The following is a 56,240-nucleotide window of genomic DNA, read 5'->3' on the forward strand; positions in this document are numbered from 1 at the left end:
GCTTCCGGGTCCATCGACGACGGGGGTTCCATGGCGACGAGGCAGAGAAGCTGGAGAATGTGGTTCTGCACCATGTCGCGCAGCGCACCGGCCTTGTCGTAATAGCCCGCGCGGCTTTCAAGGCCGACGGATTCGGCAACCGTGATCTGCACATGGTCGATATGCTCGGCATTCCACAGCGGCTCATAGAGCGCGTTGGCAAAGCGCAGCGCCATCAGGTTCTGCACCGTTTCCTTGCCGAGATAGTGGTCGATGCGGAAGATCTGCTCTTCCTTGAACACCTTGCCGATCGTGTCGTTGAGCTGCAGGGCCGAATCGAGGTCGCGGCCGATCGGCTTTTCGACGACGATGCGCGTCTGCTTGGTGATCAGCTTGTGGTCGCGGATCTTTTCCGAGAAGTCGCCGAAGAGCGCGGGGCCGACGGCCAGATAGAAGGCGCGCACGCGCTCCTTTCCCTCGTCCAGCAGCGACTTCAGCTTGTCCCAGCCCTTGTCGGCCTTGGCATCGACGGACACGTAGAAGAGGCGGGCGCAGAACTTGTCGAGCTCGTCCTTGTCCAGTTCGTCCGCCTTCAGATGCTCCTTCAGAGCTTCGGTCGCGAAATTCCGATATTCGTCATGGGTCATCTCGGTGCGGGATGCGCCAATGATCCGTGTCGGTTCCGAGAACTGGCCGGCCATTTGCCGATGATAAAGGGCGGGAAGAAGCTTGCGCTCTGCAAGGTCGCCGGTGCCGCCGAAGACGACGTAATCGAACGGCTCAACGGGAATGATCTGGCTGCTCATGAAGCTTTGTCCTTGGGAGAATGATGGAGGCACATATAATCTAATCGATTTAATTGCGCTAGTGTGCGACGCGAAAAAATGCGCAATGCGGGGCGACCTTAGAGCAATTCCAGCGAAAGTGGAAACCGGTTTCGCGTGCGAAATTGCATCTTTGCCACAAGCTGGAACCGGTCAGGGGAGGGTGCCAATCGCCTGCGCTGACCGTGCCAAACCCGGAAGTTCTGGGTATTCGCAGCGGCGTCACGACGCCATTTTCATGGTCACCAGGCCGACCAGAATGCATGTTGCAGCAATGGCCCGCATCGGCGTGAGGGCATCGCCGAGAAAGATCACGCCGACCAGAAACGCCCCGAGCGCGCCGATGCCCGTCCAGATCATATAGGAGGTTCCGAGCGGAAGTTCGCGCATGGCAAGTGCCAGCAGCCCGACCGAGCCGAGCATGGCGACGATTGTAACGATGGAGGGAACCGGTCGCGTGAACCCGTGCGAGAGTTTCATCGAATAGGCCCAGACGACTTCAAGGCCACCAGCGACAAGCAGAAATATCCATGACATGACGATCACCGTAAATGCGGGTCGTCCCGGCTTTGCTTGACCCGACAGGGGCGAGGTCGTCCTCGCGATCTGAGATAGGACATGCGGGCCCCGCTTCAAGGGCCCGCAATGACGTTAGACGTTGAGCAGAAGGAACTCCCGCTCCCACGGGCTGATCACCTGCATGAAGGTCTCGAACTCGCCGCGCTTCACGCCGGCAAAGATATGGATGAACTCGGAGGTGAAGACATCGTGCAGCGACTGTTCGCTTTCGAGCAGCGACACGGCCTCCAGCAGGCCGCGCGGCAGTTCGATCGCGCCTTCGTTTGCCGTCTCCGCCGTCGGCTCCGTCGGCTTCAGCGCCTGCATCATGCCGAGATAGCCGCAGGCAAGCGACGCTGCGAGCGCGAGATAGGGGTTGGCATCCGAACCCGGCAGGCGGTTTTCGACGCGCCGTGCGGCCGCATCCGAAACGGGAACACGGAAGGCCGTGGTGCGGTTGTCATAGCCCCAGGCCGTGTTGAGCGGCGCGGCCATATCGGGCGTCAGGCGACGATAAGAGTTCACGTAAGGCGCCATCATGACCATGGCGCGCGGGATATAGCGCTGCATGCCGCCAATGAAGTGGAAGAAGGCATCCGACGGATCGCCGTCCGGCTTCGAGAAGATGTTCTTGCCCGTCTTCAGGTCCACCACCGACTGGTGGATGTGCATGGCCGAACCCGCCTGGCCCTGCATGGGCTTGGCCATGAAGGTGGCGTAGATGCCATGGTTCAGCGCGGCTTCGCGGATCGTGCGCTTGAACAGGAAGACCTGGTCGGCCAGTTCCACCGGATCGCCGTGACGCAGGTTGATTTCGAGCTGCGCCGGCCCCTCTTCGTGGATCAGGGTGTCGATCTCGAGACCCTGCTTTTCCGAATAATGGTAGATATCGTCCACCAGTTCGTCGAACTCGTTGACGCCCGCGATCGAATAGGCCTGTCCGCCGACGATCGAGCGACCCGAGCGGCCTGACGGCGGATGCAGCGGATAGTCGGGGTCGTCATTCTTGGCGACGAGGTAGAACTCGATTTCAGGCGCCACGACCGGCTTCCAGCCCTGTGCAGCATAAAGCTCGACAACGTGCTTCAGCAGGTTGCGCGGCGTGTAGGTGACCTTCTCGCCGGTCGAGCCGGCGATATCGCAGATCACCTGCGCCGTCGGATCGGTTTCCCACGGAACGACGGTGAGCGTCGAAAGGTCAGGAACGAGCTTGATGTCGCTGTCGCGGGAATCGTAGCGGAAGTTCTCCGTCTCGTCGGGATATTCGCCCGAGATCGTGTGACGGTAGAGCGCCGAGGGAAGCGCCAGCGATGTGTTGGAGGTGAATTTCGAGGTCGGCATCATCTTGCCGCGCGGAACGCCGGCGAGATCGGGCGTGATGCATTCCACGTCTTCGATGCCGCGAGCGCGGAGCCATGCGGCGGCTTCTGCCCAGGTCTTGACCCCTCGGGGTGACTCGATGGCGGCCTTGACGGCCTGCGATGATGCGTTGGAAGAGGATGCGCGGGCGGACTTCTTCTTTTCGGCCATTTTACACCGGTTTGATTTTGCAATACCGCCATATTAAACACTCCGCGCGGTTTGGCGAGAGGGCAGAAGTGGTTTGATCAAAGTTTCGGATGTCATCGTCATCGGTGCAGGCGCGGCCGGCATGATGGCGGCAATTGCCGCCGGAAAGCGGGGCAGGCGTGTAACCGTGCTCGACCACGCGAAGATGCCTGGCGAGAAGATCCGCATCTCCGGCGGTGGCCGCTGCAACTTCACCAATCTCGATGCCGGGCCGAAGAACTACTATTCGGCCAATCCGCATTTCTGCAAGTCGGCACTCGCCCGCTACACGCCGCAGGACTTCCTGAAGCTCGTCGAGGCGCATGGCATCGCCTGGCACGAGAAGACCCTCGGGCAGCTTTTCTGCGATGGCTCCGCGAAGGAAATCGTCGCCATGCTGCTCGCCGAAATGGCCGCCGCAGGCGTCGAGCTGAAAACCGGCGTCGAGATTTTGAGCGTCGAGAAATCCGATGATCGCCACCGTGTCGCCACCGGCGACGGAACGATCGAGGCGCCAGCGCTGATCATTGCGACCGGCGGCAAGTCGATCCCGAAGATGGGCGCGACGGGCCTTGCCTACAAGATTGCCGAGCAGTTCGGGCTGCGCCTCACCGAAACGCGCCCGGCGCTCGTGCCCTTCACGCTGGAACCCGGGCTGCTCTCAGAGTTGTCGGAACTGGCAGGGCTTTCCTGTGAGGTCGAGGTCAGCTGCGGCAAGACGGTGTTCCGTGAGGCCATGCTCTTCACCCATCGGGGTCTCTCCGGACCGGCGATGCTGCAGATCTCCGCCGTCTGGCGGGAGGGTGACGCCATCCGCATGCGCCTTGAGCCGGGTGTCGACGTGCTTGCGGCCCTGAAGACGGCCCGAAGCGCCCATGGCCGGCAATCGCTTTCGACGGCGCTTGCCGCGATCCTGCCGGCGCGGCTGGCCAAATACATTGCCGACAAGCACGGTGCCCCCGGCCATCTCGCCGACCTGTCCGACAAGGTTCTGGCTCGCGTTGCCGGGGCGGTGAGTGACTGGACGCTGAAGCCCGCCGGCACGGAGGGCTACCGGACGGCCGAAGTGACGCTGGGCGGCATCGACACGCGCGATCTCGACTCGAAGACCATGGAGGCGAAGGCCGCGCCCGGGCTCTATTTCATCGGCGAATGCGTCGATGTGACGGGCTGGCTGGGCGGCTACAATTTCCAGTGGGCCTGGGCCTCCGGGCATGCAGCCGGCAGTGCCGTGTGAATTCTGCGCCATTGTCGCAAAATAGTTAAGATTGGCGAAACCAAGGCCCGAATTTCCCTTGACTGCTAGAGCCAAGTAACGCCTTCTTAACACTGCAGGACGATGCTTCGTTCATGGGGTCGCTCCGATGCGAAACATGCATGGGACCAGGACCCCGGAAGGGGAAAACGAAATGGCTGCTCAAAAAGCAAAGGCTGTTGCCAAGGCGCAAGCGATTAACCGCGAACAGGAACTCCAGCGTATCTGGAAGTTCACGGTCGCATCTGCCCTGACGCTCGTCGCCGTCACGGTCGTCTTGCTCGCCATCTGAGGCTCTCGGGCTGAATTGCACGCAGGAGGCGCTCTGAGGGAGCGCCTGAAGCCGTTAATCGTCAGGTTTTCAAACGATTTAACGTCCATTAGAAGTTTATTAGGTGATCTCCCTTAGCTTTCCATAAGTAGCGGTGGGCTTACGAAGGTCGGGCCTCCGTTTGGGAGGTTATCATGAGCTTCGACAGCATTCTCTCGCGTTTCCGGATTCAGACCAAGGTTCTGGTCTTCATTTTCCCCTTTGTGGTCAGCATCTCGGCGGTCGGCATCGTCGGCCTCTATGCCGTGGAGCTTTTGCAGGGCCGCCTGATCATCTCCAACAGCGTGATGACCTCGCTCAGCGGCTTCCGCGACGTGTCTGCCGCCATGACCCGTTTTCTCGGCGACTCGACCGAGGCGAGCTACAAGGATGTGACCACGCGCATCGCCGATCAGAAATCGGTTCTCCAGCGTACGCTTTCCGGGCTGAAGCCGGATGCTGACGGGGTCTCCGACCTGACGAACGCGATCAGCGCCACTGCAAGCGTGGAGAAGGAAGTCGCCAATCTCTGGGCGCTTGACCAGCAGGAAGTGGCGCTCCGCCAGTCCATGGATGAGAAGCTCAAGGGTATTATCGGCGCGCAGGTCATGCTGGCCGATGCCGGCGCCAAGTCCGAACGTGACATCCAGCAGCAGGAAGGCGGCGCCAAGTCGACGCTTTACGAGTCAGGCCGCGTTCTCGACATCATGCACGCGCTCAACGGCGTAGTCGCCGGCTATGCCAGCGCCGGCGGCGCGGATGCCAAGCTCGCCTTCGTGAAGGCCCAGATGAACGACCTGAACAAGCAGGTTCGCAAGCTTGGGACGGCCCTGCCGCAGGACAAAAAGGCCGTAGGCAACGATCTCAAGGCTGCCGTCGATGACATGAACGGGACGCTGAGCGCCAGTGCGGTCGACGACACAACCCTGCCGAAGATCGGCCAGGCAATGACGCGCATTGGCGCCATCGCCGGCACTCTCGACAGCTTCAACACCGACAATACGGTCAAGGCGATCCGCGGCCTTTCCGGGCTCGAGACCGAAAAGGTCCGGGTGTCCGCCATGCTGCAGGATTCCCATCGCCTTTCCGGCTCCATGTATGCCATCCAGATCGAGCTTGCCCGCTTCCTCGGGCAGCCGACAAAACAGAACCGCGACCGGCTGGTGCAGGAATTCCAGATCGTCCGCAAGGACCTCGACGCGCTTCAGGGCTCCGCCAAGGCCGAGAAGTTCTATGCCGATCTGATGGCAGCCCTGCCGCCGGCCGTGAAGCAGATGGAGGCTGACAGCGCCGCCCTTGTCGATCTCGACGGCAAGCGCGATGCCGTCTATGCCTCGGCCGAAAAGCAGGTGAATATCATCTGGGGTTATCTCACCTCATTCGCCGAGACCCAGAAGAACTCCGCCAGCGCCGAACGCGAACACGCCAACACGCTCTCCGTCTCCGCGACGCTGGCCGGCATCCTGATCGCCGTTGTCGCGGGTATCGGTCTGGTTCTCACCTTCAAGAAGCCGATCGGGCAGATCACCAATGCGATGCGCCGGCTCGCCGAGGGCAGGCTGGAAACCACCATTCAGGGCGATGCCCGAGTCGACGAAATCGGCGACATGGCCCGCGCGCTCGGCATCTTCAAGGAAAACGCACTCGCCAAGGTGCGGATGGAAAGCGAAAGCGCCGAGGCGCGCGCCGCCATCGACGCCGAACGCGCCCGCAACGACGAGGAGAAGCGGGTCAGCGAAGAGCAGATCGGCTTCGCCGTCAACGCGCTGGCCGCCGGCCTTGACCGGCTGGCCCATGGCGATCTGACGCGGGCCATCGACACGCCGTTCTCCGGCTCACTCGATCGCCTGCGCGCCGACTTCAATGCGTCGCTGACGACGCTGCGCGACACGCTCTCGCAAATTCAGGACAATGCACTGACCATTCAGGCCAACGGGTCGGCGATGCAGGGTGCCGCCGGCGATCTCTCCCGCCGGACCGAATCCCAGGCCGCGTCGCTTGAAGAAACCGCCGCCGCAGTCGAGGAAATCACGTCCACCGTCCGCAATTCCGCTGACCGTGCCCGCGAGGCAAACGCCATCGTCGTCAGCGCTCGCCAGAACGCCGATGCCTCGGTGATCGTCGTCAACGATGCCGTCTCGGCCATGTCGCGGATCGAAGGCGCGTCCAAGCAGATCGAGCAGATCATCGATGTTATCGACGAGATCGCCTTCCAGACCAATCTTCTCGCGCTGAATGCCGGGATCGAAGCCGCCCGCGCGGGCGAGGCCGGCAAGGGTTTCGCGGTCGTTGCCATGGAAGTACGCGAACTGGCGCAGCGCTCCGCAGGCGCTGCCAAGGAGATCAAGGGCCTCATCGAAACGGCCTCGCGCGAAGTCTCCTCCGGCGTTGGTCACGTCCAGAAGACGGGCGGGGTGCTGAACGACATCAGCCGGCAGATTTCCGATATCTCCTCGCACATGAACATGATTGCGACCGCCGCGCAGGACCAGTCCTCTGCGCTGACCGAAGTCAACACGACCGTCAACCGCATGGATCAGATGACCCAGGCGAATGCCGCGATGGTGGAGGAAACCAACGCCCTGTCGCGACAGCTGGCGATCGAGGCAGACGAGCTGATGAAGCTCGTCGGGCGGTTCAGGCTCGGGACAGAGGCGGTCCAGCGCGACGCGGTCGGCCGCGCCGCCTGACAATTGTGTTCTTGAGAGAGGCTGCGCGAGCTACCCGCGCCGCCCGCTGATCAGATCGGCATTGGCGCGAAACAGCTTGATGATCCGGTTGATGACGGTGCGGATCTCCGGCCTGTGCCGGTCTTCGCTGTTCATCACCAGCCATTGGTCATGCTGCAATGCGGGCAGGGGCTGAACGCGCTCGAGCCCCGGTTCCCTGTCGCCGCAGATGCAGGGAAGCACGCCGAGCCCGGCGCCTGCGACGATCAGATCCCGCATTTCCGCCGCGCGGTTGACGGTGAAGACGATATCGTCGGCACGGTTCTGGTGCGGCCATTTGAGATAGGTCGAGAGCGCATTCGTCCCGTGCACGGCCACCCAGCGATGATCGGGCACGCGCGCGCCGCGCGCCTTGTAGATGGCATAGGCCGTCGGCGGCAGCTTCTGGATGGCAAGGTTCGCCTCTTCCGGCTCGAAGGCGCGGAAGCCGATATCCGTTTCGCGATGCGCCAGCCGCGTTCTTTCCTCGCCGGCGTGAAAGTCGAGATAGAAGGGATCGACATCCGTGCAGAGCGTCTGGATGTGGGCGATCATGAACGCCGTGTTCCAGGTGCCGGCACCGATGCGAAGCCGCACGGGCGCATGGCCCTCGGCATAATGGTAGCGCAGCTTGCGTGCCGCCGCTTCCATCTCCTGCAGTTCGCTGTAGAGCGCCTGACCGCGCGGCGTCAGTGTATAGCCGGTCTGGGCGCGGTGGAAATAGCTTTCGCCCGCCATCTCTTCCAGCGCCAGGATCTTCCGCCCCAGCGTGGGCGGGCTCAAGCCCGTTTCTGCGGCAGCACCGGCCAGTCCCTTGCGCCGGGCGACGATCAGAAACAGCTGGTAGAGATCCCAGGGAATGTCTTTCATGGATGAAAGATATCTGCCGATTTCCGCTCTATGTAAATCGGAATCTGATGCATAAGAAAGGTGATGCCACCAGACAGGGAGCATCACCATGTATGATCAAGTGTTGGGCCTGCTTCTCATGAAGAGGCCAGGAACCAGGCGCAATGACCCGAAGGCCGAGCAGGCGTTCTACGACCGCTCCGGCTGGGATGCGCCAGCCGGTCTCCTCAGGTTCTGGCGAAAAATTGCCCGTTCGCGCTGAGGCCCCGGAGGTTAGACGCTGGGCGTCCCAAAGGACGCCCAGGGCCTTATTCCTTCTCGCCGATCACCTTCCAGATCAGGGCGCCGATGATGGCGCCGACGATCGGGGCCACCCAGAACAGCCAGAGCTGGCCGATCGCCCAGCCGCCGGCAAAGAGGGCCTGGCTGGTCGAGCGCGCCGGGTTGACCGAGGTGTTGGTGACCGGGATGGAGATCAGGTGAATGAGCGTCAGCGCCAGGCCGATGGCGATCGGCGCAAAGCCCGCCGGCGCGCGTCCATGCGTCGAGCCGAGAATGATGATCAGGAAAAAGGCCGTCAGGATGATCTCGATCACCAGACCGGCGAGCAGCGAATAACCGCCCGGCGAATGTTCGCCATAGCCGTTGGCGGCAAAGCCACCGATGTCGGCGCCGGCCTTGCCGGTTGCGACGACATAGAGCGCCGCTGCCGCGATGATCGCGCCGACGACCTGCGCGATGATGTAGGGAATGAGATCGGAGACCGGTAACCGGCCCGCCACGGTGAGGCCAACCGAAACCGCCGGATTGAAATGCCCGCCGGAAATGCCGCCGACCGTATAGGCCATGGTCAGCACGGTCAGGCCGAAGGCCAGCGAAACGCCGAGAAAGCCGATGCCGAGCTGCGGAAAGCCGGCCGCCAGAACGGCGCTGCCGCATCCCCCGAACACGAGCCAGAATGTGCCGAATGCTTCCGCAAGAAGCTTGTTTTTCATGATTGCCCCTCCCCAGGTGCTCAATATAGCAACGCCAGATCACACATGGATCTGACAATAGTCAAGCGAGTATTTCCCGGTTGCGTAGCTTCTGGTTGACTGGCGCACAAACGCCCGGAAGCAGGGAGCTTCCGGGCGTCTGGAGGTCATGAGCGGTTCGGGCTGTTAGCGGCCCTGGGTCACGATGACCGGGATGAGGAGATCGCCCCAGTTTCCTTCGCCGCCATGGTGGCGGGCAGAGCGGACGAGTTCGACCGAAACGCCGGCATCGACGGCTTTCATGACGGACTGGTTCAGGCGGTGCAGGTCGTTGGCGACCATGCGGATCATGGCCTGCTGATCGGCCGTCATGGCCGAGGACTGTTCTTCTGCACGTTCCTTAACGCGGGTAGCTGGGGCATTCATGGCATTTCTCCTCTTGTATTCAGGGGTTTGTGAATGGGTTTGGTTGGGGACCCTCCCCGGTGAAGGGGAGGGCAGTGACTTACTCGGCTGCCGGGCGGAACTGCTCCGTCTCGGTCGATTCCTTCATCGCAGTCGTCGAGGACTGGCCGCCGGTGATGGCGATGGAGACGGCATCGAAATAGCCGGTGCCGACTTCGCGCTGGTGCTTGGTCGCGGTGTAACCGTTGACCTCTGCCGCGAATTCCGCTTCCTGCAGCTCCGAATAGGCAGCCATCTGGCGGTCCTTGTAGCCACGGGCCAGTTCGTACATGCCGAAGTTCAGCTGGTGGAAACCGGCCAGCGTGATGAACTGGAACTTGTAGCCCATCGCGCCAAGCTCCTTCTGGAACTTCGCAATCGTTGCATCGTCGAGGTTCTTCTTCCAGTTGAACGACGGCGAGCAATTGTAGGCGAGCATCTTGCCCGGATGGGCCTTCTGCACGGCTTCGGCAAACTTGCGGGCCTGGGCGAGATCCGGCTTGCCGGTTTCCATCCAGATCAGGTCGCAGTTCGGAGCGTAAGCGATCGCGCGGGCAATGCAGGGCTCGATGCCGTTCTTGACCTGATAGAAGCCTTCCGCCGTGCGGCCGGCGTCGTAGTCAACGAACGGACGGTCGCGCTCGTCGATATCCGAGGTCAGCAGCTTGGCAGCTTCTGCGTCCGTGCGGGCAACGATGAGGGTCGGAACACCCATAACGTCGGCTGCAAGGCGGGCCGCATTCAGGTTGCGGATATGGGCCGCGGTCGGGATCAGAACCTTGCCGCCGAGATGGCCGCACTTCTTTTCCGAAGCGAGCTGGTCTTCGAAGTGAACGCCGGCAGCGCCTGCCTCGATGAAGGCCTTCATGATTTCAAAGGCGTTGAGCGGGCCACCGAAGCCGGCTTCAGCATCGGCAACGATCGGGGCGAACCAGGTGTCGACCGAAAGGCCCTTGCCTTCCGAAACTTCGATCTGGTCGGCGCGCTGCAGCGTGCGGTTGATGCGCTTGGCAAGCTCGGGCGCAGCGTTTGCCGGATAGAGCGACTGGTCCGGATACATGGCCGATGCCGTGTTGGCGTCAGCAGCAACCTGCCAGCCGGAGAGATAGATCGCCTTCAGGCCGGCGCGGACCATCTGCATGGCCTGGTTGCCCGAAAGCGCGCCGAGCGCGTTGATGAAATCTTCCTTGTGCAGGAGGTCCCAGAGGCGGTTTGCGCCCATTTCGGCAAGCGTGTGCTTGATCTGAACAGAGCCGCGCAGGCGCTTGACGTCTTCCGCGCTGTAGGGGCGTTCGATATTGTCGAAACGGCCCTGGGGTGCCGAGGGAACAAGATTGTAAAAATCGGTCATAACGTGTCTCCGTTCTTTGACTAACCTATCGGCTCGCTCGTCTTGGGTGTCTCGCTTGCCGAAATCTGATGTGACTGTTTTTACACCGCAGCGCAAAAAAATCCAGAAAAATGAACGAAAACGGATGGATAAAGAGGTTACGATGTCTTGTCTTTGACAAGGGCATGCTGTAAATTTGTAAAAATTGTAAATCCGACCGTTTGTCAAAATCGTCACGGGTTTTGTAAAATCGGTCACAGGGGAGGCGGATATGGCCGAACACAAGATCTTTGCAGGGCCGCGCGTGCGCCGTATCCGCAATGCACTGTCGCTCACCCAGACGGCCATGGCCGAGGCGCTGGAAATCTCGCCGTCCTATCTGAACCTCATCGAGCGCAACCAACGCCCGCTGACCGTGCAGCTGCTCCTGAAACTCTCATCGGTCTACAAGGTCGATCTGGATGAGCTGCAGGGCGAGGCGGCGGGTAGCGTCAGCCAGCTGCGCGAAATCTTCACCGATCCGTTGTTGGCCGGCGAGCTTCCCGGCGATCAGGAACTGGTCGAGATGGCCGAGGCCGCGCCCAATGCGACGGCCGCCGTCAACAAGCTTTACCGCGCCTATCGCGAACAGGCCGCGCGCCTGACCGATCTTGCCGAACTTCTCGCCCGCGAGGGTCACGAGACGGCGCTTTCCGCCGCGCGCCTGCCGGCCGACGAGGTGCGCGAACTCTTCGAGCGCCGTCCCAACTATTTCGCCCGGCTGGACGAGGCGGCCGAACAGTTTCACGAAGCGATCAAGCCGGCTGATGATGTCGGCGGGGCGCTGCGGACATGGCTCAAGAACAATCATGGCATTGTCGTGCGCACGCTCCCCGTCCACACCATGCCGGGTCTTCGCCGCCGCTATGACCGGCACTCCATGCGTCTCTTTCTCTCCGAACGCCTGTCTCCCTTCGACCAGTTGCGGGAAGTCGCGATGGAAGTGGCACAGATCGCGTTGAAGGACGACCTGCTGGCCGAACTCGACACGCTCGGCCTGTCCTCGCATGAGGCACGGCGCATCGGCCGTTTCGAGCTGGCGCGCTATGCGGCGCATGCGCTTCTCATGCCCTATGGCGCGTTCCATGCTGCCGCCCAGCGTGCGCGCTACGACATTGACGTCCTGCGTTCCCGCTTCGGCGTCTCTTATGAAATGGCGGCAAACCGGCTCACCATGTTGCAGAAGCCGGGCGCGTCGGGCGTGCCCTTCTTCATGCTGGAAATCGACAATGCCGGAAACCGCTTCCGCCGTGCCGGCGCGCAAGGCTTTCCGCAGGTCCGCTTTGGCGGGCGCTGTCCCAAGCTCAACATCCATTCCGCCTTCGCCCAGCCGGCGCAGATCCTTGTCGATGCGGTGGAGATGCCGGATGGGGCGGAATTCGTCGTCATCTCGCGCACGCTGGAGGGGCCACAAGGCGCGTTCTCCGAGCGCGTCAGGCGCACCGCGCTTCTGCTCGGCTGCGACATTTCCTTCCGCGATGAAATCGTTTACGGTCAGGCCGTCGCCAACATGCCGGGTGGCCCGGTCGCCATTGGCCCGGCCTGCCGGACCTGTGAGCGTCAAGGTTGTCTCGCCCGCGCCGAGCCGCCGGTCACCCGTCCGCTCGGCCTCGACGAAATGGTGACGGGACTCAGCATTTTTGATTTCCAGTAGATTGCTGCCTGCGTTTGATCAAATTTGACAGCAAAGGCAAAAATGCCCCTTGTCGGGTGCAGAAAACATTTCTAGTCTCCAAAGAAAACAAGGCCGTTTAGCCCGCCACGCCCTCCGGCGGGCACTAAGGTTCAACTCCAGAGGAGAATGAGATGAAATCCGTTTTGAAACATATTGCGCTTGCAGCCGCCATGACCACGGCGCTGGCAACAGGCGTCATGGCCGAAGACAAGGTCGTGAACATTTACAACTGGTCCGACTATATTGATCCGGCAATCCTTGAGGATTTCACCAAGGAAACCGGCATCAAGGTTGTCTACGACACGTTCGACACGAATGAACTTCTGGAAACCAAGCTTCTTGCCGGCGGTACCGGCTATGACGTCGTGGTGCCGACCGCCCACTTCCTGTCCCGCCAGATTCAGGCCGGCGTCTTTCAGAAGCTCGACAAGTCGAAACTGCCGAACATTTCCAACATGTGGGACATGATCAACGAGCGTACCGCCAAGTACGACCCGGGCAACCAGTATGCCATCGACTACATGTGGGGCACGAACGGCATCGGCTACAACAAGGACAAGGTGAAGGCGATCCTCGGGTCCGACGAGAAGCCCGGCCTTGAAGTGATCTTCGATCCGAAGGTGGCGGCCAAGTTCAAGGATTGCGGCATCAACGTTCTCGATGCGCCGCAGGACGTCCTTCCGGCAGCCCTCAACTATCTGGGCCTGAAGCCGGATAGCCACGACCCGAAGGATCTCGAAAAGGCTGCCGCCCTTCTGGAAGCGGCCCGCCCGAACATTCGCAAGTTCCACTCGTCCGAATATATCAACGGTCTGGCCAACGGCGATATCTGCATCGCATTCGGCTATTCCGGCGACGTCTTCCAGGCAGCCAGCCGCGCCGAACAGGCCAAGAATGGCGTTCACATCGGCTATTCGATCCCCAAGCAGGGCGCGCAGATGTGGTTCGACATGATGGCGATCCCGGCTGACGCTCCCCACAAGGACAACGCCTACGCCTTCCTCAACTACATGATGAAGCCGGAAGTCATCGCCAAGGCGTCGAACTTCGTCTTCTACGCTAACGGCAACAAGGCCTCGCAGCAGTTCGTTGACAAGGCGATCCTCGAAGACACGTCGATCTATCCGGATGACGCGCTGCTGAAGAAGCTCTTCACCATCACCCCGCTCGATCCGAAGACGCAGCGGGTCGAGACACGGCTTTGGACGAAAGTCGTCACCGGCCAATAAGCGAGATGACAAGGCCCGGGTTCGCTCGGGCCTTTTCTTTGTCGGCATCCGGTGTGGTCCTCGGGGAGAGAAGGGCCGTCACCGGCAAGAAAGAACCTTTTTTGTAAAACCATAATCCGGGGAAAATCATGAAGTCTTTGGGCAGCATCCGCAGATCATTTGCGCCGTGGACGGATCCGAGCGCCAAGCCGTATATCTCGTTCCGCAATGTGACGAAGAAGTTCGGCACCTTTGTCGCGGTCGATGACCTCTCGCTCGACATCTATCACCGCGAGTTCTTCGCACTGCTCGGCGCGTCCGGTTGCGGCAAGTCGACGCTTCTGCGCATGCTCGCCGGTTTCGAGCAGCCGACCTCGGGTGAAATCATCCTCGACGGCGTCAACATGGCCGGAACCCCGCCGTATCGCCGGCCGGTCAACATGATGTTCCAGTCCTATGCGCTCTTCCCGCATATGACGGTCGAGAACAACATTGCCTTCGGCCTGAAGCAGGACCGGATGCCGAAGAACGAGATCGCCGATCGCGTCGCGCAGATGCTCAAGCTCGTCAAGCTCGAGAAATTCGCCACCCGCAAGCCGCATCAGCTGTCCGGCGGCCAGCGCCAGCGCGTGGCGCTGGCCCGCTCGCTTGCCAAGCGGCCGAAGGTTCTGCTCCTCGACGAACCGCTCGGCGCGCTCGACAAGAAGCTGCGCGAAGAAACCCAGTTCGAACTGATGGACCTGCAGCAGGATCTCGGCCTGACCTTTGTCGTCGTCACGCACGACCAGGAAGAGGCCATGACCATGGCCGACCGCATCGCCGTCATGGCCGCCGGCAAGGTCAACCAGGTGGCGACGCCTGCCGAAATCTACGAAGCCCCGAACTCGCGCTTCGTCGCCGACTTCATTGGTGACGTGAACATCTTCGATGGTCTGGCGAACCCCTCGCAGGGTGGCGATCTCGACATCGCGGTGGCCGAAGGCTTCACCATCCGCACGCCCGTTGGCGGCGCCGATGTGCGCGGCGCGACCCGCGGCTTTGCCATCCGCCCGGAGAAGATCCGGGTGACGCGCGAGGCGCCGGCCGACGCCGGCATCAATTCCGTCAGGGGAGAGATGTGGGACATTGCCTATCTCGGCGACATGACGGTCTATATCATCAAGCTGCCGAACGGGCAGACGGTGAAAGCCTCGTCGCTCAACGCGCAGCGCTCGGTCGAAAACCCGCTGGGCTATGACGAGGATGTCTGGATTTCCTTCGACGGCGATGCCGGCGTTCTGTTGAAGGATTGAGATCATGGCCAGGCTCGTCAACGGCATCTTCAACCGCCTGGTCATTGCCGTCCCGTTCGGATGGCTGCTGATCCTCTTCCTTGTCCCGTTCTTCATCGTCTTCCGCATCTCGCTGTCGCAGACCGCGATCGCGATGCCGCCCTATACGCCGGTCTTCGACCTGGCTGCGGGCTGGGATGGCCTGAAGGATTTCTTGAGCCAGCTCTCGCTGGACAACTTCATCTACCTCACGCAGGACTCGCTCTACGTGAAGGCCTATATCTCCAGCGTGACGATCGCCTTCTTCGCGACGCTGCTCACGCTGCTCGTCGGCTATCCGATCGCCTATGCGATGGCGCAGGCTCCGCGCACGGTCCGTCCGACACTGCTGATGCTGGTCATCCTGCCGTTCTGGACAAGCTTCCTGATCCGCGTCTATGCGTGGATCGCGATCCTGAAGCCGGAAGGCTTCCTCAACCAGATCCTGCTCTATCTGGGGCTTATCCATGAGCCGCTGATCATCCTCAACACCAATGTCGCGGTCTATATCGGCATCGTCTATTCCTATCTGCCCTTCATGGTCCTGCCGCTCTATTCGGCGCTTGAAAAGCTCGACGGGACACTGATCGAAGCGGCCGAAGATCTTGGCTGCACGCAATTCCAAGCATTCTGGAAGGTGACATTCCCGCTTTCGCTCCCGGGCGTGATCGCGGGCTTCCTGCTCGTCTTCATTCCGGCAACCGGTGAATTCGTCATCCCCGACCTGCTCGGCGGTTCTGAAACGCTGATGATCGGCAAGACGCTCTGGGCCGAGTTCTTCTCCAACCGCGACTGGCCGATCTCCTCTGCCGTTGCCATCGTCCTGCTTCTGGTCCTGGTGATCCCGATCGCCCTGTTCCAGAACGCCCAGACAAAAGCACAGGGAGAATGACGATGAACCGCTGGACCTCCTTCAACAAGTTCTCTCTGACGCTCGGCTTCGGCTTCCTCTACCTGCCGATCCTGCTGCTGATCGTCTATTCCTTCAACGAGTCGAAGCTCGTCACCGTCTGGGGTGGCTTTTCGACACGGTGGTACACCTCGCTTCTGGAAAACGAGGCGCTCAAGGATGCCGCATGGGTGACGGCGCGCGTCGCCTTCACCTCCGCATCGATCGCTACCGTGCTCGGCACGCTCGCGGCGCTGGCGCTGACCCGCTACACGAAGTTTCATGGCCGGGTGCTGTTCTCGGGAATGATCTATGCGCCGCTCGTCATGCCGGATGTCATCACCGGCCTGTCGCTGCTGCTCTTCTTCGTGGCGGTCAATCTCGACCGCGGCATTGTCACGGTGATCCTCGCGCATATCACATTCTCCATGTGCTATGTCGCCGTCGTCGTGCAGTCGCGTCTGTTGAGTTTTGATCGGTCGATCGAGGAAGCGGCGATGGATCTGGGGGCAACGCCCACGCGCACCTTCCTGCAGGTCACGCTGCCGGTCATCGCGCCGGCTGTCGTCTCGGGCTGGATGCTTGCCTTCACGCTGTCGCTGGACGATCTGGTGATCTCGAGCTTCGCTTCAGGCCCGGGTGCCACGACCCTGCCAATGAAGATCTACAGCCAGGTGCGTCTCGGCGTGACGCCGGAAATCAACGCGGTCTCGACCATTCTGGTAACGATCGTGACGATTGGCGTCATCACCGCCTCGATCATCAACAAACGCCGCGAAGTGCAGCGTCAGCGTGATGAGCAGGCGGCGTTTGCGCAGGGTTGACGGAATGGGATGAGGCGGCTGGCCTCATCCGGGGTCAGCCGCGCTTGGCCTTCCCGCGCGGGCCGGGCTGTGCCGGGGCCGGGGCGAGCGCTTCCTGCGCCTCGCGGAGCTTGCGCAGCCGCTCGGTCTTCAGAACGCGCTGTGCCGCTTCCTTGCTGATGATCTGTCGCGCCATGTGGTCGATGGCGGAGGCTTTGTCCTGAGCCGACATCTTGGCCGGCTTGAAGAATGCGTCTTTGGTTGCGGTCATGGTGGACCTCCCTTGTGTTGAAATTCAAGTCTTGAAATTCAGCGCGGGTGCACGACCTTCTTGGGTGCGGGCAGGAGCCCTTCGCGCTGCAATCTCTTCTTCTTGAGCTTGTTGTGCCGGCGGATTGCTTCGGCCGCCTCGCGAACACGACGTTCGGAGGGCTTTTCATAGGAGCGCCGCGCCCGCATTTCGCGGAATACGCCTTCGCGCTGCATCTTCTTCTTCAGGACGCGAAGCGCCTGTTCGACATTGTTGTCCCTGACGATGACTTGCAAGATGCCGCCTTTTCTGAATTGTTGTTATTTTCGGGTGCGAATGGTCGACGCGTTGATCCAGCTCGAACCGGTTTTGGGCCGCGAGATCGGATCTGGCGCGCGAACGCCCGTTGCGGGCGAGGCCAGCACGTCGATATCGTCGCTGCTGATCGTCCGGTCGAAGTTTTCACGGGGAAGACGGACCCGGTAACGGATCGCGCCGGTCGTGGTTTCCGGCTGGCAGGACACGATGCGCACTGTGATCTGCTGCGGTACGCCCTGTAGCGATCTGGGGCGAAGGACGACCATGTCGTCCGGATTGTAACGGACTTCCGTCATGGGAGCCTCCACAAAAAACAAAAGGCCGGGCGTAAACCCGACCTCTCACAGTCACTCAGCGAAGCTGCCAGTACATCCGTGGTCAGCCTCAGCGAATGACGAATTCACGCTGCGCGAAGATTGTCAGCCGAATTCTTGCCGGACTTGCGGTCCTGCACGATGTCGTAGCTGATCTTCTGGCCGTCGGAGAGCGAGCCCATGCCGGCGCGTTCAACGGCCGAGATGTGAACGAAAACGTCGGTCGAGCCGTTGTCAGGCTGAATGAAGCCGAAGCCCTTGGTGGAGTTAAACCACTTTACTGTGCCAGTGTTCATAACGATTTCCTTTCGTAGCAATCGTTGTTGTTCCCGCGAAACCTCGCAGGATTGGATCGATTATTTGAGAGGAAATTCGACGGGAGCAAAGCTCTTAACGACGTCACAAGCAACTTTCGATGAGCTCAAGATATGCTTTATTTGAAATTTTACAATGGCCTGCGGGCATTAATCGTAGGAGCCCACAGTTTTTGTCCATTAAGGAGCTGAATTCGCACGGAAGTTTATTTCCGGGATTTCGAAAATATTTTCCGGCCTAACGCGCCAGACGTGCAATCAACAGCCGTGCGATGATGACGCCCGCAATCGTCGCGGCCAGGAATTTCAGCCGTGTCGCCCAGGAGAGCGCATCGGCGAGCAACGCCGCGCTGGCGGCCGTCGGTGAGGAGGGGGGAAACAGCAGGAGGCCGATGACGTTTTCCGAATAGTCGGCAAGGCCGTAGAGGATCGGAAACACCATCATGACGGCCAGCAGGCTCTCCGCCGGGCGCCCGTAGACGATCGCGCCGGGAACGAGGCGGCGAATGAGCAGCAGAAGAAAGATGGTGAGTGCTGCCGGCAGGACAAGGTCGGCCTGCAGGTGCATCGTCCGCAGCACTTCGGCCGCTTCCGGCTTTGTCGCCAGATAGTCCTTCAGCGCCAGCAGGCTTTCGCCTGTCGAGGAGATGTCGGAGTCGGGAATGGTGCGCCCGTGGGTGAGCGCGGCGAATTGCGCCGCGTCTCGAAGGTTCATGACCAGAAGGAGCGCTGCCGAAACAAGACCCGCAAGCCAGAGCCACGGGTCCGATTTCAGGCTGTCGCCCAGCCGGAAGCTCACATGCCACCCGGATAGTTCGGGCTTTCGCGCGTGATCGTGACGTCATGCGCATGGCTTTCGCGCAGGCCAGCACCGGAAATGCGCACGAAGGTCGCCTTCTTCTGGAAGTCCGGCAGATCGACGCCGCCGACATAGCCCATGGCGGCGCGAAGGCCACCAGCCAGCTGGTGCAGCACGCCCGACACCGGACCCTTGTAGGGAACCTGGCCTTCGATGCCTTCCGGCACCAGCTTCAGCGTGTCGCGCACTTCGGCCTGGAAGTAGCGGTCGGCCGAGCCGCGCGCCATTGCGCCGACCGAACCCATGCCGCGATAGGCCTTGAAGGAGCGGCCCTGGTAGAGATAGACCTCGCCCGGGCTTTCATCCGTGCCGGCGAGCAGCGAGCCGACCATGCAGGCCGATGCGCCGGAGGCTATGGCCTTGGCCAGGTCGCCCGAGAACTTGATGCCACCATCGGCGATCACCGGAATGCCCGACTTGTTGGCTTCATCGACCGCCGCCATGATGGCGGCCAGCTGCGGAACGCCGACGCCTGCGACGATACGTGTGGTGCAGATCGAGCCCGGGCCGATGCCGACCTTGACGGCGTCTGCGCCTGCGTCGATGAGGGCGCGCGTGCCGCCGGCGGTGGCGACATTGCCGGCAATGATGCGAACCGAGTTCGTCATCTTCTTCACGATGCCGACGGCATCCAGAACCTTCTGCGAATGGCCATGGGCCGTGTCGATGACGATGACGTCAACGCCGGCATCCAGCAGCCGCTCGGTGCGCTCGCGCGCATCGTCGCCGACCGAGATGGCAGCAGCAGCACGGAGACGGCCCTGCACATCCTTGGAGGCATTCGGGTTCAGCTGGGACTTCTCGATATCCTTGACCGTGATCAGGCCGACGCAGCGGCCGTCATTGTCCACCACCACGAGCTTCTCGATGCGGTGGCTGTGCAGCAGGCGCTTGGCTTCCTGCTGCTCGACGCTTTCCGTCACGGTGATGAGCCGTTCCTTGGTCATCAGTTCGTGGACCGGCTGGTCCGGATTGGTGGCGAAGCGAACGTCGCGGTTGGTCAGAATGCCGACCAGCTTGCCCGCCACGCCGTTGCCGCCGTTTTCGACGACGGGAATGCCGGAAATGCCATGCGCCTTCATCAGCGCCAGCGCTTCGGCGAGCTTGGCCTTGGGGCCGATGGTGACGGGGTTCACCACCATGCCGCTTTCGAACTTCTTCACCTGGCGGACCTCTTCGGCCTGGGCAGCCGGCGAAAGGTTGCGGTGGATGACGCCGAGGCCGCCGGCCTGCGCCATGGCAATGGCAAGGCGCGATTCCGTCACCGTATCCATGGCCGACGACAGGATCGGCAGGTTCAATTCGATGTCTGAAGCAATGCGGGTCGCGATGTTCGTCTGGCCCGGCATGATCTCGGAATGCCCGGGCTGCAGGAGAACGTCGTCGAAGGTGAGGGCTTCGTGCCCGGTAGCGGATTCGATAATGCGCGCCATCTGCCAAGTTCCTTTCGAATTGTCGAAATGCAAAAGCAGCGGCAGCTTGGGAGCGGCTCCGCTGGCTTTCCATTTGTTCTGGAAGTTGGCGAGGGCTGGTAACATGATCATGACCGGAAGGGAATAGCAAAACGCTATCCACAGGCAGTTGTGCGCCGGCAGGGCCGTTCATGCCTCAGAATGAAGCGCGTCGGTTGCGGAAATTCCCCAAGTTGCACAGCTTTGTCGCGAAATCGTCGTGTCCGATAAAATGCAATCTTTTCGGATCAGGAAGTTTCAACGACCCTCGTGCAAACGTACCCTCCGTGGCCAAGAAGCCATTGTTTATTTTGTATGTTTAGGGGGACGTCCTTATGAATGCTCTGAAGATGCGGGCCGATGCTTCCGAATTTCAGTTCGCGCGTGAACGCGAACTGCAGTTTCGCATTGATGCGCGTAGCAAGATGGCCTTGGCGCTCTGGGCTGCTGAAAAGCTCGGACATGTCGATCCGGCCGCCTATGCCAACGAATTGCTGACCGAGGACATCATCAAGCGCGGCGGTGCAGTGGAGCGTCTGGTCAACGACTTCGCAGAAGCCGGCATTCCGGTCGCCACCCAGGAAATCCAGTCTCGCCTCGCAGCCACCTTGCGCCAGGTCGCAGCCGACATGGCTGCCTGAACCGCCGCGACGCACTAGTATGCTCTGGCCCGGCGCTGAATGCCCGGGCTTTTGCATTTTATGCTTTCACTCCAGTTCAAAGGCTCTGGACATCCCGATCTCCGCCCGTTTCGATAGCATCATCTGAGGCGCGGAGAAGAGGCGGCATGATCAAGCTTTATGGATTTGGACCCGGCGTCGGACAGCCGGACCTGAGCCCATTCGTCATGAAGGTCATGATCCTGCTGCGTATGGCCGGGCTTCCCTTCGAAAAGATCAACGGGATTGCCGGCGCCCGCAAGGCCCCGCGCGGCAAGCTGCCATACATCGAGGACAAGGGGCGCACTGTCTCCGACAGCCGTTTCATCAAGCGCTACCTCGCCGAGGCCTACGGTGTGGATTTCACTGGTGGATATGACGAGAAAACCCTGATGCTGGGCCTGCTGGCCGAGCGCACGCTGGAGGAGTCGAGCTATTTCTTCGCCGTCGAACGGCGGTGGATCCGCCCCGATGGCTGGCCGGTGATGCAAAAGGCAGCCTTCGGCGCCATGCCCGCGCCTGTCCGCCTGCTGATTGCCCCGCTCGTCCGCCGCAGCGTTCTGAAGTCTCTGCAGGGGCAGGGTACGGCAAGAATGAGCAATGCGGAAAACGATCTGTTGGCCGCAGAGAACTCCCATGCGATTGCCTGTCTTCTCGGAGACAAGCCATATCTTCTGGGCGACCGCGCCAGCGCATCCGATGCGACGGTGCTCGCTTTCGCCATCGCGGCCACGGCGCACGCCTTTCCAGGGCCGATCCGCGATGCGATCCTAGCGGAACCCAATCTCGTTGCCTATCGCAACCGGCTGGCGGCGCAGTTTCTGCCGGAATGTGATGTTGCGACGCTCTGAAACATTGCGAAGAATTCACTATTCAAGGCCAAGCACCGGGACTATGGAAAGTATGTATTCCTTACAATAACAGAATGGGCTGCAATTCTGCGGCCCGCATTGCTCTTCGGTTCCGACATGCCTCGTATCGTCCCCATCATCCTCGCCTTCGCCTTCTTCATGGAGATGATGGATTCGACGGTCATCGCCACATCGCTTCCGGCGATTGCCGGCGACATCGGCGTCAACCCCATCACCCTGAAGCTGGCGCTGACCTCCTACCTCGTGGCGCTTGGCGTTTTCATTCCGATCAGCGGCTGGATGGCAGACAAGTTCGGCGCGAAGAACATTTTCCGCATTGCGCTTCTGGTCTTCGTCCTGGGATCGATCGCCTGCTCCATGTCTTCAACCCTGCCGGAATTCGTCATTGCACGCTTCCTGCAGGGCATTGGCGGGTCGATGATGACGCCGGTGGGCCGCCTCGTGCTGGTGCGCGCCGTGCCGAAGAGCGAGTTCGTCTCGGCCATGACCTGGCTCACCATCCCGGGCCTCATCGGTCCCATGGCCGGCCCGCCGCTGGGTGGCTTCATCACGACCTATTTCTCCTGGCACTGGATCTTCCTGATCAACGTGCCGATCGGCCTGCTCGGCATCTGGCTGTCGACGATCTACCTGCCGGAAATGCCGCCGCGTGAGACGCCCAAGCTCGACTGGCCTGGCTTTTTCCTCAGCGGCATCGCCGCCGCCGGCATCGTCTTTGGCCTCTCGGTCATCAGCCTGCCGGCGCTGCCGCCGGTCGTCGGCATCGCCGCAACCGTGGTCGGCGTGCTCACGCTCGTGCTTTACATCCGCCACGCCCGGCGTGTCCCCAACCCGATCCTGACGCTGAAGCTATTCCGCGATCCCGTCTTCCGACTTTCGATCGTCGGGTCCACGATCTTCCGCGTTGCCAATGGCGCGCAGCCTTTCCTGATGCCGCTGATGCTGCAGATGGCTTTCGGGCTGAACCCGTTCCATTCTGGCCTCATAACCTTCGCCGGCGCCTTCGGCGCGATGTCGACGAAGTTCCTGGCGACCCGCGCACTGGCCGCTTGGGGCTTCCGCGATACGATGGTCGTCGCCTCCGCTGCCGGCGCCGCGATGATCGGTGTCGCCGTGTTCTTCACGCCGGAAACGCCGATCTGGCTGATGACACTCTCGCTCTATCTCGCGGGCTTTTGCCGGTCCTTTCTGTTCACCTCGTCGAACAGCCTGAACTTCACCTCGGTGAGTGAACAGGACGCCAGCCAGGCCACGTCGATCAGCTCGGTGTTCCAGCAGATCGCGACCGCGCTCGGCGTCGCCGTCGCCGGTCTTATTCTGGAAACGGGTGGCTGGTGGAGTGGCGAGACCCTGTCGCTCTTCTCCTTCCATCTGGCCTTCGGCCTGACGGCGCTGCTCTCGGCTGCCTCGCTCTTCTTCATCATTCCGCTGCCGCGGGATGCGGGAGCCGATGTCTCAGGCCACAGGGCCCATCAGGCCGGGTGAGGGGCGATCAGGCGTCCGCCTCTGCCTCAACCTGTACGCGACCCTTGAAGCCCTTGGCGAGCAGGAACATCTCGACCGACTCGGCGCGCGATGCGCCGGGCTTCACATGGACGACCTGACGGAAATTCTGCTTCAGCAGCGTCAAGAGTTCGTTTTCCGTGCCGCCTTGGAAGGTCTTGGCGAGGAAATGCCCGCCTTCGGCCAGCACTTCGATGGCGAAATGCGCAGCAACCTCGCAAAGCTGCATGGTGCGCAGGTGGTCGGTGCGCTTATGGCCGGTTGTCGGCGCGGCCATGTCGGACATGACGAGATCCGGCGCGCCGCCGAGTGCTTCCATCAGCAGGCGAGGGGCCTCGTCCTGCAGGAAGTCCATCTGCACGAAATGCACGCCCGGCAGCGCATCCATCTCCAGAAAGTCGATGGCCGCGACGCGGATGTCGCTGTCGGTCGAATTCGTCACCTTGGCGGCGATCTGCGACCAGCTGCCCGGTGCCGAGCCCAGGTCGATGATGCGCTTGGCGCCCTTGAGGATCTGATGCTTGTCATCGATCTCCAGCAGCTTGAAGGCTGCGCGCGCGCGATAGCCCTCGAGCTTCGCCCGCTGCACATAAGGGTCGTTGATGTGACGCTCGATCCAGCGGCGGGAGGAGGCCTTCAGCTTCCCCTTCTTCACCTTCTGGCCGATCTTGCGCCCGGTTCTGTTGGGTGTCGACGGCGGTTTGGTCATGTCTTGTCTCCCGGCCGGCTGCGCCAGCTTGTCGTGCCGCCCCGATGGCGCAGCCGTCGCCAGACGCCGTCATCGGCCATCATGTCTGTCAGAAGCCCCTCGCGCAGGCCGCGATCCGCCACCCGCATGCGCGGCGACGGCCAGCGCCGGCGAATGGCCTCAAGAATGGCGCAGCCCGCCAGCACGAGATCGGCCCGGTCGGGCCCGATGCAGGGATTGGCCGCGCGCCCGGCAAAATCCCAGGAGAGAAGCTTCGCCTGCATGGCGCTCACCTCTGCATCCGAGAGCCAGACCCCGTCCACCTTGCGGCGATCATATTTCGGAAGGCCGAGATGCACCCCGGCAAGCGTCGTCACCGTGCCGGAGGTACCGATCAGGTGGAAGCCCGAATCGGGATCGTCGGCCAGCTCGCTGACGTCCGGGCTTTCGAACGCCGCCAGCATGCCTTCCACTTCGCGCACCATCGCGTCGAACACCGCCGGCGTTACGTCGCGCCCGCCATGCCGTTCCGACAGCGTGACGACGCCCACGGGGAGCGATGTCCAGTGGGTGATGTGATTGGCAAGCCGCGCCGAACGGCTCTCGCCTGTCTTGATGACCGCGATTTCCGACGAGCCGCCGCCAATGTCGAAGAGCACGACCGAGCGCGTTTCGCGCCCGACCAGCGACGAGCAGCCGGACACGGCAAGCCGCGCTTCCGTCTCGCGATTGATGATCTCGAGTTCAAGCCCGGTCTCGGCTGTCACCCGTGCCAGGAATTCCTCGCCATTCTCGGCGGCGCGGCAGGCCTCGGTGGCAATCAGCCGGCGCTTGCGGATATTGCGGGTGGAGAGCTTGGCCGCACAGATCTTGAGCGCCTCGATGGATCGCTCCATGGCATCCTCGGAGAGCCGGCCGCTGGAGCCCAGACCCTCGCCAAGACGCACGATTCGCGAAAACGCATCGACCACGCGGAATTGTCCCGGCCGCGTCGGCTGCGCGATCAGGAGACGGCAATTGTTGGTGCCGAGATCGAGTGCGGCGTAAAGATCGCTGGGCGGCGCGGTCGCCCGCTCCGCCTGCGGTCGCGCGTCATGCGCCGGCTGCGGTCTCGCAACGGACGAAGCCGGGCGATCCGAAGGGGCCGCGAGCGGCCGCCCCTGGAGCGAGCGGCGATTGCGAAGCTGCTTTTTCTTCGAGCCCGGGGCGCGGTTGTCCGGAGACTGCGGCTGTGCCTTGGTCGCCTGCTGCTGTTGCTGCGGCTGGCCACCCTTCTTGCGCCGACGCTTGCGCTTTCGCGAAGCATCATTGCCCGGCCGTCCATCGGGGCCCGGTTGCTGATCAGGACGCTCGTTTTCGCCGGCTTTCACCGGCGGCTGGCCTTTTGCCGATGGGGCCGCCGACGCACGGCTCTTGCCGCTACGCCTGCGCCTGCCCCGACGGGAAGTGGATTTTCCCGGGCTGCCAGTACGGTCGAACGCCCCGTCGAGTGACGGCTGCGAGCCGTTCGAAGGGTCTTCCACGTTCAATATCCATGTTGCCGCGCAAAATCTCGTCTTGAGTTGCTGCAGGCTTGTTCAAGTTACGTTGACACGATTGTAACAGCGGCCACCCCTTTCGCCAACCGTTTTTCACGCGCCGGCCGGGAAACGCAGGTCGACAAAAAAATTTCACATCAGGTATTTGCAGCGGCCAATCTTTTGGTTATAAGCCGCCTCACCGTCGCAGTCGAAAGACAGCGCGACCGCCGAAAGGCTGTTGGGGAATAGTTCAACGGTAGAACGACGGACTCTGACTCCGTTAATCTTGGTTCGAATCCAGGTTCCCCAGCCAATCTCGTTAAATTCCTGAATAGTTTGCTTTTTCTGCCCGTTGTGGATCACGTTTTGGCATCATTGGCGACCTGATGCCCAGAACTGATGTCCAAAGGTGATGCCCACGCTGTTTTCTCTACGGCGGCGTCGCCCTTGGCGAAACAGGGTGTCCTTGCCATGGCCGTTCGCCACGAGGTCGAAAATCTGATCCGCCGCGGAAACATCTTCTATTGGAGACCACGCATTCCGAGCTGCTTCCTATCCTGCCAATCGGGCAGCCGGCTTTCACGCAGTCTTCAACTTTCCGATCATAAAAAGGCGCAAGTGATTGCGCGGCGGCTTAACCTCCGGCTCGGAGAGCTGAAGCAGAGACCGAAGGAAGTCTCGAGGACGTCAGAATCAGGGCCTAACGTCACGGTCGTGCGGGCGATGTCAGCGAGATGGAACACGATCTTGAAGCGGGCTGGGCCTACGAACTGCTCGCATAATCTGGAACGCGCGATCTGACGCTGGAGGGCGGTTGTCCAGGCCTCGCGTTTCTGCTCACGCATAACGTGCCCCTGTCTCATATCGAAGCCATCAAGTCGAATTTTCTCGGCGAGTTGAAGATTGCCCGCAGTGCCGGATTTGAGGAGCGTACTCATTCACAACGCCGTCGAGGCATGGCGAAGTTGCAGGTGACACTCACCTGAACCTAGAAGCTCGTGATCGCCTGTCAGCAGGGCTTTCGGATTAACGATTTCTTCATCCAAATGCATTTTTTGCGGGAATATTCCTTCCGCTTAATGCCAAATTTACCGCCAACGTATGTCCTGTCGCTACTTTTACGAGAGCTTGGATAAGATGGTGCAAGGACTTCAACGTCTAGAAAATCAGGATGGCTCGGCGGAATGGCCGAGCCATATCTGCGATGCAGCGTTAGCCGTTCTCGATCGCGCCGCCGACCGAAAGCCTATCGATGATGACCTTCTGCAAGTCGCAGGCCGCCAGGCGTTGAAGCAGGAGATCATAAACACAGTCCAGTGCATAACATCGCTTGAACTGAACGACCTGCTGTCAAGGCAGTCGTGGTGGTCTCGCTTTACCGGAGCTACTCTTGAGGAGCGCCTGAAGTTTGAAGCGGCCTCGAAAAAGGTCTCCCGCGCCTTTGCCGTTCTCGAGCAGGTTTCAAAAGATACCGATCGCCGTATCGCACTCATGCGGGCGGAACGGGCCGATCTCTCTGCATCTCTCGCATCACTTGATGGGGCGATCGATTACGGTCAGACCCTTGTATCGCAGCCGGCTGAATCTGACGATTTCTTGTTTGCTCGGTTTCAAAACAGGCTCGCCAACCTGATCACGATGAAGGCCGCGAACACCATGGCAATCCAGCAGTTCAAGCTGGCAGAAGAAGGCCTTGCGGCGCTCAATGATCGGTTTCGACAGATTGCAACGGTGCTCTTCCCTCTGTGGCAGCAGCACTTGTTTGCGATCCTCAACGCGCCCGGACGTTTGGCGCGAAACCATAAACCCGTGGAGGAGTTCCTCACCTGCCACGATGCCCTCAAAACCTATTTCATCGCGGAAGCTCGTTCATGACCACCACGCAGATTCAGCAAATCCCCGCAACACAGGCGCATGACGGATCTCCCGATGCCCACGCTCTTGCAGCGACGATCAATGTCAGCTCGATCGCATCGATACTCGAATTCGGTGCTGATGTCGTGAACAAGACCAACGAACTGACCGAGCAGGTTCTGAGCAAGGCTCAGGCCAGTGACCTTGGCGAAACCGGAGAGCAGCTCACCAAGATTGTCGTTACGGCGCAGGAATTCGATTTCGACGCCCTGGGCAATTCGTGGGCACGTCTGCCCTTTCTGGGAGGGCTGCTCCGCCAGCTCAACTCCTCGCGCGCGAAAGCCTTCGCACGCTTCGAGAATGTAAAATCACAGGTCGATGGTCTTGTTTCGAGCGTTGAGAAGACCGCGACAGTCTTGTCTGCACGCGATCGGGAATACAGCAGTATCTACGAAAATGTCCGCAACGAGTATGAATTGCTCGGTCTCTATATCGAGGCAATAAGGCTCAAGCTGTCACAATTGGAAGCGGAGTTGGCAACTCGCGATCCCGCCGCCGATATGGCCTCGATAGAGCATCGGGCGGTGCTGGAGGCATCGCAGAATGCGCTCAGGAAGCGTGCCGATGATCTGGAAGTCATCCGGCATTCGACCCTCCAGTCCCTGCCGATGATCCGTATCATCCAATCCAACAACTATGCGTTGGTCGACAAGTTCACGACGATCCGGACGCTGACATTGCCTGCCTGGAAGCGCACGTTCATGATGGCGCTGTCCATCGCGGAGCAGAAACAAGCCAAGGACTTGGCGAACAACATAGACAATACGACCAACGAGCTGCTGCGTCGCAATTCCGAGCTCCTCAAGCAGAATTCGATCGAGGTGGCGAAGTCGAGCCAGCGGCTGGTCATAGACATCGAGACGCTCAAGGAGGTCCATGGAAACATCGTGACCACGCTTCAGGAGGTCAGAACTGTCCATGCTGAGGGTGCAGAGGCCCGTTCATCGGCGGTGAAGGAGCTGGCTACACTGCGTGCTGAACTCGTTCAGGCCGTCAGCAATGCTGAAAGAACTGCTGCCTGATGGCGCACCTGATCTCGAATTTCGGCAAGCGCGGAGATCCTGAACGGGTAGACTTGGATCAAGAAATCGGCGCTCTGGCCGGGCGAGAGACGGCGGTTCGCAAATATGGCGAGTTGCTAACCGGCTTGGGGCTTTTTCTGCTGATTGTGGCGTTGCTCGTCTGGGCAGTGGCCGCCGAGGGGCCGTTCTCGGGACAAATGGTCATTCACGTGCCCAACATTCTGTTGCAGTACGTGACGATCGGCGAGAAGCCCTTCCATATCTCCGCCGACGAGGCGTTGAGACCATCTGCTGGCGGCCTTGTTTCCGTATTTGTCGGACTACTCGCTTTCGGGGCTGTGGTGCGCAAGCGCAATTGGCTGCTTTGGAGCTTGCTGGCAATCTGCCTCCTGCCGTGGCAGATCCTGTCTGTCGATATTCCGGGAACGGGTCTCGCGGGCACGGGTATCCTCGTATACCTGCTGGTCCGCTCACTAAACAGCAAGCAGCGCGGTCTGGTCGTATTCTACGTCGTGTTGCTCGTTGTCCATCTCGGTCTCTTCAACGCGTTTCGTCCGTTTGATACGCGCGGATATTCAGAAATATCGGTCATCAGGTTGGCCAGCCTCACTCAGGCGAAGGACGGGCCCAAGAGCTTTGTGACATTGGCCGTGCCGCCAGATCTGGCAGACGAGAAAGCCTACCTTGTTGCGCAGGAGCTTTATCTTCGCCACGACGACAACGGGCTGGAACAGGCCGTGAAGCAGATTTCCCCCAACGTGTTTGCGGAGGGATCCACGGAAGCACGGCGGTTAGCTTTCATGCGGCTTCACCTTGCCGACGTTGGAAAGTTAGGCAACCAATCAGATTGGCTTGGAAGCAAACTCGAATTGAAGCGCGGACTGGCGATCCTTCTCGGGGTCGTTGCCGCGCTAGGCATACTGGCAGGCGAGGGCCTGGAATATCTGTCCGGCATGTTCTTCGCCCGTGCCAATCGGATCAAAACGCTGAAGGAAACACTGGCTGGAGCTTCGGAGGCCGGCTTCACGAGCAGGACTGCCGAAAGCCATGCCCGAGAAGCCGTTCAGCAAATCCGGTTCAGGGCGTATGCCGCCGGGATTTTCGCAGGCCTTGTTTCGAGCTTGGCAATTCTGGCATTCGGCCTTTCAATATGGGGCGCTCCGGAAACCGACGGCAAAGCATTTGCCGCCGTACATCTGCTTCGAAACGTTGCGCTGGACATGCGCGCCGCAGGCTTCCCGGTTGCCATTAACGATGATCTTCCCGGCTTTCTTTCGGCAAATTTCCTGAAATGGATCGTCCTAGCAACGCTGGCCCTGTCTGCCGTGCTGGCCTTGACCCGCAAGGCACGGGCGGCGCGGTGCGCCTTGGCGGGAGGTGCCCTGCTGGCCGTGTCTTCTCTGTTCAGTTTCCTGATCGCGACGATTGCATCGCTCGCAGTCATGCGCTCGCGAGACAATGTCTTGCGTCGGAGCGGCTTTCTTGTTTTCGGAATAAGCGCGCTGCTCGCAGCGGTGAGCTATTTCGGTACGCTGCATGCCGGAAAGATCGAGATTACCGCGACAGATCTGGTGCAGAAGGCATATGAAAGCCGGAAATCCGTCTTTGCACAATCGCCGACTAAAAGCCCTTCTCTTGAGGTGGGGTACCGATACGCGCTGGCGCAAATCGCATACCTGAACGACGACACCGCGGCCGCCTCCCGCGAAGTCCGCTGGGTCTACGCTAAAGGAGCGCCCGAAAGCGATCTGGCTCGGCAACGACTTGCAAAGATCCGGCAGTGGCTTGTGCAACGGGGAGACGATCCTATCGGACCTGGTCAGCGAGATGCCTATGTCATGCTCTCCCAGTTCATGATGATCACGTCTCACTGGGCTTTCTTTATCAGCATCGTGCTAGCAGCCTTGGCCGTTGCATCCGGCTTCCTGACAGCGTTCCTGTTCGCGCGGAAGAAGCGGCTGTCAAATATTGCGGCTGAAATTCTGGAACCCGTGCGGCAGACGCGAACGCGCTAGCAGCATATGGTCGCATAAGCGGAAGTTGTTTCCGCTCGTCCTCCATATTGACTGATGCCCGAACCCAAGGCGCAACAATGGTATCCACGGCCGCTCGTGGCGGGAAAATATAAAGAGTTCAGGGTGATTTAGCTAAGCCATTGAAAATGTTAGGGGGTGGCGCCCCAGCCGCTCCTCACAAATCATCATAATTCAATGAGTTAGGTGAATTCCAAAGTTCGCCACCGGAACAGTTTTCCGCCGCATCCATACGGCTCAATTTGCTGTGCCGGCCTGTTTGTCTTCCGATGTTGTTCGCTGCAGCCTTGCCGGGACTGGTCGCTGGTCGGCCTTCCGAGGTCGCCTTGATGTCCAATGCGTGATCCATTGCATTTTCCGTCTCGACAACGACCTGTTTCGCGGGTGCCACCGAACGGTGGTGAAACGCGATGCCGGGATAATTTGCGCTTCACGTGGCAGGGTGGCGCATCTTTGAAACACATGAAATTTTATAAAAGTAAATCTTGTTTGACTTTTATAAAAATTCCTCGCTATATGTCTCCGGAGACACACACGGCGCCCACAGTGCTGGTTGGAGTGTGACGGGAGATAAGATGCAGATTCGGGAGGAAAGCCTGGCGCGGCTTGCGTCCGGCGAGGGGTTTGATGTGCTCATTCTGGGCGGGGGCGTGAATGGCGTCGCTGTCTTGCGCGAACTCGCGTTGAATGGCGTTTCGGCGCTGCTCGTTGATAGCGCCGACTTTTGCCGGGGTGCGACGGGTGCATCCTCGCGCATGGCGCATGGTGGCCTGCGCTATCTCGAAAATCGGGAATTCAAGCTCGTTGCCGAATCGGCTCGTGAGCGTAACCGGCTTCTCCATCATGCCGCGCATTTCACACGTCCTCTCGAGGTTACGGTTCCGCTTTCAACCTATGTTCGGGGGCTGCCGGGATCGATCCTGCGCTTCCTCGGCTTCGACTGGAAGGGAAACACGTTCAGCACGGCGGGCCTGAAGATCGCGCTCACGCTGTATGAATATCTCGGACGTGCCGAACGCGCCCTGCCAAGTCATCAGACCGTTCTTGAACGCAAGAAGTTTCCGCGCCGGCTGGCGCAGCACTACAAGGCGGTTGTCAGCTATTTCGACGCCCGCATTCGCAATCCGGAAGCGCTGGTGCTGGAAATGATCGAGGAAGCGCTGGCAGCGCAGCCGCGCAGTGCCGCCCTCAATCATGCCGCCTGGCATCATGATGGCAGCGGCGGATTTACGATCACGGTCGGCGATGCAGGCCCGAGCAAGACACTTCGCCCGAAGCTGGTGGTCAACGCATCCGGTGCATGGGTCGATGACGTCAATGCGGCTCTCGGCTGCTCGACCAGATATATCCGCCCGGTCAAGGGCGCCCACCTTTTGATCCGCAACGACGCGCTTTTCGAGCGCATGGCGAACCGCGCCTTCTATTTCGACGACGGGACCGGGCGCATGGTCATTGCCTATCCGCTGGACCACACGGTCCTGCTCGGAACGACCGAAATCACGGTGGGCGATCCCTCCGACGACACGATTGCGTCACAGGAAATTTCCTATCTGACGCGGTCTATCTCCACCCTGTTCGACGATATCGAGATCGGGCCGAAGGACATCGTGTTCATGACGACCGGCATCCGTCCGCTGCAAGCCGGCGGTGCCACCGATGCCAATCGCGCCAATCGGGATCACCGTCTCGCCGAGGACCAGCTTCAGAGCGGCACGCCGCTTCTCTCGCTGATCGGCGGCAAATGGACGACGTTTCGCGCCTTTGGCGAGCAGGCAGCCGACCGCATTTTCAGGCATCTGAACGTGGCCCGCCGGGTCAGCACTGCGGATCGAGACTATCCCGGCGCAATCGGCTTTCCGCGTGACGAGATGAGCATGAACCGCGCGAGGCAGTCGCTGGCGGCCCGGTTCGTCATTTCCGTGGAGCGGGCCGCGAACCTGTTCTCTCGCTACGGGGCGATCGCCGAGCGTGTGGCGGCCTTCTGCAGTGAAAAGTCCGATCAGCCGCTTGCGAATCTCCCGAGCTTTACGCGCAACGAGATGATCTGGCTCATCCGTGAACGCGCTGCCATGCATCTGGATGACCTCATATTCCGGCGCTCCCAGATTGCCCTGGATGGACTGTGCACCCCTTCGCTGGTGCGCGAGCTCGGACACCTGCTCGCCGAGCAGCGCCGTCAGCCCACCGGCTGGGCCGAGAGCGAAATTGACCGCTGCCTGAACAACCCGGCGCTATCTTTTGCCGCCAGCGGGCAGGCTCCGAGAGGAGAGCTTCGCCATGGCTGATCTGTTCCTCGCCATCGATGCGGGCGGCACGGCCGTCAAGGCAGCCGTCTTCGACACGGCGGGCCGGCTTGTCGCGCAGCGCTCGATCGATGTCGTGACCATCCATCGCGACAATGGCTGGGTGGAGCGCGAGCCCGAAGCCTTCTGGCGCGGCACCGCCAAGGCCATCCGTGAATTGACGACCCAGGTGATTGCGGCCGACCGCATTGCCGCCATTGCCTGCACCGGCTTTGGCAACGGCGTTTTCCTGGTCGATGAAGAGGGCCGGGGCACGCGGGACGGCATCGTCTCCGTCGATCACCGAGCGCAAGGCATTGTCGATGAATTCTCCCGCGACGGCACGGCCGAGCGGATCGAGGCGATCACCGGTCATCAGATCTGGGGCGGGCAGACGCTCCTGCAACTCGTCTGGCTGTCGCGCAACGAGCCGGACGTCGTTCGCCGCACGCGCTGGGCGCTTGCCTGCAAGGACTTCCTGCGCATGCGCCTGACCGGCCTTGCCGCTACCGATCCCACGGATGCGAGCGGCGGCGGGTTGCTGGATCTGGCGCGTGGCGCCTATAGCGACGCGCTCTTCGAGGCGGCTGGCATTCCTGAGTTTGCCAGTCGTGTTCCAGCCATTGTCGAGAACTCGGGCGTTGCCGGCCTTGTGTCGCGCGAGGCGGCGGCGGAAACCGGGCTCATTGCCGGCACGCCTGTCGTTGCGGCGATGATGGATGTGAGCGCCTGTGTCCTCGGCGCGGGTTCGGTCGGCCCGGATACGCTGACGATGATTGCCGGCACGTGGTCGATCAACGGTGTGGAGACCCGTGCGCCGGTGATGAAACGACCGCCGATCCTCAACATGATCCACCGCGATCGTGCCTGCCGCCTGCTCGCCGACGGCAGCCCGACATCGGCCGCGAACCTGAATTGGTATCTGAGCCGCGCATTGGGCGCTTCCGTCGACGTGCAGCAGGCCAATGCGCTCGTCGCCCAGAGCCCGGTGGAAGCCAGGCGCTGCCATTTTATGCCTTTCGTCAGCGGTCCCGCACCGCGTCGGGGCGCCTTTGTCGGCATGACCAACAGCGATGATCAGGGCTCGATGTTGCGGGCGATCTATGAAGGCGTCGCCTTCCAGCATCGCCGGCATGGCGAGAACGTCGTCAGCTATGTCGCGCCGCAAAGCCCGCAAAAGATCCGGCTTGCCGGCGGGGCGTCGAAAAGCGCCGTCTGGACGCAAGTCTTTGCCGATGTGTGCGGCCTGCCGGTCGAAGTGCCGGAGGGTGAGGAGATCGGCGCGCTGGGGGCTGCCATGTGTGCGGCCGTGGCGACGGGCCACTATCCGGATCTCGTCTTTGCCGCGCAAGCCATGTGCCGCGTCGAGCGCACGGCCGAGCCGCGCCCGCATCTGCGCGATTTCTACGATGAACGATATGGCGAGTTTCTTCGCCTCGATCGCCGGCTGGCGGCGCTTTTCGATCCGTCAGCCGAACACTGAAGTCTGAAAGTCCTGGAGGAGGAAATCATGAGACTGAAATACACACTGCTGATCTCTGCAAGCCTATCTGCCATGTCGGGTGCGGCGCTTGCCGCAGACGACGCCTGCGTCGGCAAGGTCCCCGCGATCAACGTGATCGCGCAGGGCATGCCCTCTGTCACCGAACTCGACAAATATCTTGGCGAGTTCAATGCGAAATGGAAGACCACCGTCAAGATCAACCTGCTCGGCGAAAACGAGCGCCGTGCCAAGGCGCGTCTTGATGCCTCGACCGGTGCTGGCGCCTATCAGGTCTATTATGTCGATGAAGCCAATACGCCGGAATATGCGACTGCCGGCTGGCTCTATCCGCTCGCCGACGTTCTGCCGAAGGACTATGATATTGCCGACTTCCGTTCGGACCTGAGCAATGTCGCGACCTTCAAGGGTACGCAGTATTTCGCCCCGCTCGTCGGCGGTGGCGACATCCTCATGTACCGCAAGGACGTGCTCGAAAAGGCCGGCCTCAAGCCGCCGAAGACGCTGGACGAGCTGGTCGCCGACATCAAGAAGGTCAACGATCCGGACCACAAGCTCTATGGCTGGTCGGCGCGCGGCCAGCGTGGCTCGGGCATGAATGTCTGGCGCTGGACGCCCTTCTTACGCGGCCTTGGCGGCGAATGGCAGGACAAGGACGGCAAGCCGATCTTCAACTCCGACAAGGGTGTTGCGGCGACCAAGCTCTATCTCGACCTGATGCATTATGCGCCTCCGGGCGTGGGCACGTTCAACTGGTCGGATTCGGTTGAAGCCTTCCGCGGCGGCCAGGTCGCCTTCCTCATCGAGTCCGACGTGTTCGGCCCGTGGATGGAAGATCCGGACAAGTCCGCCATCAAGGGCAAGGTCGGCTACATGCCGCCGCCGGAGCCGTTGGGTTCTGCCGGCTGGGGCCATGGTTTCGCCGTCTCCAAGAGCGGCGCCAAGGATGACTGCACGCGCAAGGTTGCGGGCGATTTCGTCGGCTGGGCCACGTCCAAGGAGATGGAACAGCGCCGGCTTGCCGATGGTGTCGCCTCCGACATCGGCCGCAAGTCGACGCTTCAGAGCGCCGCCTTCAAGAAGGCCGTTCCGGCCGAATATATCGAGGCGCTTCTGGCAACCGGCACACGCACCAAGCTCCTGATCATGGCGAGCCCGGCCTGGCCGGAAATCGGCGACAATCTGGGCCTGGCGCTGGAAGAAATCTTCACCGGCACCGCCAAGGACATCCAGCAGTCGCTCGATGACGTGGCCTTGCAGGCCGAGGATTCGCTGCGCCGCGTGAAGTAAACCACCCTTGCGGCCGGCCTCACTCACGCCGGCCGCATCCCTCCATCCGAAGAGCACGTTATGAACAATCGACGTTTCCTATTCTGGACGCTGACGCCGGGCTTTGCGGTGCTTGCCATTCTGGCGCTGATTTCCATCGCCGGCGCCCTGTATTTCTCGGTCATGGACCGATCGCTGCGCTATCCGGACTATCATTTTGCAGGGCTCTACAACTATCAGCGCCTGCTGTCGGATCGGCGTTTTCTCAATGCGCTCCAGATCTCGGCGACGTGGGAAATCGTCACGGTGGTCGGCTCGCTCGTGGTGGCGACGCTGCTGTCCGTCCTCATTTTCGAGACGGTCAAGTCGTTCTGGCTGCGCAACCTGATCTGCTTTGCCTTCCTCGCGCCGGTTCTTCTGCCGCGCGTGGCAGCGGCCTTCATCTGGCGCTTTCTCTATTCGCCCTCGCTGGGGCTCATCAATTATCTCGCCAGCCTGCTCGGTTTCGGACCTGTCGAGTTTCTCGCCAATCCGTCGCTGGCGCTGATGTCGGTGGCGATTGTCGATATCTGGCAATGGGGCCTGTTCTTCACCGTCATCATGCTGAAGCTCCTGGAAACCCTGCCGAAGGACCCGATCGAGGCGGCGCAGCTTGACAATGCCAAGACCTGGGAAATCCACGCTTTCGTCACGCTGCCCATGCTGAAGGCACCGATCATCAGTCTGGCGCTGGTCAAGGCGGTGGAATCGCTGCGCTCCTTCGACCTCATCTATGTGATGACCGGCGGCGGCCCCGGCACGGCAACCGAAACGCTCGATCTCTACGCCTATCAGGCGGGCATCAATCTCGGCGGGCGCATTTCCTATGCCTCGGCCATGTCGATCCTGCTGCTTGTGCTGACGACGATTGTCTTCACCCTGATCTGGAGAGGTATCCGCAAATGGTCCGTCTGATCCGCAGTTCCCTCGCCAGTGTCGTTCTGGCGCTCATGGTCTTCATCGCGCTGACGCCGATCCTCTGGACCATTCTCGGCGCGTTCAAGCGGCTGAAGGACATCGTCATCCCCGTGCCGAAACTGTTCTTCTCGCCGACGCTCGAAAACTTCGTCACCATCCTGCAAAATCCCTCGATCCGGCAGGGGCTCGGCCATTCCGTCATCGTGGTCGGCGCATCGGTGATCATCGGGGCACTGCTGGGCGTTCCTGCTGCCTATTCGCTGGCGCGCCATGTCAGGACATTGAAGGGCGATCTGCAATTCTTCGTTCTGTCGCTGCGCTTCATGCCGCCGGTGGCAATCGCCATCCCCTTCATCGTGCTCTATCTCGACCTCGGTCTCTACGACACGCTGGCGGGTCTCATCCTCGTCTATCTGGTGACGACGATCTCGACGGTGATCTGGCTCTCCGTGCCGGCCTTCGAGCGCGTTCCCAAGGAGATCGAGGAGGCTGCCGCCATGGAAGGCTGCGGGCCGGGCGAGATCTTCCTGAAATTCGCGCTTCCGATTGCCATGCCGTCGCTGTTCGGCGCGCTGGTCTTCACCTTCGTGCTGGTCTGGAACGAGCTGCTTCTGGCCCTCACGCTTGCCGCCGGCAATGCCACGCTGCCCGTCGTTGCCGCCTCCATCACCTCGCTCGGCAAGGAAGTTCCGTGGGGCGTCATCAACGCTTCCACCGTCATTCTCGTTATTCCTCCGCTGGTCTTTATCGGCCTGTTGATGAGCTTCATCAACGGCATGATGAAGCCGGCCCGGAGATAGGAAAAGGTCATCATGGCAAACATTCGTTGCGTCAACATCCGCAAGTCCTACGGTGGTCACTCGGTGATCGAGAACCTCAACCTGGACATTGCCGATCACGAATTCGTCGTCTTCCTCGGTCCCTCCGGCTGCGGCAAGTCCACCATGCTGCGCATGATCGCAGGGCTTGAGGAGATCAGCGGCGGCACGGTCAGCATCGGCGACCGCGACGTCACGCATCTCCATCCGGGCGAGCGTGGCGTGGCCATGGTCTTCCAGTCCTATGCGCTTTATCCGCATATGACGGTGGAAGAGAACATCGCCTTTGGCCTGCGCCGGCAGAAGGTGCCGCAGGCCGAGATTACGCGTCGCGTCCAGCATGTCGCGGGGCTTCTGGGGCTTGAGAGCTTCCTGGAGCGCAAACCGAAGAACCTGTCTGGCGGGCAGCAGCAGCGTGTGGCCATGGCGCGTGCCATGATCAAGACGCCGAAGCTCTTCCTCTTCGACGAGCCGCTGTCCAATCTTGACGCCAAGCTGCGCGAAAAGCTTCGGACCGAGATCCGCAAGATGCATCTCGACCTGAAGACGACGACGATCTTCGTGACGCATGACCAGCTGGAGGCGATGACGATTGCCGACCGGATCGTGCTGATGCGCGCCGGCGCCATCGAGCAGCAGGGCACGCCATCGGAGATCTTCGATCGTCCCGCCACGCGCTTCGTTGCCGATTTCATCGGGTCGCCGGCCATGAATTTCCGCGATTGCATGGTCAGCCGGAATGGCGACACGGTCGAGCTTTCGGCCGGCTCCTTGCGCCTGCAGGTGCCTTCCGATGAATTCGGTGGACTTGCGGACGGCACAACGGTCGAGGTCGGCTTGCGGCCATCGAAAATGGATCTTGCAGCACCCGGCGATTTGAACGCGATCCCGGGCAAGATCATCCTGGTCGAGAATATGGGGAGCGATGGCCAGATCATCGTCGATGTCGACGGTCAGGAAATGTCCTTCGTCACCAAGGCTTTCCGTTCGCTCGAACCCGGCCAGCCGGTGAGCTTCGCCATCGATCCGACAAGCATCCATGTGTTTTCAAAGGAGACGGGCCGTTCGCTGCGCAAGGCAGTCTGACGGCGCGCTTCTGAAAGGAATGACAATGACGACGACACGTTACGAGGAAAAGATCGGCCGCATTCTGGCGGGCCAGTATCGCAAGGGCGATTTCATTCTCGCCGACGCCAAGGATGCCGACATGTCCGGCGGCATCCAGACAACCGGCCTTCGCCGCGGCAAGGACGGCACGCCCGAAGGCAGCCGCACGCGGACGGAATTCGTGGCCGAAATCGAGGCGCTGATTGCGCAGGACGCCGTCGATATCATGCTGACATCGGCCTCCAACATGGAGTTGTTGCAAACGCGCGGCGCCTTTGCAGCCAGCCGCATCAAGCCCGCCTTCCGCGCCAATGATACGACGGATGTGTGGGGCATTATCCGCGGCGGGCGTTATCGCGAGACGCCGTCGCGGCCCTTCCGCTCGGCTGATCTGTCGCTGGCGCCGGCCGATCTCTGCCTCTATTCGATCACCTTCAACAATGACACGGATGCCGATCTCGCCTCGCTGGAAGCCTTCAGCACCTTCCGGCGCGATATCCGCGCCGCGGGCAAGCAGTATTTCCTCGAAGTCTTCAATCCCAACATGCCGACCGGTTTTTCGAGCGTGGAGACGGGCGCCTATGTCAACGACTGCATCACGCGGACGCTGGCCGGGCTGACGCGCGCCGAGCGCCCGCAATTCCTGAAGGTCGCCTATAATGGTCCAGCCGCAATGGAAGAGCTTGCCTCCTATGATCCGAGCCTTGTGGTTGGCATTCTGGGCGGTGGATCGGGGACCTTGCGCGATACGTTCGAGCTTGTGCGGCAGGCGGAACAATATGGCGCGCGGCTGGCGCTCTTCGGCCGCAAGATCAATTCGGCCGAACATCAGCCGTCGCTCGTGGCATGGCTTCGTGCCGTGGCTGACGGTAATGTTGGTTCGGCCGAGGCCGTGCGCGGCTATCACGATGCGCTGGCCAAGCTGGGCCTGAAGTCGGACCGCACCCTTGACGACGATCTGCTAATCACTGAAGAGGTGTTGAACAAGGCAACCGAAGGATGAAGCCCGAAGGCGGACGCAGAATGCAGAGAGAGCAGCATCCATCCAGCAAGATCATCGCCGAAGTGGCGTGGATGTATTATGTCCGAAATCTCAATCAGGGCGAGATTTCGGATGCGCTCTCGCTGTCGCGCCCGACGGTGATCAGCTACCTGAAGCTTGCCAAGGAACGCAACATCGTCTGCATCCAGGTTTCCCCTGAACACTACCGGATGAACGCCACGGCCGATGCGCTGAAGGAAAAGTTCGGTCTGGAAAGCGTGCATGTCGTTCCCGCCGAAGGGCGGGAGGGCGAGACGCTGACCCGCGCCGTCTGCGAGGTCGCTGCCTATCACCTGCCCGATTTTCTTGAGGAAGGTGATGTGCTCGGCGTCTCCTGGGGGCAGACGGTCCATTTCGTTTCGGAAGTCGTGCCGAACTGGCCGATCAGGGACGTGACCGTGCGCCAGCTTCTGGGGTCGCTCGCCAACCCGCTGCTCAGCACATCGGAAAGCTGCACGACGGAAATTGCCCGCCGCCTGGACGCGCATTGCATCACCTTCAATGCGCCCGCCGTCGTTTCGAGTGCGTCACTTGCCACCGCGCTGCGGGCCGAGCCGATCATCCGCGATCAGCTCGAAGGCATTCGAAGCTGCAACAAGTCGCTGTTCTCGCTCAGCCCCTGCACGCCCGACACCCATGTCGTCCAGTTCAAGATAGCAACGGTCGATGAAGTGGAAGCTTACCGCCAGCGCGGTGCGGTCGGGATCATCGCGGGACGCTTCATCGATGTCGACGGCAAGGCCGTGCTCGGCGAACTCGACGAGCGCCTGATCGGCGTCGATCATGATCTTCTGCGATCGATGAAAGGCCTGCTTGTCGTCAGCGGAAGCTTCAAGCGCCACGCAGCACGGGCCGCCCTTCGCGGCGGCTTCGCCAACCATCTGGTCGCAGACCTCGAACTCGCCTCCCTGCTTCTCGAGGACTAGCCGAAGTCGTCTCTCGTTCCGGCCGGCAGCTCGCGGAGCAAATTGCCAAGGGCAGGGGGAACGGCAGCGATCCTGGGACCGAGCGACGAATGCACTGGTCGCGTCTCCGATCTATCAGCAATTCGTCGTGATCCCCCTCAAACGCGCTCCCACCTCTGCATCGCTATGACTGATCGAGCAGCGAATTGATGTTTCGGGATCAGAAGGATAGCAGCAATGAAGACGAACGCCGGATGCGCTTCCAGCCATACCCAGCTCACACGCTTCCTTGAGAACCGGGTTCTTCAGCTTCGCCCTGGCGATCCTCAAATCGAGATCGCTGCAGAGGCAGGTTTTGTGCAGACCAATATGCTCGCCATGATCAGGAACGGTTCCGCTCAGCCGCTGCTCGATCAGGTGCCCTGACTTGCCAAGGCGCTTGAATGCGACCGAAAGCGCTATTCTTTCTCGCGATGGAGCGGCCTGGCAACGATACCAAGGCGAGGCAAAGTGCCAAGTGGAGTGCGGACTTGCCGCAGGGATTTGCCAAACTATTCGGTGTCGGGGCGAATGCCTTTCGCGTGCGGCAACCGCCGCGGCAACGGACATAGATCCTCCCGCCGAGCACGTGTACGCCCACCGCCACACCTCCTCGCTGTCTTCCGTTTCCCCTTGCAATTTTTGATAAGTACCCTATCTTAAACTCAATGGCAGCCACTTTAAGGGCGCTGTCATTTTACGGGCGGCAGTCACCCGAGCCCCAGCAAAAAGGAGGACGACATGTCTTCCGATTTCAATCCGCATTTGCTTGCTAGCAAAGATATCGGCGTCATCAGAGAAGTGCTTCGCAATACCGGCTTTCAGTATGAAGAGCCGATGGGCGAACTCGACCGCATCGCGGCCCGATATGCGCTCGATCTTTACCAGCAGGGAACGAGGGAGCCGCATGCTCTCGTCGCCGCGATCAGTGCCTGGGCAGAAGGCGTGTCCGAGCATGGCGATCGGTCCATGGCACGGGGAGAGGGCGCATGACCATTTCATTTGCAAACCGGACGCGAACCTATGACGAGCGCCGCGGCGCCATCCGCTTTGTCGGCCATGACGGACTGAAGCAGATCGTATTCCTCCTGTCTGTCGGCCTCTTCGATCAGGGCGGGGCGGAACCAAACCTGCGGGAACAAGGTTATCTCAACGCCTTTGATCGCGCGCATGGCCGGATTCTCGATATTGCCCGCGCGCTGTATCAGAAGAACAAGCGGTCGATCGTCGAGCTCGACGCGAATGCTGTCGGTTCCTCGCTGCGGCTCGCGAGCTGACAGCCGACACACTGAAATTCTGCGCAAGATTCGAGTCAGGAGACAATCATGACCTCCGAATTCCTTATGCCATTCAGCGCCTTGGAGGCCTGTGAACGTCTTGAGCGACGTCTCTTTGCCTTGCCATGGTAGCGCGGCGAACGCCGCGCGACGGAAATGCCAGTGCCGATCAGCGCGTGTTGAGATCTGTCCTCAAGCGTTCGGGTTATGTGACGTCAGACCTGAAAGCCGCCGAGGGGCCCGATCACGCCCGCGAGCATGTGATTATCGGCCATATCACCAATGGCATGATCATGAGCGACGCATACCCTTTGTCGAGGCTTCAGATCGCCTCTTCCTGGATGCTGGCACTGGAACGCTGGGAAGATGATGGCGGCAGTTTTCCCGCTCCCGGGAGGCCTGATTCGGCGAGGAACGAAACCCTGGAAACGGAGGACGACGATGGAGAAATCCGATGAAATCGTCATTCTGGCCGATGTCCGAGCCAGCCTCAACGCGATCCGGCCGCAGGGGCAGAATGTTGTCCCGCTGCAGCCTCACGATCGGGGCAAGAAATGCAGCATCATCCTGTTTCCACTCAAGGCGCGGGCGGATCCTGCTCGCAACTGATGAAAATCCTGCGGTCCGGCTTCACCTCCGCGTCGCCAACCCACCGGAGATGGAGCTTTCGATGTTCATGCGAACGAAGACGAGAACCGTGCATTTTGATGCGCCCTTCACCCTCAAGGGTCTCGAAGGCCAGCAGCAGCCCGGGGACTACCAGATACAGGACGACGAGGAGCAGATCACGGGACTTTCGTGGCTCGCCTATCGACGGGTCGCAACCCTGATCGAGGTCGTCGCCGGCAAGAAGACAAGCCTGTTCGACATCGATCCGTCGGACCTGGAGACCGCTCTGGAAAACGACCGCGCTCTATCCGCCAAAGGGAACTGATCGGCCCTCGTAGCTGTTATGCCAAGGCGCTACCCAAACAGTTCAGACGAAACCTGCCGATTTTTGGAGAAATGCCATGCCGTCTCATCGCTTTACCGTCGGACAGGTGGTCCGCCTCGTGACCACAAGAGGCCTCTCGCCTGCCGCCGCCCGCACCTACACCGTCGCGGCCCCCATGCCGGCCTATCACAACAGCCCGCAGTATCGACTGTGGAACGCCGAACTTCACCAGGAACGTGTTGCCCAGGAACGGGATCTCGAAGCGGTGGACCTCAAATGAACCCGATGTCCCGGCCGCTTGTGGCCTGGACGTTGCTGCCATGTTCTGAAGGGAAAGCCCATGTCCAAGCCAATGCGTATCGCCTTCATCGGCAATTCCCCACCCCGCCAATGTGGTATCGCCACATTCACCGGTGACCTCTCCCAGGCCATGGCCGGAGCGTCCGAAAACATCCGGACCAGCATCATCGCCATGACCGATGACCAGCAGAGCTACGCCTATCCACCGGAGGTGATCTTCGAGATTCGCGAAGCCGAGGCGGAAGATTATGTGACCGCGGCGCGGATACTCAACGAGGGTCAATTCGACGCCGTGTCCCTGCAGCACGAATTCGGCATCTTTGGCGGTCCCGACGGCGACTTCATTCTGAAGCTGCTGGAACACCTGCGTGTCCCGGTAGTCACCACCTGCCACACCATCCTCGCCGACCCGACGCCGTCGCAGCATCGCGTCCTGCAGAAGGTTGCCGCCCATTCAAACCGTGTCGTCGTCATGGCAGAGAAGGGGCGGGCACTGTTGACGGAAATCTATGGCGTCGCGGCTCCGAAGATCGACGTCATCCCCCATGGCATTCCCGACCGGCCCTTTCACGATCCGGAAACGGCCAAGGCCGAACGGGGCTATGCCGGCCGACCGCTCATCCTGACCTTTGGTCTGCTCTCTCCCAACAAGGGGATCGAGACGGTGATCGACGCCATGCCTGCGGTCCTGCGTGAGAACCCGGAAGCCTTGTATATCGTCCTCGGCGCCACACATCCAACGCTGCTTCGCCAGCAGGGCGAGAGCTATCGCGATGGCCTGCGTCAGCGCGCCGAACGCCTTGGTGTCGACCATGCGGTGCAGTTTCTCAATCATTTCGTCGATCTGCCGACACTGCTCGACTTCATTTCGATGTGCGACGTCTATGTCACGCCCTATCTGGACGAGGCCCAGATGACGTCCGGGACGCTCGCCTACAGTTTCGGCATGGGCAGCGCGGTCGTCTCGACGCCCTACTGGCATGCCCGCGAACTGCTGAAGGATGGACGCGGCCTTCTGGTGCCCTTCGGCGACGCGACGGCCACCGGCAAGGCAATTGCCGACCTGCTCGGCGATGACGACGCCCGGATGGCGATGCGCAGGCGGGCCTATGATGCCGGGCGCTCGATGATCTGGTCGCATGTCGCCAGGCTCTACCTTGACAGCATGGCCAAGGCCTCCGAGGCGTCGCGACCGAAACTCGTCAGCGATCTGGTCTCGATGCGAATGAAGCGTCCGCTACAACGAACGGCCCTCAAGCTTGGGCACTTCCAGGCCATGTGTGACGACACGGGCATCGTCCAGCACGCGGTATATTCCGTTCCCGACAGATCCCATGGCTATTGCGTCGACGACAATGCCCGCGCGCTCCTGCTCTCCTCGCTCATGTCGGCGGCAGGTGAGACCGGCATAGGCGATCGGATGACGGCATCCTTCGCGGCCTTTGTCGAGCATGCCTGGAACCCGGATACTGGCCGCTTCCGGAATTTCATGGGTTTCGATCGACGCTGGCTGGAAAGCGAGGGCTCCGAAGACAGCCACGGCCGGACCCTCTGGGCACTTGGTGCCTGCACGCTCTCCGATGCCGATGCACCGCGCCGCCATTGGGCAAGTGCGCTTTTTGCGCGGGCCATGTCGGTGACGCTCACCTTCAGTTCGCCTCGGGCGCGTGCCTTTACGCTTCTGGGGCTCAACGATTACTGCCGGGCCAATCCGCACGACCACCAGGCAAGCATGTTGCGCGTCCGGCATGCGGAAAACCTGATGGACCTGGAACGGCGCGTGTCGCATGGCCAGCGCCACTGGTTCGAGGAGGGACTGTCCTACGAGAATGCCCGGCTGAGCCAGGCCCTGATCCTGACCGGCCTCTCCACCAACGTCTTCGCCTTTGTCGAGACGGGGATCTCGACCCTGCAATGGCTGATGACCCAGCAGACGTCGGACAAGGGCCACTTTCGTGCAATCGGCACCGATGGCTTCTTCGAGATCGGGAAGGCGCCGAAGCTTTTCGATCAGCAACCGGTCGAGGCGACGGCGACCATATCCGCCTGCCTTGCGGCGTTCGAAGCCACGTCCGACAAGAACTGGATTGCAGCCGCCTGCAGAACCTTCGACTGGTTCACAGGCAGCAATGACCACGGCGTCTCCCTGGTCGATCCGGAAACGGGCAGCTGCCGCGACGGCCTGCATGCGGATCGCCCCAATGAGAACCGCGGCGCGGAATCCGTGCTCTGCTATCTGATCTCCTGCATCGAGATAGCGCAGACCAACCTGAAACTGACCCCTGTGCTTCCGCGTGCCGAATTCCGGCAATTGTCATGAGCAACGCCGCTCCCCAGGAAGACCTTAAAGGATCCACCTTGCCCCATCGCAACATCCTCAATCGGCAGGCCCTCTATCTGAGGCCTGATCCGACACGGGTCATCGTGCGACCCTTCAAGCCCTCCACCGAGCCCCGGCATCTCAATCCGCGCGACAAGACCAGGGCCAACGAGATCGTCGATCGCGTCCTGTCGCTCGACGCAACGTCGACTGCCAACCAGCTGCGCGACATCCTCGCCAATTTCGAAGGCCGGCACCGCAACCTGTTGCGGCAATTCGAGCTGCGGGCCGATGCGATGGAGGATGCGTTTCTTCACCATCAGCGGTTCAGCCAGCAGCAGCGGCAATTGGTCGGCGCCTATTTCATGAACGAATATTCGTTCGAATCCTCCGCGCTCTTCAATCCGAGCATCGTGCCGCATCCGGATCAGTCCGGCCTTGCGGAAGGCAGCCGGCGGGTGATCATCAGCCTGAGAGCGGTCGGAGAGGGGCATATATCCTCGCTGACCTTCCGCTCCGGCGTCATTGATGAAAATGGCGTCGTGTCCATCGATGCGCCGACGCGGCTGGCGGGGCTGCCGAACATTCATGCCAGTGATGGTCTGGCGCCTGCGGGCTGCATTGCGCTGAGTTTCAGCGACGAAAGCGATCTCGGCGAACGTGTGATCTTTCCGGTGACCGAGGCCCAGTCCAACGGCATCGAGGATGCCCGCTTCGTCGCCTTCGAGGATGAAGGCAAGACGATCTATTACGCGACCTACACCGCCTATAGCGGCTCATCCATCCGCTCCGAGCTTCTGGAGACGACCGACTTTCTGAACTTCAGCCTGACGCCGCTGCGAGGGCCTGCCGCGCGCAACAAGGGCATGGCGCTCTTTCCCCGGCGCATCGACGGCCGCTATGCGATGATCGCCCGGCAGGACAGCGAAAACCTCTTCCTGCTCTATTCCGACGACCTGCATCACTGGGACGAGGGCCAGTTGCTCATGAAGCCGGAATTCGCCTGGCAATTCGTCCAGATCGGCAATTGCGGTTCACCCATCGAAATCGACGAGGGGTGGCTGTTGTTCACACATGGTGTCGGTCCGATGCGGCGCTACGCGATCGGCGTGACGCTGCTCGACAAGGACGACCCGAGCATCATCCTCTCGCGCACGGTCGAACCCCTGCTGCAACCGGATGCGACGGAACGGGAAGGCTATGTGCCGAACGTCGTCTATTCCTGCGGGGCCATGCGCCACGGCGATCTGATCGCCCTGCCTTATGCGGTCTCCGACACCTATTCCAATTTCACGACGATCCGGATCAGCCGTCTTCTGGAGACGATGCGCCCGACAGGTATGGATTGACAGGGGATCGGGTGGGCCGGGTCGCGGAGCGTTCCTCACGCGGAGCGAGCCGCTTTGCCTGGATCAGACGGTAGACCAGACAGAAAGGGAGGAGCCGGCATCCCGGCTCCTCCGATCATCAGAGTGGTATCTTAGAACTCTTCCCAGCTCGCGGTGGCCGCACCGCCGCCTGCCGCAACGCGGGTCACCCTGTTGATACGCGCCGGTGCATGCGAATGGGTCGGCGAAGAGGCCGGCCTTGGCGCGCTGGCGCTGGATCTTGCCGCCGTGGCGCCACCGCGGCCGTCGAGCTGGAAGCGGCCGACGAGTTCGCGGAGCTTGTCCGCTTCCACCGCAAGCGCGCTGCTCGCCGCCGTTGCCTCTTCCACCATGGCCGCGTTTTGCTGGGTCGTCTGATCCATCTGGTTGACGGCGGTGTTGACTTCCGCCAGCCCGAGAGACTGCTCGCGCGCCGAGGTGGCAATGGCATCCAGCTGGCTGTTGATCGCCACGACATGCTGCTCGATCACCTTCAGCGCATCGCCCGTTGCCGTCACCAGCTTCACGCCGCTTTCGACTTCACCGGCGGAGGTGCGGATGAGGTCCTTGATCTCCTTGGCGGCCTGCGCCGAGCGCTGGGCCAGTTCCCGTACTTCCTGTGCCACGACCGCGAAGCCCTTGCCTGCGTCCCCGGCGCGCGCGGCTTCGACACCGGCATTGAGCGCGAGAAGGTTGGTCTGGAAGGCGATTTCATCGATGACGCCGATGATGTTCGAGATCTGGCTGGAAGACGCCTCGATGCGCTGCATCGCATTGATCGCATTGGCAACGACATCACCTGAGGTGTGGGCCGACTTGTTGGCATCGATGGCCATCGCCCGTGCTTCCTCGGTGCGCTTGGACGAGGTCGTGACATTCGTCGTGATCTCGTCGAGCGCCGCGGCGGTCTGTTCCAGCGATGCGGCCTGTTGCTCGGTGCGCTTGGAAAGATCGTTCGCACCCGACGACAGCTCGCGTGCGCCGCCGTCAATGGCCGAGGTGGCGTTGGCGACGGCCGAAAGCGTGTCGCGCAGCTGTGCCACCGCCATGTTGAAGTCCTTGCGAAGGCCTTCGAAATCGGCTGCGAAGCTCTGTGTCAGCTCAAATCCCAGATTGCCGCCGGCCAGCTGCTTGAGGCCTTCTGCAAGGCCTGACGTCGCCTGCGCCATGTCGGCAGCCCGCCGGCTGTCGGCCTCTGCGGCGCGCGTGCGCTCGGCTTCCGTCATCGACCGGTTCTCGGCCGCAGCACGGTCGCTTTCGATCTTGGCAATGGCCGTCTGCCGGAACGTTTCGACGGCACCTGCCATGTCGCCGAGTTCGTCCTTGCGGTCGCGGCCCGGAACATCAATGTCGTTCTGACCCTTCACCAGCGTCAGCATGCAGTCATTCAGGCGACGTAGCGGGCGGACGAGGGTGTTGTTGAGGATGAGCAGCCCGGCGGCCGAAAGGGCCAGCATGACGATGCCGCCGACAAGGGCGGTTGTCTTTGCCATCGCAGCGGCGGATTCAGCATCGGCCTTGCGCTTGCCGAGCAGCGAGGTTTCCGCCTCTTGCAGCTCCCTCACCTTGCTGCGGATGCCGTCCATGGACGCCTTGCCTGCGCCGGAGATCTCGATCTGCCGAGCCTTTTCCTGGCTGGCCGGATCCTTCATCAGCTCCATTTCCGTCTTGACGACGGTCGTGTTCCACGTCGCGGCGAGCTTGGCCACATCGTCGAGGCGAGCCTGCTGCGCCGGATTGTCCGAGGTCAGCTTCTTTGCTGCTGCCCAGTTTTCCTGGAAGGCCTTTGCTCCCGAAATCTGCGGTTCAAGGAACTTGGGATCGCCTGCGAGCAGATAGGCGCGCATGCCGGTCTCCTGATCGACCATGGCGCTCATCATGCTGGCGACCTTGTCCAGCACCTCGTAGGTATGATCCGTCCAGGCGGCATTCTGCGCCTGCGTGGAGCTTGAGGTGTAACTGGCGAAAGCAACCGCCAGGCTCACCAATATCATGCTGAGGATAATAACGGATACCTTGGAAATAATCTTGATGTTCTGAAACAGTGTCACGCGTGCCCCCCAGTTTCAGGTGGGCCAAGTTCTGGCTCGCCTGTTCTCAGGCGCGACCGCAAAGCTGTATGGTTAATGTTTGATATATTGTCTTTGTGATGTTTGACGACCCGAAGTTGAAGAAAGTCCGGCCTCCCGGGAATGGAGATTTGATCGGGTAATGTCGTATTGATGCGGATAGCCGAAGACCAGGGGAGCCTGTGCCCGGAACAGGCTCAGCTAGCCTTTTCGCGCACGCGCCAGAGGCTGTGAGCTGCCACGAACCGAAAGCGAGCAACCGAGTTCGACGCGGCGGGGGAGGTAGCCTGCGCCAAGCCTGTTTGCGAGCTCGAGTTCGTAAAGTGCCATCGGCCCGATCTGCTCGAGCGGCTGGCGGATGGATGTCAGGGGCGGGGACATCATCTGCGCTGCGATGCTGTCATCGAAGCCGACCACGGACATGTCATCCGGAACGGAAATTCCCGCCTTTGCCAGGCTTCGCATCACACCGATGGCGATATTGTCGGAGAGGCAGAAGATGGCGGTTGCCGGAATGCCGGAGGTCAGCGTGGCGAGGTAGGCGTCGAATTCCGCCTCGGCAATCTCCGGCTCATAGCCGCTCAGCCGCAGGATCGCCGATTCCGGGTCGCGCATCCCGCTCTCGCGGGCGGCTTCCACAAAGCCGGTTTCGCGCCGGCGGATGGTGTAGCGGCCCTTCCACGACACCAGAAGCATATCCCGGTGTCCCAGATCGCTGAGATGCCTCGTCCCAAGGCTGGCGGCGTAGGAATTGCCCACCCCGACGGAACTGATCCGCGACGTGGGATCGAGCCCCATCAGCAGGACGACCGGCTTTCCGAGTGTCGCGAGCTTTTCCAGAAGTTCGGGGTCTTCGTCATAGTGCAGGAGGATGCCGTCCGTGGACGAGGCCCGCGCCGCCTCAAACGCCCGCCTGGGGTCGATCCGGTTCTCCTCGAAGATGACCGGCTCGATTGCGATTTCGCGCCTTGCACATTCGTTGCGCAGGCTCTCGAGGATGCGCCACGAAACGAAATTGCTGCCTCCCGGTTCAAGCATGCCGTGGGTGGAAATCAGCGTGATGGACTGAAGGCCTGCCTGGCTGATTGCATTGAGGCGCCGGTCGACATAGCCCTGCGCGCGGGCGATCTCGACGATGCGCCTGCGCATCTCGGCGGATATGCGCGGGTTGCCGCTCAACGCCCTGCTGACGGTCGAGACCGAAACCCCCGCGGCATTTGCGATCTGCTTGAGATTCACGCGATGTCTTTCCCCAAACCGGCTTTTGCTCCACCGTTCGACTGATCACCATGCGGTCCCTCTGATCGGGTCGTGGCCTTTCCGACCAGAGATCATTTCAGCAGACGTGCAAATTTTTGTACAAAATCCAGAAGGCCACCAGGTCTCCGGAAGTCTAAAATTGCGAGAAATCTCCTGTATCATTGACAAAATCGAAATTTTCCAGGAAAGTCAATCTGGTAAGCGCAAAAATTTGCACAACTGTTTCCGGATGCATTGAGGTGCAATCCTGGCGACGTGGCAAAGAGCAACGGCGCAGAAACATGATTTGAAAGGGGAGGCCGCCCTGACATGGCTGTCCGCTTCAAATCGGGACACGACAACGGATCCATCCCAGAGTTCAGGAGAAAACATGCTCTCTGTCGAAACGCGTCATGCGATACATCCGGACCATGCCAGAGGCATGAACACATCGGAGCTGCGGAAGAATTTCCTGGCGACGGACATGTTCAGAAGCGGTGAGATCCGTCTGATCTATACCCATTACGATCGCTTCGTGATGGGCGGAGCCGTGCCGGCCGGCGGAAAGCTGACGCTGGACCGCGTCGAGGAAACCAAGACGCCGAGCTTCCTGGATCGACGGGAAATGGGGATCGTCAACATCGGCGATGCGGGATCGGTCAGCGCACAGGGCGAAACCTACGACATGGCCACCGGCGATGTCCTTTATCTGGGCATGGGGTCTGGCCCCGTCACCTTCTCTGGCGCGGGACGGTTCTACATCACCTCGGCGCCCGCCCATAAGCCGCTGCGCTCCAGACTGGTCACCGTTGCCGATTGCATCGAAGTGAAGATGGGTGACACGGAGAACTCCAACAAGCGCACCATCAAGCAGTTCATCCATCCCAACGTGATGGAAAGCTGCCAGCTCATCCTCGGCTATACGTCGCTGGAAGATGGCTCGGTGTGGAACACGGTTCCCTCCCACATCCACGACCGGCGCATGGAAGCCTATCTCTACTGGGGCATGGAAGAGCCGTCGCGGGTGCTGCATCTCATGGGCGAGCCGCTGGAAACCCGGCATCTCTTCATCGCCAACGAGGAAGGCGCAATCTCGCCGCCCTGGTCGATCCACACCGGCGCCGGCATCGGCAAATACACCTTCATCTGGGCCATGGCTGGCGACAATGTCGACTACAAGGACATGGATTTCATTCATCCCCGCGATCTGCGCTGAAACCTGCGACAGGCTCTCTTCCTGACTGGAGAGCTCTGAAGCCTGGTTTCAACAACGTGGAAGACAAACAGTCGGCGAGCCGCCGACTGTTTGTCTCGCCAACTAGTTCTGCCCGGCTGCCGCGCGAAGCGGGCTGTCTTGCGTCCTGTCGACCGCTATCCAGCCGAGGTCGCGATCATAGCGCCAGGCCATCTGGCCGTTCTCGTCAAGCGCGAAGAGATGCAGCCAGCCATTGTCGAAAAGCGCGCGCACCTGCGGATGCCGCCGCAGTACCTCCCCGATCGCCTCCTTCGGCGCCTCGACCGCGACCGTCAGCCGCAAAGGCTCGTGGACCAGATCGACCCCGTCATGAACGGATTGCCAGGGCAGGCCCGCGCGCAGATTGCCGCCATTGCCCTCGAATACACCGAAGCCGCCCACCACATTATGCAGGAGCTTGTTGCCGGCCCCGAAGAGCGTGGGCGCAACCGATGAGCCGAAATATTGCAGGCTGATCCAGCTCGCGACCACGACTGGCGCCGTCAGGATGAGCTCGAGTACCTTGAAATCCTGGTCCTTCCGCCAGACGTAGTCATGAAGAAAGGCCAGGCCTTCCAGCGACCGTCCCGCCGTACGGGCCCGGGGTGCGGCGATGAAGGCCCGGCAGCCTGCAAGGCCGAGTTCCGGGCGCACTTCCGCCCAGTCGCGGCTCCGCGCCAGCATGGTCTCGCGGGTCGCAAGCGGCAGGCGCTGCGACCGCTCCGCCCGTGTCAGTTGCCCGGCCTGGTCAAGCCACTGCCTGACAAGGCGCATGTCGTCCCCGACAATCGCCTGCCCGAGATCATCGTCGAACAGCGTGACCGTGTCGGTGGTCGTATGGTGAAGGCCGGCCAGGAAGACGGTGTCTGCCGGGACGCGTATCCCCTTGGCTGCAAGCGCGTCGCGTACGTCTTTGCCGTTCAGCAGATCGGCGAGGAGCCGTGCATTGACGTCGCCGGCGTAGCCGCCGCAGGCTCCGCAATGAAGCGCGCTGGCATAGGGGTTGTTGACCACATTCGCGCCATGACCGGAAATCAGCACGAACCGCGCAAAGCCATCGGTCAGCGACATGGCTTTCAGCACCCTTTCGGCCATGGCCGCGCGGGTGTCGAGATCAAGGCCATCTGCAAGGCGCGGCTTTGCGGCGTCCGGTTTCCTGCTCTTGCCAAAGCCCAGCCCGTCCCGCAGCAGCTTGCCGGCATAGACCGGCCCCATCGCCTCAACGAATGCGAAGGAGGACACTGCGGCGAGCTTGAACCGGCCCCATGCCCGGACCGCGCGGGCGCCGAACCGGGCCTGCCTGTCTTCGCCGTCGTCAACCGCGGCGCAGGTGAAGACCGAGGGCTTGAGGAGAACCGGCAGCCGATGTTCGGAAACGTCCGAGGCAAAACCCCGGTGGCTCGCGCCCAGCCCGAAGAAACCGGCAAACCCGAGCGTCCGGATGCCGGGATCGATGCTTTCGAGCGCCCGGCGGAAGACCTCGGAGCGCACGTCGATGCAGAAGGCCGCCTGCAATACCGGCCGAAGCTCGGCGACCTTCACGGTGGTCGGTGCAGCGAGCGTGGCGGCGAGCTTGCGCTGTGCCGCGCGTTCGGCGGCGAGCTGCAGGACCCCGTCGATGATCGTTTCAAGATCGGGCGCGATCGGCGCGGCATGAGCGCGCCGGACCTGAAGCCATTGCTTTTGGATTGCCGCCTTGTGGCGCGCATAAAGCGCCTCCTCGAAGAGCAGCCGAACGGCCAGCAGTTCAAGTGCCGTCGTGTCGGTCCGCCCGTCGATCTCCGCCTTGAACTGGATGTGGCGGGCAAATTGCGCCCAGCCGCCAAGCGTGAGCAGGAGCTGGTGGAAATAGGTGCCCGGCTCGCCGCCGAGGCCGAGCGAGACCGCAGCGCGCTCGATCGCCGCCTGCGGCGTTTCCGGCGTATCGGCAACATGGATGCCAAATCCCTTGAGGCCGAAGATTTCCGGCGTCAGGTCATGGGTGGCAAAGGCGCGCCAGGCGGCATAGAGACCGTTGCGCGGCGAGGCAGCCCAGAGAGCCTGCCCCTCGTCGAAAAACCCCGCCGCGAAGGCGCCGATGCGCTCGGTAACGAGGCCAGGCCAGTCCTTGCCCGTCGCCCCGGCTGCAAGATCGGCAATTGTCGGCAGGGCCGCGATCTGTTGCGGCTCCAAGGCAAGCGCGGCCTTCAGCGCAGCAAGGTCAAGCGCGACCGGTGGCTGGCTCGACTGCAGGGCGGAAAGCAGGTCCTCCTCCAGGATCTCGCCCGCGGCCATCTTCGCGGCATAGTGCCTGCGCGGCAGGGCGAGACGCACGCCGCCGATCCGGGCGAGGCGCGCGGCGGTCTGATCGCGGGGTTCCGTCGTCTGGCCGAGGAAAGGGTTGACGGCAACGGTCGCGGTCAGCGGCCATGCCGGCGGGATGGCCCGCACGGCCTGATCTGCCGCCTGTGCCAGAGCCTCGCCGAACAGCGTGTCGATGGTGGTGGTATCGGTCATCGAATTAATCCCTGGAAGACGTGGAGGTTGCGGCAGTGGTCGTGGAGACGGTCCAGCCGCCGAGCAGTCGGTCGAACAGCGCGTTGACATAGAGGCCGTTCGACAGATGGACCCGCAGGCCCGCTGCGGCCGGATGATAGGCCCAGAGCGGAAACAGCGACTGCGCCACGGCCACTACGCCGAAGGTGATGACGGCGAGCAGCATCAGTGACCATTCCAGCGGCCCGGCCGGAGGCGTGGCCGGCAGCGTGCCATGCATCAGCGCTTCGGCAATGTGCTGGAGGGCGAAATAGGCGGTCGCGGCCGAGATCGAGTAGAGCGAGGTCCGCCAGGTCAGCGCCCAGGGAGCGGCATCGGCAAGCCCCTGCGCGATCAGATAGGCGACACCGAAGATCAGCATCGCGCCCAGCGCCATGGCCTGCGGCGGCTTGTCGGCGAAGCCGAAGAGGAGCCCGATTACGGCATAGATGGTGAGCGCCAGGAGGAATGCGCGGCCAACAGCCTTGGCATCGGGGATCGCGACCGGGCCGGGCCGCCGGATGGACTGAACGGTCTCGACCGCCGATCCGGAGGAGAGGAAGGCATGTGCCTTGTAGAGCGAATGGGCGACGATGTGCAGCAGCGCGATCGGAAACAGTGCGAGCCCGCATTGCAGGATCATGAAGCCCATCTGCGCGACGGTCGACCAGGCAAGCGACGTCTTCACCGCCGCCTGGGTGAGCATGATGACGCTGCCGAAGATCGCCGTGAAGCCGCCGACCATGACCAGTACGGCGAGCACGATCGGAGCCTGCAGCATGACATCTGCAAAGCGGATCAGCAGGAAACCCCCGGCATTGACGACGCCGGCATGCAGGAGTGCGGAAACCGGCGTGGGCGTTTCCATCACCTCCGTCAGCCAGCCATGGGTGGGGAACTGCGCGGACTTCAGGAGAGCAGCGACCGCCAGCAGCGCTGCCGCGATGATGGTGAGCGGCAACCCCTGACCCTCGCGGGCGGCCGCAAGGATCGTTGCGATATCGCCGGTCCCGAAGGAGAGGCCGAGGAGAACCGCGGCACCGACCAGCGCCACGTCGCCGGTGCGCGAGATGATGAACTTCTTGCGCGCCGCGCGCCGCGCCGCAATCCGCTCCGGATAGAAGAGCAGCAGCCGATGCAGCAGCAGGCTCACCGATATCCACGAGAGGACCAGTTGCAGCAGCGTGCCCGACTGCACCAGCAGCAGCACCGCCGCCAGCGTTGCCGTCATCCAGCCTGTGAATGGTCCCTGCCGCGCTTCGCCATCAAGAAACGTTCCGGCGTAGCGCAGAACGATCCAGCCGATGAACGAGACAAGAAGCAGCATCGTCAGGCTGACCGCGTCGAGCCGGGTGGCGAGCGTGAAGAGGCCATAGCCGACAGATGGACCGGTTCCCGAACCGTAGACGGCGAGCACGAGGCCGCAGAGGCCGGCGACCAGAATGGAGCCCAGTGCAAACCATTCGGCAACGCGGATCGCCATTCGCGGCCGAAGCCCGGGTGAGAGAAAGGCAAAGACTGATGCAGCAGCAAGAAGCAGCGGCGCGAGAAGCGGAAGAGCGTGGATCACGGGACAACTCCGGTCTAGGGCCCGACCCGGGAGGCGGTCGTGGCTTGTTGCAGGAGTGTTATCAGGCAGCGAAATCTAAAGAAAATTCATTGTTTATCTGATAACGTTCTATTAAATAGAACGATGACCGAGCTGAATTATCACCATCTTCGCTATTTTCGCGCTGTTGCCCATGACGGCAACCTGACGCGGGCGGCGGAGCGGCTGAACCTTTCGCAGTCGGCGCTGTCCATCCAGATCAAGCAGCTGGAGGAGCGTCTCGGGCATCCGCTGTTCGAGCGACGGGGCCGGCAGCTCTATCTGACGGAGGCTGGCCGCATCGCGCTCGACCATGCCGACACCATCTTCTCCACCGGCGATGAACTCATTGAAACCTTGAAGGAAACCGGCAGGGCGCGCCGCGCGATCCGCATCGGGGCATTAGCGACCCTGTCGCGAAACTTTCAGCTGGAATTCCTGCGGCCGATCCTGGGCAGGCTGGATGTCGACATGATCCTGCGCTCCGGCAGCACCAGCGAGCTGCTCGGCGCGCTGGAGACTCTGAACCTCGACATCGTGCTTCTGAACCAGGCGCCGGTCGCCGATTCGCTGACACCCTTCATCGCCCAGCATGTCTATCAGCAGCGCGTCAGCCTGATCGGCAAGCCGTCTTATGGCAAGCCGGGGGCGGGGCTTGCGGACCTGCTCGGCTCGCATCCGGTGATCCTGCCGACACTGGAAAGCGGTGTGCGCGCGCAGTTCGAAGCGCTGGTTGCCCGGCTTGGCATCACCCCGCAGATCGCGGCGGAAGTCGACGACATGGCAATGATGCGTCTTCTTGCGCGCGAGGGTGCCGGCCTCGCCGTGTTGCCGCCGATTGTGGTCACGGGGGAGCTCGAAGCCGGTTCGCTGGTCGAGTTCGACGCGCTCCCCGGCATGGTCGAATCCTTCTATGCGGTGACGGTCAAGCGCCGCTTCCCCAATCCGCTGGTGCGGCCGCTTCTGGAGCGTGGGGCAGTGGGCGACCTCACCGTTTAGCCGGGTCTGTCAACGCGATTGGGCGCGGGAGGCAGCGTTCCCGTCAGACATCTTCGTCG

55 protein-coding genes and 1 tRNA gene (2 of these 56 running past the window's edge) are annotated in these 56,240 nt (G+C 61.5%); 35 read left to right on the forward strand and 21 right to left on the reverse strand.

Annotation, left to right across the window (positions count from 1 at the left end; all coding sequences use genetic code 11):
- The 3 genes from zwf to LQK84_RS07200 all read right to left on the reverse strand — a co-directional run.
- A protein-coding gene (gene zwf, locus LQK84_RS07190) for a glucose-6-phosphate dehydrogenase (protein ID WP_230828012.1) crosses the window boundary here: on the reverse strand, nt 1-785 show its 5' portion. The gene continues 691 nt to the left of window position 1, outside the view; the window shows 785 of its 1,476 coding nt (coding positions 1-785); it begins with the start codon at nt 783-785; the stop codon falls past the left edge of the window.
- 240 nt (nt 786-1,025) lie between these two features.
- On the reverse strand, nt 1,026-1,340 hold the full coding sequence (locus tag LQK84_RS07195; RefSeq protein ID WP_230828013.1) for a DMT family transporter: 315 nt from the start codon (nt 1,338-1,340) through the stop codon (nt 1,026-1,028).
- 114 nt (nt 1,341-1,454) lie between these two features.
- Nucleotides 1,455-2,891, reverse strand: a complete 1,437-nt coding sequence (locus LQK84_RS07200) for a glutamine synthetase family protein (protein ID WP_230828014.1) — start codon at nt 2,889-2,891, stop codon at nt 1,455-1,457.
- A gap of 73 nt (nt 2,892-2,964) precedes the next feature.
- Here LQK84_RS07200 and LQK84_RS07205 point away from each other — a divergent pair, with 73 nt between their 5' ends.
- The 3 genes from LQK84_RS07205 (at nt 2,965) to LQK84_RS07215 (ending at nt 7,164) form a co-directional block, all read left to right on the forward strand.
- Complete coding sequence (locus tag LQK84_RS07205; protein WP_269071870.1) at nt 2,965-4,146, forward strand: NAD(P)/FAD-dependent oxidoreductase; 1,182 nt, start codon at nt 2,965-2,967, stop codon at nt 4,144-4,146.
- A gap of 172 nt (nt 4,147-4,318) precedes the next feature.
- The gene (locus LQK84_RS07210; protein ID WP_230828015.1) at nt 4,319-4,456 is read left to right on the forward strand and encodes a hypothetical protein; all 138 of its coding nucleotides are present in this window, start codon (nt 4,319-4,321) and stop codon (nt 4,454-4,456) included.
- Nucleotides 4,457-4,629: 173 nt separating this feature from the next.
- The gene (locus tag LQK84_RS07215; RefSeq protein ID WP_230828016.1) at nt 4,630-7,164 is read left to right on the forward strand and encodes a methyl-accepting chemotaxis protein; all 2,535 of its coding nucleotides are present in this window, start codon (nt 4,630-4,632) and stop codon (nt 7,162-7,164) included.
- Nucleotides 7,165-7,194: 30 nt separating this feature from the next.
- Here the strand turns inward: LQK84_RS07215 and LQK84_RS07220 are convergent, their stop codons facing one another.
- From LQK84_RS07220 to aceA, 4 genes are all read right to left on the reverse strand, one after another.
- Nucleotides 7,195-8,052, reverse strand: a complete 858-nt coding sequence (locus tag LQK84_RS07220; RefSeq protein ID WP_230828017.1) for a LysR family transcriptional regulator — start codon at nt 8,050-8,052, stop codon at nt 7,195-7,197.
- 287 nt (nt 8,053-8,339) lie between these two features.
- Nucleotides 8,340-9,026: an aquaporin Z gene (gene aqpZ / locus LQK84_RS07225; protein ID WP_230828018.1), complete on the reverse strand. Its 687-nt coding sequence runs from the start codon at nt 9,024-9,026 to the stop codon at nt 8,340-8,342.
- A gap of 165 nt (nt 9,027-9,191) precedes the next feature.
- Entirely contained in the window at nt 9,192-9,431 is a 240-nt protein-coding gene (locus tag LQK84_RS07230) for an SMc00767 family acetate metabolism repressor (RefSeq protein WP_112628519.1), read from the reverse strand.
- A 79-nt stretch (nt 9,432-9,510) separates the two neighbouring features.
- On the reverse strand, nt 9,511-10,800 hold the full coding sequence (aceA, locus tag LQK84_RS07235) for an isocitrate lyase (RefSeq protein WP_230828019.1): 1,290 nt from the start codon (nt 10,798-10,800) through the stop codon (nt 9,511-9,513).
- Nucleotides 10,801-11,050: 250 nt separating this feature from the next.
- On the opposite strand from aceA, the gene LQK84_RS07240 reads away from it, so the two are divergent.
- From LQK84_RS07240 to LQK84_RS07260, 5 genes are all read left to right on the forward strand, one after another.
- Nucleotides 11,051-12,472: a helix-turn-helix domain-containing protein gene (locus LQK84_RS07240; protein ID WP_230828020.1), complete on the forward strand. Its 1,422-nt coding sequence runs from the start codon at nt 11,051-11,053 to the stop codon at nt 12,470-12,472.
- 152 nt (nt 12,473-12,624) lie between these two features.
- Complete coding sequence (locus LQK84_RS07245) at nt 12,625-13,722, forward strand: polyamine ABC transporter substrate-binding protein (RefSeq protein ID WP_269071871.1); 1,098 nt, start codon at nt 12,625-12,627, stop codon at nt 13,720-13,722.
- A 128-nt stretch (nt 13,723-13,850) separates the two neighbouring features.
- Complete coding sequence (locus tag LQK84_RS07250; RefSeq protein ID WP_230828021.1) at nt 13,851-14,993, forward strand: ABC transporter ATP-binding protein; 1,143 nt, start codon at nt 13,851-13,853, stop codon at nt 14,991-14,993.
- A 4-nt stretch (nt 14,994-14,997) separates the two neighbouring features.
- Nucleotides 14,998-15,903 (forward strand): ABC transporter permease subunit, encoded by a 906-nt coding sequence (locus tag LQK84_RS07255; protein ID WP_230828022.1) that lies wholly within the window; start codon nt 14,998-15,000, stop codon nt 15,901-15,903.
- Between the two features lie 2 nt (nt 15,904-15,905).
- Nucleotides 15,906-16,724: an ABC transporter permease gene (locus LQK84_RS07260; RefSeq protein ID WP_230828023.1), complete on the forward strand. Its 819-nt coding sequence runs from the start codon at nt 15,906-15,908 to the stop codon at nt 16,722-16,724.
- A 34-nt stretch (nt 16,725-16,758) separates the two neighbouring features.
- On the opposite strand, the gene LQK84_RS07265 is transcribed toward LQK84_RS07260, so the two are convergent.
- The 6 genes from LQK84_RS07265 to guaB all read right to left on the reverse strand — a co-directional run bounded on the left by LQK84_RS07265 (nt 16,759) and on the right by guaB (nt 20,191).
- Nucleotides 16,759-16,974, reverse strand: coding sequence for a hypothetical protein (locus LQK84_RS07265; protein ID WP_230828024.1), 216 nt, complete (start codon nt 16,972-16,974; stop codon nt 16,759-16,761).
- A gap of 38 nt (nt 16,975-17,012) precedes the next feature.
- Nucleotides 17,013-17,249, reverse strand: a complete 237-nt coding sequence (gene rpsU / locus LQK84_RS07270) for a 30S ribosomal protein S21 (protein WP_230828025.1) — start codon at nt 17,247-17,249, stop codon at nt 17,013-17,015.
- 24 nt (nt 17,250-17,273) lie between these two features.
- Entirely contained in the window at nt 17,274-17,567 is a 294-nt protein-coding gene (locus LQK84_RS07275; RefSeq protein WP_230828026.1) for a cold-shock protein, read from the reverse strand.
- Between the two features lie 104 nt (nt 17,568-17,671).
- The gene (locus tag LQK84_RS07280; protein ID WP_230828027.1) at nt 17,672-17,881 is read right to left on the reverse strand and encodes a cold-shock protein; all 210 of its coding nucleotides are present in this window, start codon (nt 17,879-17,881) and stop codon (nt 17,672-17,674) included.
- A gap of 256 nt (nt 17,882-18,137) precedes the next feature.
- Nucleotides 18,138-18,698, reverse strand: a complete 561-nt coding sequence (locus LQK84_RS07285) for a hypothetical protein (RefSeq protein ID WP_230828028.1) — start codon at nt 18,696-18,698, stop codon at nt 18,138-18,140.
- Nucleotides 18,695-20,191: an IMP dehydrogenase gene (gene guaB / locus LQK84_RS07290; RefSeq protein WP_230828029.1), complete on the reverse strand. Its 1,497-nt coding sequence runs from the start codon at nt 20,189-20,191 to the stop codon at nt 18,695-18,697. Before guaB ends, LQK84_RS07285 begins: the two co-directional genes overlap by 4 nt.
- A gap of 353 nt (nt 20,192-20,544) precedes the next feature.
- On the opposite strand from guaB, the gene LQK84_RS07295 reads away from it, so the two are divergent.
- From LQK84_RS07295 to LQK84_RS07305, 3 genes are all read left to right on the forward strand, one after another.
- Nucleotides 20,545-20,850 carry an ATPase inhibitor subunit zeta gene (locus tag LQK84_RS07295; protein ID WP_230828030.1) on the forward strand — a complete coding sequence of 102 codons (306 nt, stop codon included), beginning with the start codon at nt 20,545-20,547 and terminating at the stop codon, nt 20,848-20,850.
- Between the two features lie 146 nt (nt 20,851-20,996).
- The gene (locus LQK84_RS07300) at nt 20,997-21,719 is read left to right on the forward strand and encodes a glutathione S-transferase C-terminal domain-containing protein (RefSeq protein WP_230828031.1); all 723 of its coding nucleotides are present in this window, start codon (nt 20,997-20,999) and stop codon (nt 21,717-21,719) included.
- A 117-nt stretch (nt 21,720-21,836) separates the two neighbouring features.
- A complete protein-coding gene (locus tag LQK84_RS07305; protein ID WP_230828032.1) occupies nt 21,837-23,225 on the forward strand; it encodes an MFS transporter in 1,389 nt (462 codons plus the stop codon).
- 7 nt (nt 23,226-23,232) lie between these two features.
- Here LQK84_RS07305 and LQK84_RS07310 read toward each other — a convergent pair whose 3' ends face one another.
- The gene (locus LQK84_RS07310) at nt 23,233-23,952 is read right to left on the reverse strand and encodes an RlmE family RNA methyltransferase (RefSeq protein ID WP_230828033.1); all 720 of its coding nucleotides are present in this window, start codon (nt 23,950-23,952) and stop codon (nt 23,233-23,235) included.
- Nucleotides 23,949-25,454 carry a Ppx/GppA phosphatase family protein gene (locus LQK84_RS07315; RefSeq protein WP_230828034.1) on the reverse strand — a complete coding sequence of 502 codons (1,506 nt, stop codon included), beginning with the start codon at nt 25,452-25,454 and terminating at the stop codon, nt 23,949-23,951. The genes LQK84_RS07310 and LQK84_RS07315 overlap by 4 nt, the downstream gene beginning before the upstream one ends.
- Before the next feature lie 236 nt (nt 25,455-25,690).
- Between LQK84_RS07315 and LQK84_RS07320 the strand changes: the two genes are divergently transcribed.
- The 5 genes from LQK84_RS07320 (at nt 25,691) to LQK84_RS07335 (ending at nt 30,402) form a co-directional block, all read left to right on the forward strand.
- Nucleotides 25,691-25,764, forward strand: a tRNA-Gln gene (locus LQK84_RS07320).
- Nucleotides 25,765-25,922: 158 nt separating this feature from the next.
- Complete coding sequence (locus tag LQK84_RS25225) at nt 25,923-26,252, forward strand: DUF6538 domain-containing protein (protein ID WP_330166400.1); 330 nt, start codon at nt 25,923-25,925, stop codon at nt 26,250-26,252.
- 327 nt (nt 26,253-26,579) lie between these two features.
- Nucleotides 26,580-27,326 carry a hypothetical protein gene (locus LQK84_RS07325; protein WP_230828035.1) on the forward strand — a complete coding sequence of 249 codons (747 nt, stop codon included), beginning with the start codon at nt 26,580-26,582 and terminating at the stop codon, nt 27,324-27,326.
- Nucleotides 27,323-28,387 carry a toxic anion resistance protein gene (locus LQK84_RS07330; protein ID WP_230828036.1) on the forward strand — a complete coding sequence of 355 codons (1,065 nt, stop codon included), beginning with the start codon at nt 27,323-27,325 and terminating at the stop codon, nt 28,385-28,387. The genes LQK84_RS07325 and LQK84_RS07330 overlap by 4 nt, the downstream gene beginning before the upstream one ends.
- The gene (locus LQK84_RS07335) at nt 28,387-30,402 is read left to right on the forward strand and encodes a hypothetical protein (RefSeq protein WP_230828037.1); all 2,016 of its coding nucleotides are present in this window, start codon (nt 28,387-28,389) and stop codon (nt 30,400-30,402) included. The genes LQK84_RS07330 and LQK84_RS07335 overlap by 1 nt, the downstream gene beginning before the upstream one ends.
- 175 nt (nt 30,403-30,577) lie before the next feature.
- Here the strand turns inward: LQK84_RS07335 and LQK84_RS07340 are convergent, their stop codons facing one another.
- Nucleotides 30,578-30,769, reverse strand: coding sequence for a hypothetical protein (locus tag LQK84_RS07340; RefSeq protein ID WP_230828038.1), 192 nt, complete (start codon nt 30,767-30,769; stop codon nt 30,578-30,580).
- A gap of 226 nt (nt 30,770-30,995) precedes the next feature.
- On the opposite strand from LQK84_RS07340, the gene LQK84_RS07345 reads away from it, so the two are divergent.
- The 17 genes from LQK84_RS07345 (at nt 30,996) to LQK84_RS07425 (ending at nt 46,520) form a co-directional block, all read left to right on the forward strand.
- Nucleotides 30,996-32,705: a glycerol-3-phosphate dehydrogenase/oxidase gene (locus LQK84_RS07345; RefSeq protein ID WP_230828039.1), complete on the forward strand. Its 1,710-nt coding sequence runs from the start codon at nt 30,996-30,998 to the stop codon at nt 32,703-32,705.
- A complete protein-coding gene (locus tag LQK84_RS07350; protein WP_230828040.1) occupies nt 32,698-34,185 on the forward strand; it encodes an FGGY-family carbohydrate kinase in 1,488 nt (495 codons plus the stop codon). The genes LQK84_RS07345 and LQK84_RS07350 overlap by 8 nt, the downstream gene beginning before the upstream one ends.
- A 27-nt stretch (nt 34,186-34,212) precedes the next feature.
- Nucleotides 34,213-35,493 (forward strand): ABC transporter substrate-binding protein, encoded by a 1,281-nt coding sequence (locus LQK84_RS07355; protein ID WP_230828041.1) that lies wholly within the window; start codon nt 34,213-34,215, stop codon nt 35,491-35,493.
- 60 nt (nt 35,494-35,553) lie between these two features.
- The gene (locus LQK84_RS07360) at nt 35,554-36,426 is read left to right on the forward strand and encodes a carbohydrate ABC transporter permease (protein WP_230828042.1); all 873 of its coding nucleotides are present in this window, start codon (nt 35,554-35,556) and stop codon (nt 36,424-36,426) included.
- A complete protein-coding gene (locus LQK84_RS07365; protein WP_230828043.1) occupies nt 36,414-37,229 on the forward strand; it encodes a carbohydrate ABC transporter permease in 816 nt (271 codons plus the stop codon). The genes LQK84_RS07360 and LQK84_RS07365 overlap by 13 nt, the downstream gene beginning before the upstream one ends.
- 12 nt (nt 37,230-37,241) lie before the next feature.
- Complete coding sequence (locus LQK84_RS07370) at nt 37,242-38,333, forward strand: ABC transporter ATP-binding protein (protein WP_230828044.1); 1,092 nt, start codon at nt 37,242-37,244, stop codon at nt 38,331-38,333.
- A gap of 25 nt (nt 38,334-38,358) precedes the next feature.
- The gene (locus LQK84_RS07375) at nt 38,359-39,357 is read left to right on the forward strand and encodes a hypothetical protein (RefSeq protein WP_230828045.1); all 999 of its coding nucleotides are present in this window, start codon (nt 38,359-38,361) and stop codon (nt 39,355-39,357) included.
- A 20-nt stretch (nt 39,358-39,377) separates the two neighbouring features.
- Entirely contained in the window at nt 39,378-40,322 is a 945-nt protein-coding gene (locus LQK84_RS07380; protein WP_230828046.1) for a sugar-binding transcriptional regulator, read from the forward strand.
- Between the two features lie 216 nt (nt 40,323-40,538).
- Nucleotides 40,539-40,727, forward strand: a complete 189-nt coding sequence (locus LQK84_RS07385; protein WP_230828047.1) for a hypothetical protein — start codon at nt 40,539-40,541, stop codon at nt 40,725-40,727.
- A 354-nt stretch (nt 40,728-41,081) separates the two neighbouring features.
- Nucleotides 41,082-41,333, forward strand: coding sequence for a hypothetical protein (locus LQK84_RS07390; protein WP_230828048.1), 252 nt, complete (start codon nt 41,082-41,084; stop codon nt 41,331-41,333).
- Nucleotides 41,330-41,617 carry a DUF1488 family protein gene (locus LQK84_RS07395; protein WP_230828049.1) on the forward strand — a complete coding sequence of 96 codons (288 nt, stop codon included), beginning with the start codon at nt 41,330-41,332 and terminating at the stop codon, nt 41,615-41,617. Before LQK84_RS07390 ends, LQK84_RS07395 begins: the two co-directional genes overlap by 4 nt.
- Nucleotides 41,618-41,742: 125 nt before the next feature.
- A complete protein-coding gene (locus LQK84_RS07400) occupies nt 41,743-42,075 on the forward strand; it encodes a hypothetical protein (protein ID WP_230828050.1) in 333 nt (110 codons plus the stop codon).
- A complete protein-coding gene (locus LQK84_RS07405) occupies nt 42,059-42,226 on the forward strand; it encodes a hypothetical protein (RefSeq protein ID WP_230828051.1) in 168 nt (55 codons plus the stop codon). The genes LQK84_RS07400 and LQK84_RS07405 overlap by 17 nt, the downstream gene beginning before the upstream one ends.
- Nucleotides 42,227-42,287: 61 nt before the next feature.
- On the forward strand, nt 42,288-42,551 hold the full coding sequence (locus LQK84_RS07410; protein WP_230828052.1) for a hypothetical protein: 264 nt from the start codon (nt 42,288-42,290) through the stop codon (nt 42,549-42,551).
- A 76-nt stretch (nt 42,552-42,627) separates the two neighbouring features.
- Complete coding sequence (locus LQK84_RS07415; protein WP_230828053.1) at nt 42,628-42,831, forward strand: hypothetical protein; 204 nt, start codon at nt 42,628-42,630, stop codon at nt 42,829-42,831.
- A 60-nt stretch (nt 42,832-42,891) separates the two neighbouring features.
- Nucleotides 42,892-45,171, forward strand: a complete 2,280-nt coding sequence (locus LQK84_RS07420; protein WP_230828054.1) for a glycosyltransferase family 4 protein — start codon at nt 42,892-42,894, stop codon at nt 45,169-45,171.
- Nucleotides 45,168-46,520, forward strand: a complete 1,353-nt coding sequence (locus tag LQK84_RS07425) for a glycoside hydrolase family 130 protein (protein WP_442966911.1) — start codon at nt 45,168-45,170, stop codon at nt 46,518-46,520. Before LQK84_RS07420 ends, LQK84_RS07425 begins: the two co-directional genes overlap by 4 nt.
- Nucleotides 46,521-46,651: 131 nt before the next feature.
- Here the strand turns inward: LQK84_RS07425 and LQK84_RS07430 are convergent, their stop codons facing one another.
- The gene (locus LQK84_RS07430) at nt 46,652-48,589 is read right to left on the reverse strand and encodes a methyl-accepting chemotaxis protein (protein ID WP_230828056.1); all 1,938 of its coding nucleotides are present in this window, start codon (nt 48,587-48,589) and stop codon (nt 46,652-46,654) included.
- 219 nt (nt 48,590-48,808) lie between these two features.
- The gene (locus LQK84_RS07435; RefSeq protein ID WP_230828057.1) at nt 48,809-49,846 is read right to left on the reverse strand and encodes a LacI family DNA-binding transcriptional regulator; all 1,038 of its coding nucleotides are present in this window, start codon (nt 49,844-49,846) and stop codon (nt 48,809-48,811) included.
- Nucleotides 49,847-50,237: 391 nt separating this feature from the next.
- Here LQK84_RS07435 and kduI point away from each other — a divergent pair, with 391 nt between their 5' ends.
- Nucleotides 50,238-51,062 (forward strand): 5-dehydro-4-deoxy-D-glucuronate isomerase, encoded by an 825-nt coding sequence (kduI, locus tag LQK84_RS07440; RefSeq protein ID WP_230828058.1) that lies wholly within the window; start codon nt 50,238-50,240, stop codon nt 51,060-51,062.
- 102 nt (nt 51,063-51,164) lie between these two features.
- Here the strand turns inward: kduI and LQK84_RS07445 are convergent, their stop codons facing one another.
- Entirely contained in the window at nt 51,165-53,576 is a 2,412-nt protein-coding gene (locus LQK84_RS07445; RefSeq protein WP_230828059.1) for a YbcC family protein, read from the reverse strand.
- Between the two features lie 4 nt (nt 53,577-53,580).
- A complete protein-coding gene (locus LQK84_RS07450) occupies nt 53,581-55,164 on the reverse strand; it encodes a proton-conducting transporter transmembrane domain-containing protein (protein ID WP_230828060.1) in 1,584 nt (527 codons plus the stop codon).
- Between the two features lie 123 nt (nt 55,165-55,287).
- Between LQK84_RS07450 and LQK84_RS07455 the strand changes: the two genes are divergently transcribed.
- Entirely contained in the window at nt 55,288-56,181 is an 894-nt protein-coding gene (locus LQK84_RS07455; RefSeq protein WP_230828061.1) for a LysR family transcriptional regulator, read from the forward strand.
- 43 nt (nt 56,182-56,224) lie between these two features.
- Here LQK84_RS07455 and LQK84_RS07460 read toward each other — a convergent pair whose 3' ends face one another.
- On the reverse strand, nt 56,225-56,240 hold the end of the coding sequence (locus LQK84_RS07460) for a response regulator (RefSeq protein WP_230828062.1). 416 nt of this gene lie beyond the right edge of the window; 16 of the gene's 432 nt are visible here — the last part of the coding sequence; its start codon lies beyond the right edge, outside the window; the stop codon is at nt 56,225-56,227.

This window comes from Rhizobium sp. C4 (genome assembly GCF_021026315.1).
Lineage (GTDB): Bacteria > Pseudomonadota > Alphaproteobacteria > Rhizobiales > Rhizobiaceae > Ensifer_A.

What these genes read in the sequence shown, in the direction of transcription:
- LQK84_RS07195 (WP_230828013.1), bottom strand. Translation starts at nt 1,340, where the DNA reads ATGTCATGGATATTTCTGCTTGTCGCTGGTGGCCTTGAAGTCGTCTGG.
- LQK84_RS07200 (WP_230828014.1), bottom strand. Translation starts at nt 2,891, where the DNA reads ATGGCCGAAAAGAAGAAGTCCGCCCGCGCATCCTCTTCCAACGCATCA.
- LQK84_RS07210 (WP_230828015.1), top strand. Translation starts at nt 4,319, where the DNA reads ATGGCTGCTCAAAAAGCAAAGGCTGTTGCCAAGGCGCAAGCGATTAAC.
- LQK84_RS07215 (WP_230828016.1), top strand. Translation starts at nt 4,630, where the DNA reads ATGAGCTTCGACAGCATTCTCTCGCGTTTCCGGATTCAGACCAAGGTT.
- LQK84_RS07220 (WP_230828017.1), bottom strand. Translation starts at nt 8,052, where the DNA reads ATGAAAGACATTCCCTGGGATCTCTACCAGCTGTTTCTGATCGTCGCC.
- aqpZ (WP_230828018.1), bottom strand. Translation starts at nt 9,026, where the DNA reads ATGAAAAACAAGCTTCTTGCGGAAGCATTCGGCACATTCTGGCTCGTG.
- LQK84_RS07230 (WP_112628519.1), bottom strand. Translation starts at nt 9,431, where the DNA reads ATGAATGCCCCAGCTACCCGCGTTAAGGAACGTGCAGAAGAACAGTCC.
- aceA (WP_230828019.1), bottom strand. Translation starts at nt 10,800, where the DNA reads ATGACCGATTTTTACAATCTTGTTCCCTCGGCACCCCAGGGCCGTTTC.
- LQK84_RS07240 (WP_230828020.1), top strand. Translation starts at nt 11,051, where the DNA reads ATGGCCGAACACAAGATCTTTGCAGGGCCGCGCGTGCGCCGTATCCGC.
- LQK84_RS07245 (WP_269071871.1), top strand. Translation starts at nt 12,625, where the DNA reads ATGAAATCCGTTTTGAAACATATTGCGCTTGCAGCCGCCATGACCACG.
- LQK84_RS07250 (WP_230828021.1), top strand. Translation starts at nt 13,851, where the DNA reads ATGAAGTCTTTGGGCAGCATCCGCAGATCATTTGCGCCGTGGACGGAT.
- LQK84_RS07255 (WP_230828022.1), top strand. Translation starts at nt 14,998, where the DNA reads ATGGCCAGGCTCGTCAACGGCATCTTCAACCGCCTGGTCATTGCCGTC.
- LQK84_RS07260 (WP_230828023.1), top strand. Translation starts at nt 15,906, where the DNA reads ATGAACCGCTGGACCTCCTTCAACAAGTTCTCTCTGACGCTCGGCTTC.
- LQK84_RS07265 (WP_230828024.1), bottom strand. Translation starts at nt 16,974, where the DNA reads ATGACCGCAACCAAAGACGCATTCTTCAAGCCGGCCAAGATGTCGGCT.
- LQK84_RS07275 (WP_230828026.1), bottom strand. Translation starts at nt 17,567, where the DNA reads ATGACGGAAGTCCGTTACAATCCGGACGACATGGTCGTCCTTCGCCCC.
- LQK84_RS07280 (WP_230828027.1), bottom strand. Translation starts at nt 17,881, where the DNA reads ATGAACACTGGCACAGTAAAGTGGTTTAACTCCACCAAGGGCTTCGGC.
- guaB (WP_230828029.1), bottom strand. Translation starts at nt 20,191, where the DNA reads ATGGCGCGCATTATCGAATCCGCTACCGGGCACGAAGCCCTCACCTTC.
- LQK84_RS07295 (WP_230828030.1), top strand. Translation starts at nt 20,545, where the DNA reads ATGAATGCTCTGAAGATGCGGGCCGATGCTTCCGAATTTCAGTTCGCG.
- LQK84_RS07300 (WP_230828031.1), top strand. Translation starts at nt 20,997, where the DNA reads ATGATCAAGCTTTATGGATTTGGACCCGGCGTCGGACAGCCGGACCTG.
- LQK84_RS07305 (WP_230828032.1), top strand. Translation starts at nt 21,837, where the DNA reads ATGCCTCGTATCGTCCCCATCATCCTCGCCTTCGCCTTCTTCATGGAG.
- LQK84_RS07310 (WP_230828033.1), bottom strand. Translation starts at nt 23,952, where the DNA reads ATGACCAAACCGCCGTCGACACCCAACAGAACCGGGCGCAAGATCGGC.
- LQK84_RS25225 (WP_330166400.1), top strand. Translation starts at nt 25,923, where the DNA reads ATGGCCGTTCGCCACGAGGTCGAAAATCTGATCCGCCGCGGAAACATC.
- LQK84_RS07330 (WP_230828036.1), top strand. Translation starts at nt 27,323, where the DNA reads ATGACCACCACGCAGATTCAGCAAATCCCCGCAACACAGGCGCATGAC.
- LQK84_RS07335 (WP_230828037.1), top strand. Translation starts at nt 28,387, where the DNA reads ATGGCGCACCTGATCTCGAATTTCGGCAAGCGCGGAGATCCTGAACGG.
- LQK84_RS07340 (WP_230828038.1), bottom strand. Translation starts at nt 30,769, where the DNA reads ATGGATCACGCATTGGACATCAAGGCGACCTCGGAAGGCCGACCAGCG.
- LQK84_RS07345 (WP_230828039.1), top strand. Translation starts at nt 30,996, where the DNA reads ATGCAGATTCGGGAGGAAAGCCTGGCGCGGCTTGCGTCCGGCGAGGGG.
- LQK84_RS07350 (WP_230828040.1), top strand. Translation starts at nt 32,698, where the DNA reads ATGGCTGATCTGTTCCTCGCCATCGATGCGGGCGGCACGGCCGTCAAG.
- LQK84_RS07355 (WP_230828041.1), top strand. Translation starts at nt 34,213, where the DNA reads ATGAGACTGAAATACACACTGCTGATCTCTGCAAGCCTATCTGCCATG.
- LQK84_RS07360 (WP_230828042.1), top strand. Translation starts at nt 35,554, where the DNA reads ATGAACAATCGACGTTTCCTATTCTGGACGCTGACGCCGGGCTTTGCG.
- LQK84_RS07365 (WP_230828043.1), top strand. Translation starts at nt 36,414, where the DNA reads ATGGTCCGTCTGATCCGCAGTTCCCTCGCCAGTGTCGTTCTGGCGCTC.
- LQK84_RS07370 (WP_230828044.1), top strand. Translation starts at nt 37,242, where the DNA reads ATGGCAAACATTCGTTGCGTCAACATCCGCAAGTCCTACGGTGGTCAC.
- LQK84_RS07375 (WP_230828045.1), top strand. Translation starts at nt 38,359, where the DNA reads ATGACGACGACACGTTACGAGGAAAAGATCGGCCGCATTCTGGCGGGC.
- LQK84_RS07380 (WP_230828046.1), top strand. Translation starts at nt 39,378, where the DNA reads ATGCAGAGAGAGCAGCATCCATCCAGCAAGATCATCGCCGAAGTGGCG.
- LQK84_RS07385 (WP_230828047.1), top strand. Translation starts at nt 40,539, where the DNA reads ATGAAGACGAACGCCGGATGCGCTTCCAGCCATACCCAGCTCACACGC.
- LQK84_RS07390 (WP_230828048.1), top strand. Translation starts at nt 41,082, where the DNA reads ATGTCTTCCGATTTCAATCCGCATTTGCTTGCTAGCAAAGATATCGGC.
- LQK84_RS07395 (WP_230828049.1), top strand. Translation starts at nt 41,330, where the DNA reads ATGACCATTTCATTTGCAAACCGGACGCGAACCTATGACGAGCGCCGC.
- LQK84_RS07400 (WP_230828050.1), top strand. Translation starts at nt 41,743, where the DNA reads ATGGTAGCGCGGCGAACGCCGCGCGACGGAAATGCCAGTGCCGATCAG.
- LQK84_RS07405 (WP_230828051.1), top strand. Translation starts at nt 42,059, where the DNA reads ATGGAGAAATCCGATGAAATCGTCATTCTGGCCGATGTCCGAGCCAGC.
- LQK84_RS07410 (WP_230828052.1), top strand. Translation starts at nt 42,288, where the DNA reads ATGTTCATGCGAACGAAGACGAGAACCGTGCATTTTGATGCGCCCTTC.
- LQK84_RS07415 (WP_230828053.1), top strand. Translation starts at nt 42,628, where the DNA reads ATGCCGTCTCATCGCTTTACCGTCGGACAGGTGGTCCGCCTCGTGACC.
- LQK84_RS07420 (WP_230828054.1), top strand. Translation starts at nt 42,892, where the DNA reads ATGTCCAAGCCAATGCGTATCGCCTTCATCGGCAATTCCCCACCCCGC.
- LQK84_RS07425 (WP_442966911.1), top strand. Translation starts at nt 45,168, where the DNA reads ATGAGCAACGCCGCTCCCCAGGAAGACCTTAAAGGATCCACCTTGCCC.
- kduI (WP_230828058.1), top strand. Translation starts at nt 50,238, where the DNA reads ATGCTCTCTGTCGAAACGCGTCATGCGATACATCCGGACCATGCCAGA.
- LQK84_RS07445 (WP_230828059.1), bottom strand. Translation starts at nt 53,576, where the DNA reads ATGACCGATACCACCACCATCGACACGCTGTTCGGCGAGGCTCTGGCA.
- LQK84_RS07455 (WP_230828061.1), top strand. Translation starts at nt 55,288, where the DNA reads ATGACCGAGCTGAATTATCACCATCTTCGCTATTTTCGCGCTGTTGCC.